This window comes from Streptomyces rishiriensis (genome assembly GCF_003112535.1).
In the GTDB taxonomy this organism is placed as follows: domain Bacteria; phylum Actinomycetota; class Actinomycetes; order Streptomycetales; family Streptomycetaceae; genus Streptomyces; species Streptomyces rishiriensis.
Map to the genome: position 1 here is coordinate 222,827 of NZ_BEWA01000007.1, position 57,671 is coordinate 280,497.

Sequence of the window (57,671 nt, forward strand, 5' to 3'; positions counted from 1 at the left end):
TCGGCGGGCGGGCGGGTCTCGGTCACGTCCAGCAGCTCGGTGCGGGCGTGCGTGCCGTGCCTGGCCGCCTCGACGAGCCAGCGGTAGGGCTCTCCGGGGCCGCCCGGCGCCATCAGGGAGGCGGGCCGGACCGTGCGCTGGCGGTGTTCGCGGACGGTGACGGCGGCGCCCGCCCGGCCGACCACCAGGAGCTCGTCCTTGAGGAGCTGCAGGGCTTTCTGCACGGTCGCGCTCGACGCCTCGAAGCGCTCCTTGAGCTGGGCGGTGGTGGGCAGGTTGGCGCCGGGGGCGAGCTCTCCGCTCATGATGTCGTCGCGCAGATCGGCCGCGATGCGCTCGTGCAGGGAGCGGCGGTCGACGGCTTCCGGGTCTGCCTTGGGCACGGTCATCCGATCCTGATCTGGTAGCGCAGCCTCTGGCGCAGGGCGGGCATCACCATACGGTCGACCTGGATCGGCCGGTCGTCGCGGTCCAGGGTGAGCCGGACCAGTCGCAGGACCGGCTCGTGGGCGGCGACGCCGAGGGCCTCGCGCTCCTCCTCGTCCGGCATCCCGGCCGTGACGTCCTCCCGGACGAGGACGCCGACGTGACCGAGTTCGGCGAGCAGGGTGAGGGCGCCGCCGGGGATCTTGGCGGTTCCGGCGAGACGGGTGCCGGCGGCTATGGCGACCGGGTAGTAGGTGTCCGTGAGCTCGCTGGGCTCGTCGTCGAGCAGGATCAGACGGCGGCGCACCACGACGGGCTCGCCCTCGGGGACGCCGAAGAGCTCCGCCACCTCGGCGGGCGCGGGCGCCTCGCCCGCGTGCAGGACGCGCTGGGCGCCGCGCCGCCCCCGCGCCGCGGCCTCGGCCGCCCAGGCGTCGCCCTGTCCGGCGAGCCGGGGCGTCAGATACGGCAACGACGTGCTGACCCAACCGCTCCCACCCACGACGTCCTCCTGTACGGCCGACCGTTCTTCCGACCCTGCCGTCCTACACGGTAGGCGACTCGCCGCGTCCGCCGACCGCCACCCCTGAGCCACCCTCAACCACCCCGGAACACCTTGTCGCCTTTCGCGAACAACAGTAAGGTGTCGCCGCAGGACGCCCCTGAACCACGGAGGTGGCCCCCGTGCCCTTGTCACGGCAGCGTCGTTTCCCCCGCTCGCGCGCCTCGGTACGGGCCGCCCGCACCTTCGTCCGCCAGGCCCTCACGGACTGGGACTGCGTCGACCGGCTGGACGACATCACCCTGTGCGCGTCGGAACTGGCCACCAACGCCCTGCTGCACGGCGTGCCTCCAGGCAGGCAGTACTGCGTGACGCTCACCCTCGACGGCCCGCTGCTGCGGCTCGCCGTGCGCGACACCGGCGACCACCCCGCCCCGGCGGCTCCCCCGGCCGAGGGCGCCTGCTCGGGCCGGGGGCTGCACCTGGCCCGCGAGGTGTCGGACGACCTCGGCGTCACCGAACACCTCATCGGCAAGACGGTGTGGGTGGTCTTCAAGACGGACGACGGTCCCTGACGCCGCGCGCGGCTCAGGCCTTCTTGCGGGTCGTCATGAAGCGCTGGACCAGGATGAACGTGCACAGCAGCACCCCGGTGGCGATCTTCGTCCACCAGGAGCTGAGCGTGCCCTCGAACTGGATGATGCTCTTGATCAGCCCCAGCACCAGGACGCCGAACAGGGTGCCCAGCACATACCCCGAGCCGCCCGTCAGCAGCGTGCCGCCGATGACGACCGCCGCGATCGCGTCGAGCTCCATGCCGGTCGCGTGCAGCGGGTCGCCGGACTGGATGTAGAGGGTGAAGAGGAGACCGGCCAGCGCCGAGCAGAACCCGCTCACCGTGTACACGGCGATCTTGGTGCCGCCCTGCGGGAGACCCATCAGCATGGCCGACTGCTCGTTGCCGCCGATCGCGTACACCCGGCGGCCGAAGCGGGTGTAGTGCAGGACGTAGAACGCCACGGCGAGGACGACGAGGGAGACGATCGCGCCGATCGACAGGAACCCCACCCCCAGCGAGGCCTGGGCCTGCGCCATGCTGCTCACCGTGGAGTCGCTGATGGAGATCGACTCCTTGCTGATGACCAGGCACAGACCGCGGAAGAGGAAGAGGCCGGCGAGGGTCACGATGAAGGGCTGGATCTCGAAGTTGTGGATCACATAGCCCATCAGGAAGCCGCCGAACGCGCCCACGGCCAGCGCCATGGGGACCACGACGAGGAGGGGCAGCCCCTGGCGCTCCACCAGCCAGGCCGTGAACATCGTCGTGAAGCCGATCATCGAGCCGACGGAGAGGTCGATGCCGCCGGACAGGATGACGAAGGTGACGCCGACCGCGGCGACCAGCAGATAGCCGTTGTCGATGAACAGGTTCAGGAAGACCTGCGGTTCGGCGAACCCGTAGTACTGGTACCGGGCCAGGCCCCCGCCGTACATCAGCAGGAAGAGCAGGGCCGTCACGGCGACGGGCAGCCGCCGGTCGCCGAGCAGCCGTGCGGCCCGGGACGGGGACGAGGACGGGGTACGGCTGTCGGAGGCCGTGGGGCTCTGGGTGGTCGCGCTCATCACGACACCTCCATCTTGGGAGCGGCCTCGGTCGCCGCGGCGGGGTCGGCCGTGGCCGCGGCCGGCTTGGCGCCGCCCTTCGCCGCGAACCGGGCGGCGAACTTCGCGCCGAAGACCTTGGCGCGGAACTTCGGGGACTGCAGCAGGCAGACGACGATGACGACGGCGGCCTTGAAGACCAGGTTGGTCTGGGTCGGCACGCCGATGGTGTAGATCGTGGTGGTCAGGGTCTGGATGACGAGGGCGCCCACCACCGTGCCGCCGATGGAGAACCGGCCGCCCAGCAGCGAGGTGCCGCCGATCACCACGGCGAGGATCGCGTCGAGTTCGATCCACAGGCCGGCGTTGTTGCCGTCGGCGGCCGAGGTGTTGGAGCTGATCATCAGTCCGGCGATGCCCGCGCACAGCGCGCAGAACATATAGACCATGATCTTGATGCGCCGGGACCTGATGCCGACCAGGCGGCTGGCCTCGGCGTTGCCGCCGACCGCCTCGACCAGCAGGCCGAGCGCCGTGCGCCGGGTCAGCGCCACGGTGACGGCCACCACGGCGGCCACCACGAAGATGGAGAACGGCAGGGTCAGCCAGTAGCCGCCGCCGATCAGCTTGTAGGGCTCGCTGTTGATCGTGATGATCTGGCCGTCGGTGATCAGCTGGGCGACGCCGCGCCCGGCGACCATGATGATCAGGGTCGCGATGATCGGCTGAATGCCCATCCGGGCCACCAGGAAGCCGTTCCACAGCCCGCAGACGACCGCGGCCAGCAGGCCGAGGCCCATCGCCAGCAGCACACCGGACAGCGCGCCCTGGTCGTGCTGGTCGCTGATGTACGAGCAGGCCAGCGCGCCGGTGATGGCGACCACCGCGCCGACGGAGAGGTCGATGCCGCCGGTGGCGATGACCAGGGTCATGCCGACCGCCACCAGGATCAGGGGCGAGCCGAACAGCACGATCGAGACGAGGCTGCCGTAGAGGTGGCCGTCCGCCATCCTGACCGAGAAGAAGTCGGGCGTGAAGGGGACGTTGACGAGCAGCAGCAGGACGAGCACCGCCACCGGCCAGAACAGGTGGTGGCGGGTCAGCGCCCGCCACCGGGAAGAGGTGGTCGAAGACGTGGTCACTGGTGCTCTCCGCTCGCGATGGTCTCCAGGATCCGGCTCGTGGTGATCTCGGGCCCGTTGGCGATCTGCGCCACCAGCCGGCGGTCGCGCAGCACTCCGATGGTGTGGCTGAGCCGGAGCACCTCCTCCAGCTCGGCCGCGATGTACAGCACGGACATGCCCTCCTCGGAGAGCGAGACGACGAGCTTCTGGATCTCCGCCTTGGCGCCGATGTCGATGCCGCGGGTCGGCTCGTCGAGGATCAGCAGCTTCGGCTGCGTGATCAGCCAGCGGGCCAGCAGCACCTTCTGCTGGTTGCCGCCGCTGAGCTGACCCACCCTGGCCTCGGGGTTGGCCGGGCGGATGTCGAGCGCCTTGATGTACTTGGCGACGAGTTCGTCGCGCTGGGCGACGGGGATGGGCCGGGTCCAGCCGCGCGAGGCCTGCAGGGCCAGGATGATGTTCTCCCGTACCGTCAGGTCGGGCACCAGGCCCTCGCTCTTGCGGTTCTCGGAGCAGAACGCGACACCCGCGCCGATGGCGTCGTTGGGGGCGCTCATGGAGACCCGGCGGCCGCCGATCGTCACCTTGCCGGTGTCCGGCTGGTCGGCGCCGAAGAGCAGCCGGGCGAGTTCGGTGCGGCCCGATCCGAGCAGTCCGGCGAGCCCGATCACCTCGCCCTTCCTGATCTCCAGGTCGAAGGGCGCGATGCCGCCGGTCCGGCCGAGGCCGTCCGCCTGGACGAGGGTGTCGCCCGCGTCGGAGCGCAGCTGGTGCTCGTGGAGCTCGTCGAGCTGGCCCATGGCCTTGCCGAGCATGAGCTGGACGAGGCCGACCTGGTCGAGGTCGCTGACCATGTGCTCGCCGACCAGGGTGCCGTTGCGCAGCACGGTCATCCGGTCGCAGACCTCGTAGATCTGGTCGAGGAAGTGCGAGACGAACAGGATCGCGACGCCCTCTTCCTTCAACCGCCGCATCAGGGCGAAGAGTTGGAGGACCTCGTCCCGGTCGAGGCTGGAGGTCGGCTCGTCGAGGATCAGCACCTTGGTGCCCGGCCCCTCGCCGTCGCCGGCGCCGGTGTTCAACGACCGCACGATGGCGACCAGTTGCTGGACGGCCAGCGGGTACGAGGACAGGGGCGCGGAGACGTCGATGTCCAGCCCGAGCCGGTCCACCAGCTCCGCCGCCTCCCGGCGCAGCCGCTTCCACTGGATGCGGCCCATGCGGGTGGGTTCACGTCCGATGAAGATGTTCTCCGCCACCGACAGGTTCGGGCAGAGGTTGACCTCCTGGTAGACCGTGCTGATGCCGGCCTGCTGGGCCTGCAGCGGGCTGGCGATCCGCACGGACCGGCCGTCCAGGGTGATCGTGCCGCCGTCCAGGGAGTAGACGCCGGTGAGCACCTTGATGAGGGTGGACTTGCCCGCCCCGTTCTCGCCCATCAGGGCGTGGATCTCGCCGGGGAAGAGCCGGAAGTCGACGTCCGACAGAGCCCGTACCCCCGGAAACTCCTTGACTATGCCCGCCATTTCCAGGACGGGCCGCGGCTCTGCCATGGCAGCGCTCCTCATGAGATTGGTTCAGGCCCGCAGGGAGCCCCGGGACCGATGGCGCTCGGTCGGCCGCGGGCTCCCTGCCGGTGGCTGCGTCGGTTCAGTACTTGCGGCTCGGGAGCGCGGCCTTGGCCTGGTCCTGCATGAAGTCGCCCTCCTTGGTCTTGATCCAGCGCTCGACCGTCTCGCCGGCCTTGACCTTCTTGACGGTGTCCATCAGCTGCGGGCCGAGCAGCGGGTTGCACTCGACGATGGCGTTGATCTTGCCCTCGGACATGGCCACGAAGCCGTCCTTCACGCCGTCGATCGAGACGATCAGGATGTCCTTGCCGGGCTTCTTGCCGGCCGCCTCGATGGACTGGATGGCGCCGATGGCCATGTCGTCGTTGTGCGCGAACAGGACGTTGATGTCCGGGTTGGACTGCAGGAAGGCCGCCATGACCTGCTTGCCGCCGGCGCGGGTGAAGTCACCGGTCTGGCTGACGACGATCTTCCAGTCGTCCTTGTGGTCGGCGTCCATGACCTCCTTGAAGCCCTTGGCGCGCTCGATCGCGGGGGCGGCGCCGGTGGTGCCCTCCAGCTGGGCGATCTTCACCGGGCCCTTGTGGCCGGCCTTCTCCAGCACCTTCTCCAGGATCTTGCCCGCGCGGCGGCCCTCGTCGGTGAAGTCGGAGCCGACCAGCGTGACGTACAGGGAGTCGTCGGAGGTCTCCACCGAGCGGTCGGTGAGGACGACCGGGATCTTCGCGGCCTTGGCCTCCTTGAGGACCGCGTCCCAGCCGGTGACGACGACCGGCGAGAAGGCGATGACGTCCACCTTCTGCGCGATGTAGCTGCGGATCGCGGAGATCTGGTTCTCCTGCTTCTGCTGGGCGTCGGAGAACTTGAGGTTGTAGCCCGCCTCCTTGGCCGCGTCCTTCACCGAGGTGGTGTTGGCGCTGCGCCAGCCGCTCTCCGAACCGACCTGGGAGAAGCCCAGTGTGATCGTCTTGCTGCCGCCCGAGGAGGAGGAGCCGGAGGAGTTGTCGTCCTTCTTGGCACAGGCCGTCAGACCGCCCGCCGCCGCCACTCCGACCGCCGCGGTGAGGAAGTTCCTTCTGCTGAGCATGTTCTTCTCCTTTGAAGAGCCGGCCCTGGGACGGACCTGCTGGTACTTGACGGGACCGGCTGCACTGCGTCCAGCCTGTCGATCACTGTTCGGGATTTCGACCACACTGCCGGAGCAGATCGGCCGACGGGTTCGTCAGAGGGGTGTGCCGTCCGGCTGGGCGGCGTAGGGGAAGGTGCTGGCGCGGACGACGAGTTGGGGTTCGATCGCCACCCGGGGGGCGGTGGCGGGCGGCCGGCCCTCGATCAGGTCCAGGAGGAGCGCGATCCCCTGCTTGCCCACCGCCGAGAAGTCCTGCCGGACGGTGGTCAGCGGCGGAGCGAAGAACTCGGCCTCGGGGATGTCGTCGAAGCCGACCACCGCCACGTCCTGGGGAGTTCGCACCCCCGCCTCACGCAGCGCCCGCAACACCCCCAGCGCCATCTGGTCGTTGGCGACGAAGACCGCGGTCAGCCCCCGGCCCACCCAGCCGGCCAGTTCCTGGCCCGCACGGTAGCCCGACAGCGGACTCCAGTCGCCGCGCAGCAGCATGGGCGGCTCGACGCCCGCGGATTCGAGGGTGTCCCGCCAGCCGGCGGCCCGGTCGGCCGCCTCCTGCCATTCCTCGGGCCCGGCGAGATGCCAGACCGTGCGGTGGCCGGCGGCCAGCAGATGGCCGGTGGCCAGCCGCGCCCCCAGATGCTGGTCCACGCTGACGCCGGCGATGTCCACGCCCGGCCCGCCGCCCACGATCACCACGGGGAACGGGTGGCGCAGTTCGGCGAGGGCGTCCACCGCCGACCGCTGCGGAGCGATGGCGACCACGCCCTCCACCCCGCCCTCGCTGAGGTGATCCAGGGCCTCGGAGAGACTCTCCATGGTCAGTTTGCGCAGACTGACCGTCGAGACGAGGTACCCCTCGGCCCGCGCCGCCTCCTCCAGCGCGAACAGCGTGCTGGCCGGCCCGTACAGGGTGGTGTCGGAGGCGACGACGCCCAGCGTCCGGGTCCGCCGGGTCGCCAGTGCCCGCGCGGAGAAGTTGCGGCGATAGCCCATCTCCTCGATCGCGCGCAGCACTCGGGCCCGTGTCGCGTCCCGCACGTTGGGGTGGTCGCCCAGCACCCGGGACACGGTCTGGTGGGACACGCCGGCCTGGCGCGCCACGTCGGCCATGGTGGGCGGCCGAAGCCGGGTGTGTGCCACGGGCGCCCCTCCTTGACTCTCGTTCGTCGACACGGCCTGCGCTGCGGGCGGACGGTTCCGCGCCGCCGACGTCACTCCGGAATCCCGGAGAGTCCAACGGCACTGGCGCAGAAGGCGAGTCGAGGCGATGTGAGCACGACGCTCGTTCCTCCCCTGCCGGCGTTGGGCGTTGACTGGTGAATGCGGAGGTCATTGTGAGCGCTAACAATTCACGGCGGTCAAGAGGGCTGCAGCCAATCGTCGTCACGGTTCCATAACGCGTCGTAGCGCTCTGGGCCGTAACTCCTGGTCAGAGCCACAAGAGGGGGCTGCGGCGCATACGCCGGCCGACACCCCGGCGACGGCGCGCGCGTCCACCGCGGCGCGGGATCCGGGCAGGGGCGGAGCGAAGTCCGGCCACCGGGACGACGGCCACACCGTCCTGGACGAACCGTCCACACGGACCGGCGGCCGCCGGACGGCGCACACCGGCGCCCCGCCCCCGACCGCCCGCCCCCGGCAACCGACACGGGGAACGCCCCCGGCTCCGGAAACACCTCCGACGCCCGGCTCAGCAGGGCATCGGGCCCCGCGCAGGACGGAGTCCGGCCGCCACGAGGGCGACGAGGACCACGAGGGCGACGAGAATTCCGAGGACACAGCCTTGGACGAACCGTCCACACGGACCGGCGGCCGCCGGGAGGAACGGTCTCGGCTCTAGGAGCACCACCACAGGAAGCGCGTGCACGTCTGCGACGGCGAGGGCTGCGGGGACGCGCCCGACGCCGACGGCCGGGGCGTCGGGGTGGAGCCCGGGGCGCCCGGGTCCGACGGGGCCGTCGCACCGGAGGTCGACCCGGAGGAACCGGGGAGGCTGCCCGACTGGGCCTGCTTGTCGGGGCTCGGCGAGGCCGTCCCGTCCGTCGCGGACGCCGATGCCGACGCCGAGGGCGACGCGGAGGGATCGGCGGAGGGCGAGGCCTTGCCCGCGCCGGCGTCCGCCCTGTCGTCCAGCGGCTGCTCGGACGCGCTCGGCTCCGGCGTCGAACCGTCGAGCTCGGACGACTCGCCCCCGGCCGCCGCCGGGTTGGCCGGCGAGGAGAACCCCGGGGCGTCCACGCCGAGTTCGGCCAGGCTGAGACCGCCCGCGGCAAGGGCGAAGCCGACGCCGATCAGCACCACGCGCTTACGACGTCGACGGTGGACGGAGGCCTTGCGGTCGCGCCGGCTCGCGTCCGCCGCGGCCGGGGCCCCGCCGGGCCCGCGCCGGCCGCCGCGCCCCTGCTCACGCCGGCGCGCGGCCCGGCCCTGCGACCCATCGCCCTCGGCTTCGCCCTCGCCGTGGTCACCCTCGTGGCCGTGCTCGCCGTGCTCGCCGTGCTCGCCGTGCTCGCCGTGCTCGCCGTGGTGTCCGTGCTCGCCGAGGTCACCGGGTTCGTCGTGGGCGTCGTGTCCGTCGCGCCCGACCACCGGCTCGCCACGGCCGGGCGCGTACGATTCGGGCGCGTACGGCTCCGGGTCGTACCCCTGCGACTGCGGCTCGTACCGCTGCGGCTGCGGGTCGTTCAGCTGCGGCTCCGGCTCGTACGTGGCCGGCGGATACGCGCGTAGCTGCTGAGCGGGTGCGCCGCACCCCGGGCAAGCGAGGGCGCCGTTGAGGTGCCGTCGGCACGGGTGGCAGTAGTCCATGACGCGGAGAGACTAAGTTCCCGGACGGCCGCGTTCCCGGGTCCAGCTGTGAAAGTTGTGTGGGAAACCGGCCATACGGCGCGTCAGATCGAGTGACCTGCCCCACACGGCGGTGTGCCAAAAGTCGAAACGGTCGGCGAAACTATCGAAACCGTTACCTGTTCGACCCATTGACACTCCGCTCGCGCCGTCTTTACTGTCTGGTCAGCATTTCGAACGTGTGACGAAATCTCGAACAGCCGAAGGGTAACTTCCGTGCGCATCACCGGAATCAGCACGCACGTCGTCGGGACGCCGTGGCGGAACCTGACCTACGTCCTGGTGCACACCGACGAGGGCATCACGGGTGTCGGAGAGACCCGCATGCTGGGCCACACCGACGCGCTGATCGGGTACCTGAAGGAGGCAGAGGCCAACCACATTCTCGGCTCCGACCCGTTCGCTGTCGAGGACCTCGCCCGCCGGATGAAGTACGGCGACTACGGGCGCGCGGGCGAGATCGTGATGTCGGGCATCGCCGTCGTCGAGATGGCCTGCTGGGACATCAAGGGCAAGGCTCTCGGCGTGCCGGTCTGGCAGCTCCTCGGCGGCAAGGTCACCGACAAGGTCAAGGCCTACGCCAACGGGTGGTACACCACCGAGCGGACCCCGGAGGCCTACCACAAGGCCGCCAAGGGCGTCATGGAGCGCGGCTACAAGGCGCTCAAGATCGACCCCTTCGGCACCGGGCACTTCGAGCTCGACCACCAGCAGTCCCTCTACGCCGTCTCGCTGATCGAGGCCGTGCGCGACGCCATCGGTCCGGACGCCGAGCTGATGCTGGAGATGCACGGCCGCTTCTCCCCCGCCACCGCCGTGCGGCTGGCCAACGAGCTCGCGCCCTTCAAGCCCGCGTGGCTGGAGGAGCCGTGCCCGCCGGAGAACCTGAAGGCCCTGGAGAAGGTCGCCGCCAAGGTCGACATCCCGGTCGCCACCGGTGAGCGCATCCACGACCGCATCGAGTTCCGCGAGCTCTTCGAGAGCCAGGCCGTCGACATCATCCAGCCGGACGTCGGCCACATCGGCGGCATCTGGGAGACGCGCAAGCTGGCCGCGACCGCCGAGACCCACTACATGCTGGTGGCCCCGCACAACGTCGGCGGCCCGGTCCTGACCGCCGCCTCGCTCCAGGTCGGCTTCACCGCCCCGAACTTCAAGATCCTCGAACACTTCAACGACTTCGCGGACGCGGAGATCAAGAAGGTCGTCAAGGGCGCGCCCGAGGTGATCGACGGCTACTTCCACCTCTCCGACAAGCCCGGCCTCGGCGTCGAGCTGGACGTGGACGCCGCCGCCGAGTTCCCGCAGCAGCAGGCCCGCTTCGACCTGTGGGCCGAGGGCTGGGAGCAGCGCAAGCCGAAGGGCAGCAAGTGAGCACCGCTGTCGTCGTCGACGGGCCGGGCGAGCACCGGCTCGTCCCCCACGAGCCGCGCCGGCCGGAGGCCGGCGAAGCGCTGGTGCGCGTCCACGCCACCGGCATCTGCGGCAGCGACCGTGAGGTGTACCAGGGCAACCGGCCCGAGGGGTACGTCCGATACCCGCTGACTCCCGGGCACGAGTGGTCCGGGACGGTCGAGGCGGTCGGCGCCGGGGTCCCCGCGTCGCTCGTCGGCCGCAAGGTGGTGGGCGAGGGCTTCCGCAACTGCCAGGTCTGCGACCGCTGCCACGCGGGCGAGACGACGCTGTGCACGGACGGGTACGAGGAGACGGGCTTCACCCAGCCGGGGGCCATGGCCGCCACCCTCACCCTCCCGGCCCGGCTGCTGCACGCCCTCCCGGACGACGCCGACCTCACCGCCGCCGCCCTGCTGGAGCCGGCCGCCTGCATCGCGGCCGCCGCCATCAAGGCGCACGCCCTGCCGGGCGAGAAGGTGGCCGTCGTCGGCACCGGGACGCTGGGCATGTTCGCCGTGCAGTTCCTGAAGGCGGGCTCGCCGGCCGAGCTGCTGGTCGTGGGCACGCGCCGGGACCGGGAGGGCCTCTCCAGGCGGTTCGGCGCCTCCGACTTCCGCACCCGGGACGAGGAGCTGCCGGACGACTTCGACGTCGTCGTGGAGACCGCCGGATCGGTGTCCGCCGCGCGTACCGCGGCCTCGCTGCTGCGGCGCGGCGGACGGCTGGTGCTGACGGGAATCCCGGCGGCGGGCGCCGACGGGCTCGACCCGACGGACCTGGTCGTACGTCAGCTGGAGGTGCACACCGTCTTCGGCGCGCCGCCGGACGCCTGGTCGCACACGGTCCGGGTCTTCGGGGCGGGCCTGCTGGATCCGCTGCCGCTGGTCACGCACGAGCTTCCGCTGACCGAGTTCTCCGAGGCCATCGAGCTCGTGGGGTCCGGCGACCCGAAGGTGGGCAAGGTGCTGCTCAGGCCGTAGGCCCTGCCGAGCCGTACGCCGGCACGGGGAGACCTGACGGTCCCCGTGCCGGCGTACAACCAGATCCCGTACGACCTGAGCCGCGAACTTTGACCGACATATCGAACACGAAGGACGGCATGTGACCACCGACGCTTCCACCCCGGCAGCCCGCCGACCCGGTGAGCAGGCGCTCACCACCCTCGGCCTGGGCGCACCCGCCCTCGACCCCGACGACGCCTCTCCCCACGCATTCCCGGGCGGCGGCCGCTGGCGCACCGAGGTCCCTTCGTGCGAGGGTCCCGAAGCGCTGGCGGTCATCCTGAAGGAAGCCTCGCGCCTCGACGTGCCGATCCACCGGATCAGCCAGGGCAGCGGCGTGTGGATGCTGACCGACGCCGAGATCACCGAGATGGTCGAGGCCACCGGTGAACGCGACATCGAGCTCTGCCTGTTCACCGGCCCGCGCGGCACCTGGGACATCGGCGGCTCGACCCGTACCGACTCCAAGGGCGGCGGACTGCGCGCCCGCGGCCACGACGCCGTCGCCGGTTGCGTCGAAGACGCGGTGCGGGCAACGGAGTTGGGCGTCAAGTGCCTGCTCGTCGCCGACGAGGGGGTCCTGTGGACGCTGCACCGCGCCCGTGCGGCGGGCATCATCCCGTCCGACACGACGCTGAAGGTGTCGGCGCTCATCGGTCCGGTCAACCCGGCGGCGTACGCGGTCTACGAGCGTCTCGGCGCGGACTCGGTCAACGTGCCCAGCGATCTGACGCTCGATCACCTCACGGAGATCCGGCGGGCGTCGGGCGCTCCCATGGACATGTACATCGAGGCCCCCGACGACCTCGGCGGCTACATCCGCATGTACGAGGTCGCCGAGCTGATCCGGCGCGGCGCGCCGCTCTACCTGAAGTTCGGCCTGTCCAAGGCCCCGGGGATCTACCCGTACGGCCACCACATGCGCGATCTGGCGCTCTCCACCGCACGTGAGCGGGTACGCCGCGGACGGCTCGCCCTCGACCTGCTCGCGCGCCACGGAGCCGACGGCGACATGGCCCCGCTCGGCTCGCGACTGCCCGGCGAACTGAACAGGTTCGACATGCCGTCATAACGTTCCGGAAACCTCGCTTCACAGAAGCCGACACAGGCGCGCAGAATCCCACACATCGCTTCTCGGTCTTTCCGGCGCTCACTCCGGAAGCGTCCTTCCCAGCGCGAGACCGATCACTGCACACACATCAAGGATGATGATCATGCGTAACCGCAGAGCCGCCCTCGCCGCCATAGCCGGAGCCGCGTCCCTCGCCCTGACCCTGACCGCCTGCGGGCAGTCCGGCGAGGGTGGCAGCAAGGAGGACAAGGGTGACGCCAAGGGCGGGACCATCGGCATCGCGATGCCGACCAAGTCCTCCGAGCGCTGGATCACCGACGGCGCCAACGTCGAGAAGGACCTGAAGGCCAAGGGCTACAAGACCAAGCTGGTCTTCGGCGAGGACGACCCCGAGCAGCAGGTCTCGCAGATCGAGAACCTGATCACCCAGGGCGTCAAGGCGCTGATCATCGCGGCCATCGACAACAAGTCGCTGAACAGCGTGCTCCAGCAGGCCGCCGACGCCAAGATCCCGGTCATCTCCTACGACCGCCTGATCCTCGGCACGAAGAACGTCGACTACTACGCGTCCTTCGACAACGAGAAGGTCGGCAAGCTCCAGGCCGGCTACATCGTCGACAAGCTGGGCCTGGCGTCCGGCAAGGGCCCGTTCAACATCGAGCTGTTCGCCGGCTCCAACGACGACAACAACACCAAGTACTTCTTCAACGGTGCGATGAGCGTGCTCCAGCCGTACATCGACAGCAAGAAGCTCGTGGTCAAGTCCGGCCAGACCAAGATGAACCAGGTCACCACCCTGCGCTGGGACGGCGCCACCGCCCAGAAGCGCATGGAGGACATCCTCACCTCGTCGTACAAGAGCGGCAAGGTCGACGCCGTGCTATCGCCCTACGACGGCATCTCCATCGGCATCATCGCCGCGCTGAAGTCCGACGGCTACGGCACCGCCGCCAAGCCCCTGCCGGTCATCAGCGGCCAGGACGCCGAGCTGGCCTCCGTGAAGTCGATCATCGCCGGTCAGCAGTCGATGACCGTCTACAAGGACCTGCGCAAGCTCGCCAAGGTCGCCACCGACATGGTCGACGCCACCCTGAACGGCAAGAAGCCCGAGATCAACGACACCAAGTCGTACGACAACGGCACCAAGGTCGTCCCCGCCTACCTGCTCCAGCCGGTGAGCGTCGACAAGACGAACTACGAGAAGGAGCTCGTGCAGGGCGGCTACTACACGGCGGACCAGCTCAAGTAAGCGTCGAACCTTACGGATTGGAAGGCACGACCATGGCGGGACCCGTCCTGGAAATGCGCTCGATCGTCAAGACCTTTCCCGGTGTCAAAGCGCTGTCGGACGTCACGCTGACTGTCCGTCAGGGCGAGGTCCATGCCATCTGCGGTGAGAACGGCGCCGGGAAGTCCACCTTGATGAAGGTGCTCTCCGGCGTTCATCCCCACGGCAGTTACGAGGGCGACATCCTCTTCGAGGGAGAGGTCGTCCGGTTCAAGGACATCAGGGCGAGCGAGCAGCACGGCATCGTCATCATCCACCAGGAGCTGGCGCTGTCGCCGTACCTCTCGCTGGCGGAGAACATCTTCCTCGGCAACGAACACGCCAAGAGCGGGTTCATCGACTGGCGCGAGACCCTGCGCCACGCCACGGAACTGCTGCGCCGGGTCGGTCTCGACGACCACCCGGAGACCCGCGTCGCCGACATCGGCGTGGGCAAGCAGCAGCTCGTGGAGATCGCCAAGGCGCTGTCGAAGAAGGTGAAGCTGCTCATCCTGGATGAGCCGACGGCGGCCCTGAACGACGAGGACAGCAGCAAACTCCTGGATCTCATCCTGGAGTTGAAGAAGCAGGGCATCACCTCGATCATCATCTCCCACAAGCTCAACGAGATCCGCAAGGTCGCGGACTCGGTGACGATCATCCGCGACGGGCACTCCATCGAGACGCTCGACGTGAAGTCGGCGGAGACGACCGAGGACCGGATCATCAGCGGCATGGTCGGCCGCGACCTCGACCACCGCTTCCCCGAGCGCACGCCGCACGAGCCGGAGAAGGACGCGGCTCCGGCCCTGGAGATCCGCGACTGGACCGTGCACCACCCGATCGACCAGCAGCGCAAGGTGGTCGACGACGTGTCGATCCAGGTGCGCCGCGGGGAGATCGTCGGCATCGCGGGCCTCATGGGCGCGGGCCGCACCGAGCTGGCCATGAGCGTCTTCGGGCGCAGCTACGGCAGGTACGCGGGCGGCACGGTCCTCAAGGACGGCAAGGAGATCCGCACCAGGACGGTCGCCGAGGCCATCGAGCACGGGATCGCGTACGTCACCGAGGACCGCAAGCACTACGGCCTCAACCTCATCGACACGATCAACCGCAACATCTCGCTGACGGCCCTGAACAAGGTCGCCAAGCGCGGTGTGGTCGACGAGCACGAGGAGCGGCAGGTCTCCGAGGGCTACCGCAAGTCGATGAACATCAAGGCCCCGACCGTCTTCGAGCCGGTGGGCAAGCTGTCCGGCGGCAACCAGCAGAAGGTCGTCCTCAGCAAGTGGATCTTCGCGGGTCCCGAGGTGCTGATCCTGGACGAGCCCACGCGCGGCATCGACGTCGGCGCCAAGTTCGAGATCTACACGGTCATCGACCAGTTGGCCGCCCAGGGCAAGGCGGTCGTCTTCATCTCCTCCGAGCTGCCCGAACTGCTCGGCATGTGCGACCGCATCTACACGATGGCCGCCGGACGGCTCACGGGCGAGTTCCCGCGGGCCGAGGCCACGCAGGAAGTGCTGATGCGTCAGATGACGAAGGACAAAGAGGTATCGCGATGAGCACGGACGTGACCGACAAGAGCCCGGCGGCGGCGCCGCCCGGCAAGAGCGGAGGCTCAGCCACCGGCGGCGGGCTGCTGCAGCTGATCCTCGACGGGCTGCGGCGCAACATGCGCCAGTACGGCATGCTGATCGCGCTCGGCCTGCTCGTCATCCTGTTCCAGGTGTGGACCGGCGGCGACCTGCTGCTCCCCCGCAACGTCTCCAACCTGGTCCTGCAGAACAGCTACATCCTGATCCTCGCGATCGGCATGATGCTGGTGATCATCGCGGGGCACATCGACCTGTCGGTCGGTTCGGTGACGGCGTTCGTGGGCGCCTTCGCCGCCGTCCTCACGGTGCAGCACGACGTGGCGTGGCCCGTCGCGCTCGTGCTGTGTCTGGCCGTCGGCGCGGTGGCCGGTGCGGTGCAGGGCTTCCTGATCGCCTATCTCGGCATACCCTCCTTCATCGTCACCCTCGCGGGCATGCTGCTCTTCCGCGGTCTGACGGAGATCCTCCTGGCGGGCCAGACCCTCGGCCCGTTCCCCGACGGCCTGCAGAAGATGGGCAACGGCTTCCTGCCCGCGGTGGGACCGAACACCAACTATCACAACATCACGCTGCTGCTGGGCTTCGCCCTGCTGGCCTTCGTGGTCCTCCAGGAGGTCCGCGACCGCAAGCGCCAGCAGGAGTTCTCGCTGGACGTGGTGCCGCTCAACCTCTTCCTGCTCAAGCTCGTCGCCATCGCCGCCGCGGTCCTCACGGTCACGATGCTGCTCGCCAGCTACAAGGGCGCGCCGATCATCCTGATCATCCTCGGCGTGCTGGTCGTGGGCTACGGCTACATCATGCGCAACGCCGTCTTCGGCCGTCACATCTACGCCATCGGCGGCAACCTGCCGGCGGCGAAGCTGTCCGGCGTCAAGGACAAGAAGGTCACCTTCCTCGTCTTCCTGAACATGGGCGTGCTCGCGGCCCTCGCGGGTCTGGTGGTCGCCGCCCGGCTGAACGCGGCCTCGCCGAAGGCCGGCCTCAGCTTCGAACTCGAGGCGATCGCCTCGTCGTTCATCGGCGGCGCGTCGATGAGCGGCGGCGTCGGCACCGTGCTCGGCGCGATCATCGGCGGTCTCGTCCTCGGCGTGCTGAACAACGGCATGAACCTGCTGAGCGTCGGCACCGACTGGCAGCAGGTCATCAAGGGTCTCGCCCTGCTGATCGCGGTCGGGTTCGACGTGTGGAACAAGCGCAAGTCCGGTTCCTGAACCGGTAGCGGGCCCCGCCTTCCGGCGGGGCCCGCTCTGTTCTCAGGGCCGGGATCCGTCCCCGAGGAACAGGCGGGACGAGCAGGACGAGCAGGACGAGCAGGACGAGCGAGGCGAGCGAGGCGGTAGTGGAAGGCGGGAAAGCGGTGAAGACGTTCTTCGGCAGGCTGGCCGACGGCGCCGAGGTCTCCAGCTGGTCGCTGGAGAACGGCGGGACCCGGCTGAAGGTCCTCGACTACGGCGGGATCGTGCAGTCCCTGGAGATCCCCGACCGGCACGGCCGGTACGCGAACGTCTCCCTCGGGTTCGGCTCCGTCGAGGACTACGTCGCCGGCAGCCCCTACTTCGGGGCGCTGATCGGCCGGTTCGGCAACCGCATCGCCGAAGGCCGCTTCACTCTGGACGACGAGAGCCACCAGCTGCCCCGCAACGACGGAGCGCACAGTCTGCACGGCGGCGACGAGGGCTTCGACCGGCGCATCTGGCGGATCGAGCCCTTCACCGAGGGTCCGGACGTCGGCCTGCTCCTGCGGCTGACCAGCCCCGACGGCGACATGGGCTACCCGGGCACGCTCCAGGCGCAGGTGACGTACACCCTCACCGACGGCGGCGACTGGCGCATCGACTACCAGGCCACCACCGACCGGGCCACCGTCGTCAACCTGACCAGCCACGTCTACTGGAACCTCGCCGGCGAGGGCAGCGGATCGGTGCACGACCACGAGCTGGAGATCGCCGCCTCCCGCTACCTGCCCGTGGACGCGGGGCTCATCCCCACCGGCGGGCCGGCCGACGTCGCCGGCACCCCCTTCGACTTCCGCACGGCCAAGCCGGTCGGCCGGGACCTGCGGGTCGCCCACGAGCAGTCGCTGCACAGCAAGGGCGTCGACCACAACTACGTCCTCGACAAGGGCCTCACCGCCCGGCCCGAGCCCGCCGCCGTCCTGCGGGACCCCGCCTCCGGCCGCACGCTGACGATCGCGACCACCGAGCCGGGGCTGCAGTTCTACTCGGGCAACTTCCTCGACGGCAGCCTGGTCGGGCCCGGCGGGCGCACCTACCGCCAGGGCGACGCGCTCTGCCTGGAGACCCAGCACTACCCGGACTCCCCCAACCGGCCGGAGTTCCCGAGCACCGTGCTGCGACCGGGCGAGGTCTACCGGACGACGACGGTCCACTCGTTCGGCGTCTGATCCGCCGCTCCCGCCGGATCCTTCACAGCTAAACCACAATTTCTTACCGATTCCTCAGCGGTTGAACGGCGCCGCCGACACCTGCGTATGTAAGAGCGGCCCGTGCTCCCCCGCGCGGGCCACCCAATGACGACGGGCCCGGTCGTCCCCGCCGGGTCCGCCCCATACGGAGGTTCCATGGCCGACAACGTCTCCTCGTTGTTCCGCAACAGCGCGGCGCACAGCCCGTCGATGGCGGCGCTGACACGCGAGGGCGGCGAGGGAGTCGGCCCGGTGGACTTCTGCATCCCGTGCAACCCGTACTTCCCCACCCCGGCCATGATGGACACCATGGCCGCCCGGCTGCGGGACATCATCACGTACTACCCGAGCAGCGCCGACACGATCACGGCCGAACTGTGCAACCTGCTCCAACTCCCGCCGCAGGCCGTGGCGATGGGCAACGGCTCGACCGAGCTGATCACGTGGATCGACCATCTGCTGGTCCGTGAGTCCCTCGCCGTGCCCGTCCCCACCTTCGGCCGCTGGACCGACCAGCCCATGGAGACCGGCAAGCGGGTCGACATGTTCCCGCTCCAGGAGTCCAGCGGCTTCGCCCTGGACCTCGCGCAGTACGCCGAGTTCATCCGGACCCGGGGCACCAGGGCCGCCGTCATCTGCAACCCGAACAACCCCGACGGCGGATTCCTGCCCAAGCGCGCGCTCGTGCAGTTCATGGACGCGATGGCCGACCTGGACCTGATCGTCATCGACGAGTCGTTCCTGGAGTTCGCGGACGCCGAGCAGGAACCCAGCGTCGTGCAGGAGGCGATGATCCGGCCGAACGTCATCGTGCTGCGCAGCCTCGGCAAGAACTTCGGTCTGCACGGCGTCCGTTTCGGCTACATGGTCGCCAACCCGTCGCTGGCCGGGCGGGTCCGCTCGATGCTGCCGAAGTGGAACCTCAACGCCTTCGCCGAGTACGTGGTGTTCATGCTGAAGGAGCACGGCCCCGAGTACGCGCAGAGCCTGCTGCAGGTGCGCCGGGACCGTCTCGACATGGCGAGCCAGCTCTCCGCGCTGCCGGGCCTGACCGTCTACCCCTCCCAGGGGAACTTCCTCTTCGTGCGCCTTCCGGTGGGCGCCGAGGGTACCGTGGTCCGCGACCGGCTGCTCGCCGAGCACCGCATCCTGGTCCGCGAGTGCGGCAACAAGATCGGTTCGTCGAGCCGCTTCCTGAGACTCGTGGTGCGCCCCCAGGTCGACGTGCGTCGCCTGGTGTCCGGCATGGAACAGGTGCTCTACGGGACCAGGAGGGGAGCCCCCGTACCCGAGCTGGGCGCAGGGACCAGCTACAGCTCGGGCACGGCGGCGGTGGACCGGCTGGTCACCAACGGGGCGGGCATGCCGGGTCTGGCCGCTCAGGCCATGGGCGCCGGAGCGCCCGGGCTGGTCGCCGCCGCCCCGGCCGCCGTCGCCGCGGCGATGCCCGCGCCCGCGATGCCGCAGCCCGCGCCGTCCGACGGCGCCGGGATGCCGATGCCGGCCGCGGCACAGGTCTTCCCCCAGTCCGTGCCTGCCCCGGCTCCCGGCCCGCCCCCGCCGCCCGCTCCCATCCCGCTCCCCACGCCCGCCCCTGCGCCCGCGCCTGCGCCCGCCCCGGCCCCGCCGATGGCGCCGGCGGCGGCGATGGCCCCCGCCGCGATGGCCCCCGCCGCGATGGCACCGCCGGCGATGGCCCCGGCTGCCATGTCCCCGGCGGCCATGGCGCCGGCCATGGCGCCGCCGATGTCGCCCGCGATGTCGCCCGCCATGGCTCCCCCGATGGCTCCCCCGATGGCTCCCCCCATGGCCCCTGCGATGACGCCGCCGATGGGCCCGACCCCGCCCGGGGTCCCGGCCCGCGGCGGCCTCACCGCCGCCCAGGTCCGGGGCACCAACGGCCTCTCCCCGGCGCCGGCCACCGGCTGGCCCAACGCCCAGAGCTGGCCGAACGCGGCGGGGATGGGCCAGGCGGGTTAGGGTCTGCCGTTCGGATCACCCCGCGGACGCGGGGGCCGGCACGAGGTCCTGCGGTCCAGCGCCGCCGAGGGCGGGCGGTGCGGCCCGCAGGGGCGGCGGGCCACCGGCCGTCCGCTGCTCCGGTCCAGGACGCCGACGCCCGGCTGCCTGTCCGGCAAGGGCCTTGACGGGACGGCGCTTTGCCTGACTGACAGGGTGCGGACAGGAACCCTTCCTAGGGTGCCGTGTTCATGACAGACACCTCAGATGCGCGCACCTCCGTAGCGCGCCGAACCGTACTCCTCGCCACGGGCGCGACCGCGGCCGCCCTGGCCGTGGGCGCCGCCGCCACGCCCGAGGCCCCCGCCGACGCCGTGACCGACACCGCCCCCGTCGCCGCCACGGCCGTCTGCACCCTCACCAAGGAGATGACCGAAGGCCCCTATCACCTCGACGGACAGTACGTCCGCGCCGACGTCACCGAGGGCAAGGCGGGCGTCCCGCTGAAGCTGGCCCTCACGGTCGTCGACGACGACACCTGCGTCCCCATCAGCAACGCGCTGGTCGAGATCTGGCACGCCGACACCCTCGGCGAGTACTCCGGCTTCGTCGGCGCCAACGGCCACAGCGAGACGGACGACGGCACCTTCCTGCGCGGCGCCGTCCTCACCGACTCCCGCGGCGTCGCGACGATCACCACGATCTACCCGGGCTGGTACCGGGGCCGCTGCGTCCACATCCACGTCAAGGTGCACACCGGCGTCACCGTCACCGCCGACGGTCACTTCACCGGCGGGCAGGAACTCCACACCGGCCAGCTCTTCTTCAGCGAGACGATCACCGCCGCCGTCGCGAAGGTCTCCCCGTACTCGGCCAACAGGGTCACCCGCACCACCCTCGCCCAGGACTCGATCTACGACGACGCGGGCGCCTCGTCCGGCCTCCTGACCCTGACGGCCCTGGGCGGCTCGGCCTCGTCCGGGTACACGGGGACGCTGACACTCGGCGTCGAGCGCTGATCCTCCGCACGCGCTCGCGCCCGGCCCCTCCGGTGCGCCGGAGGGGCCGGGCGGCTCAGGGCCGGGGCCGGCTCACTTGCCCGGGCACGCCTTCCAGGCCATGTGGTAGACGGTGTTGATGTCGCCGTCCGTCGAGTCCATCGTCATGAAGCTGACCTTGGACGCCGACGACGAGCCCGCGTTGACCCGCAGCTCGGTGTTGATGTTGAAGTTGCGCTGGACTCCGCAGGGCGCGTACACGAGGTTGGCCCAGTCGGTGGTGTCCGTCGCCTGCCAGTTGTCGTTCTTCGCGCCGTTGAAGGTGTGGGTCTTGAACACCGTCTGCGACGAGCCCTGGAAGTAGTACGAGGCCCGCTGCACGCCGTTGGACCCGGACTGCAGCGAGGCGAAGCCCCGGTAGTCCGCGCTTGCGATGGCGTAGGTGAAGCCCGAGGGGACGTGGACGACCAGGCTCAGCTGGCAGTTCTTGCGGAACGCGGTCGGGTCGGAGTTGCCGCCGACCTGCGCGAGGTACTCGCTGTAGGTCACGGTGAAGGCGGTGTTGTCCTCGGAGACGGCGACGGCCGCCGAACCCGGGCGACAGCCCGAGCCGTTCACCGTGGCCACATTGATGACGATCTTGTCCGGGGGCGGGTCGACGAACCCCGAGGACGGGTTGTGCGCGGGCATCGCGGCGGTGACGAGAGCGGCGACCGCGCCGCCCAGGAGCAGCCCATGAGCCATGGTGTCTCCCCTTCGTTCGGATCGGTGGGGGGTGGATGCGGCCGGTTCCGCACAGCAATCATGTGAAGGATCAATGAAGCCGCTGTGAAGGACCGGGGCGATCGCATCGTAGGGAGACCGCTGGGGCGCGCCCAGGTGGAACTCCGGCCATTCACCCCGGCCCGTTCACACCCTGTGGACCCGTGCCCGCCGGCGCTCCCCGCCCGCCGTCAGGGGTTCTCCCAGGCCGCGGGCTCCTCCGACAGCTCCCGCACCGGGGCCGGCAGCGCGTCCGCCGCGATGTCCGCGATCGTGACGCCCTCCAGGATCCGGCGCACGTTGGCCCGCAGCGCGATCCACAGCGGCAGCAGGGGCTGCGCCGACCCCGTGTACGTCAGTCCCGTCGGACGTTCGCCGCGCACCGACACGATCGGGCCGTCCACCGCCCTGATCACGTCCGCGACCGTGATCGCCGCGGCGTCGCGGGCCAGCCGGTAACCGCCCCCGCCGCCGCGCCTGCTGTCCACGATCCCGCCGCGCCGCAGATCGCCCAGGATCCCCTCCAGGAACTTGTGCGGGATGTCCTGCACGGTGGCGATCGACTCCGCCTTCACGGGGTCGCCGCCGCCCTGCCGCACGGCGAGTTCCAGCACCGCCCGCACCGCGTAGTCCGCCCTCGCCGAGATCCTCATGGACCCATTGTGGGGTCGGCGGCCGGGCGGCCCCGCCCCACGGACGACGGCCGGACCGGCCCTGCCACGGGCCAGGACCTCTCCCGGTCCTAGGCCAGCCTGATCACGTTCCAGGACAGCGGCTCCAGCGTCGCCGTCAGCCTGCCGTCCGTCAGCGTCGTGCCCTCGGCCGGGTGTGGGGCGACCCGCTCGGGGTCGGCAAGGGTGTTGCGGGCGTCGGGGTCGGCGTCCGCGAGCACGCTGTGCTCCACGACCGACGTCAGGCCGAGGCTGTCCAGCCGGACCTGGAGGGGGAGCGCGTCGGTGCGGCCGCGGTTGACGGCGAAGACGGTGACCGACCCGTCCTCGGCACGGACCGCGGTCGCGTGCAGCAGGTCCGTCTCGCCGTACTTGCGCGTCCGGTACGTCGGCGACTCCACCCGGACGTCGAGGACCTGGCCGCGGCCGTACCGGGCGGCCTGGGCGAAGGGGAAGAACGTCGTCTGCCGCCAGGCCGGACCGCCGGGCTCGGTCATGATCGGCGCGATGACGTTGACGAGCTGGGCGAGACAGGCGACCGCGACCCGGTCGGCGTGCCGCAGCAGCGCGATCAGCAGGGAGCCGAAGACGACGGCGTCGGTGACGCTGTAGCAGTCCTCCAGCAGACGCGGGGCCTGCGGCCAGTCGCTCCGGTCGATGCCCTTGGCGTGCTCCTCCCACTCGGGCAGGTACCAGACGTTCCACTCGTCGAAGGAGAGGTTGATCCGCTTCTTCGACTTCAGCCGCGCGCCCACGTGGTCGGCGGTCGCCACCACGTTCTCGATGAACGACTCCATGTCGACGGCGGAGGCGAGGAAGGAGTCGACGTCACCGTCCTCGGGCCAGTAGTAGGCGTGCAGCGAGATGTGGTCGACGAGGTCGTACGTCTCCTGGAGGACCGTCGCCTCCCACTCGGCGAACGTCGGCATGGACTGGCTGGAGGAGCCGCAGGCGACGAGCTCCACGCCGGGGTCGAGCTGGCGCATGGCCCGGGCGGTCTCGGCGGCGAGACGGCCGTACTCCTCGGCCGTCTTGTGGCCGGTCTGCCAGGGACCGTCCATCTCGTTGCCCAGGCACCACAGCTTGATGCCGAAGGGGTCCTTGTCGCCGTGGCTCACGCGGAGGTCGGAGAGGGCGGTGCCCTCGGCGTGGTTGGCGTACTCCTGGAGCGCCAGGGCCTCGGCGACTCCGCGCGTGCCGAGGTTGACGGCCATCATGGGCTCGGCGTGCGGGCCGATCTTCCTCAGGAAGCCGATGAACTCGGAGAGGCCGAAGCGGTTGGTCTCCGTGGAGTGCCAGGCCAGGTCGAGGCGGCGGGGGCGGTCCGCCACGGGGCCGACCGAGTCCTCCCACCGGTAGCCGGAGACGAAGTTGCCGCCCGGGTAGCGGACGGCCGTGACGCCGAGTTCCCGCACGAGGTCCAGGACGTCCGTGCGAAGACCCTCGGCGTCGGCCGCGGGGTGGCCGGGCTCGAAGACGCCCGTGTAGACGCAGCGGCCGAGGTGTTCGACGAAGGAGCCGAAGAGACGGGGGTTCACCTCGCCGGTGACGAAGGCGGGGTCGAGGGTGAAACGGGCGGTGCTCATCTTGGCCTCTCAGGTCTCGGTTGCCGCTGCGGGTTCCTCTGCGGGTTCCTCCGCGGGCGCGACGCGTGGACTGCGGCGTCCGGCCGCACGGGCCCGCGCGCCGTCTCCGTGCTCCTGTCCTTCTCCGTGCTCCTGCCGGTCCAGTGAGGGAGGTTCGGTATATCGGATCATGCTCGTGTCTTCGAACGGGACCGTAAAATCCGCCCCGCCCGCCCGTCAATGGTTTCGACGTGATCTCTGACAGCGCTTTCTACCACCGCTCCCGTCCCCGCTTCTCGTGACGTGAGCACAACCGGCCGCGTAGGCTCGAACGGGCTGCCGCCGGGCGGTGGAGAAGGGGGAGCGGATGGACATCGCGGGCGCGCGCGAGAGGGCGGCCCGGATCGCCTCGGCGCTGCGGCGCACGCGGACCGGACCGGCCATGCGCGAGCTGACCGGCGATCTCTCCGCCGCGCTGCGGGCGCGTCCCCGTCGCCCGTCCGGGGTGCGGGACGTGTGCCGGGCACTGTGCGAGGAGATGTCCGCACGGCGCGGCGGCCGGCCCGTCGAGGTGCGGTTCGAGCGGTTCCCCGACGAGATCGAAGTCACCGGCCTGTGGGTGGAGTTCCAGGAGTTCGACCTGGTGATCGTGGAGGAACGGGCCGAGGCCGTACAGCAGTTGGTCATCCTCGGCCATGAGCTGTGGCATCTGCACGCCGGGCACCGCCATCACCATCACGGCGTCGGCACGGTGGCGGCGGGCGTGCTGGCCGACCGGTCCGGCTGGGACTCCATCGCGCTGACCGTCGCTGCGCGCAACGGCTCCCGCGAGGACGACGAGGCCGAGGCCGACGACTTCGGCCACCGCCTCGCGGCGCGGTTGCGGCGCTATCTGTCCGACTCCGGGCCGGGCGGCCCGGGACCGGCCGCCGCCGGACCGGGCGCGGAGACGGCCGCGGTCCAGCGCACGCTGGGCTACCGGGGACGCCGGGGTACCGCGCGGTGAACCACGGGCTGTACATCTCCTTCTGGCTGCCCACCGTGGTCCTCGGCGCGGCCCTCGCCATCAAGCTGCCCAGCATCCTCAAACTCTGGCGGGACCCGCTGCTGCGCGCCGTCGGCGGTCTGCTGGTGTTCGCCTGCGCGGTGTTCGTGTTCGCGGCCCCGAAGACCATCGCCTGGGCCAACCGGGTCACCGGCGTGCCGAACATCGCCGCACCCTGGGTGTACTCCCTGCTCACCGCGCTGTCCGCGTCCTGGCTGCTGCTCATCATCGCCTGGCGCAACGGCCGTACCGAGCGCTCGGCCCAGACCCGGCGCGCGACGCGCTGGGTGGTCTCCGTCTACGCGGGCGTGGTGGTCGCCCTGTGGGTGCTCTTCGCGCTGGCCGACGTGCCCGTGGAGCGGATCCGGGACCTCGACACGTACTACGCCAACACCCCGTACATGCGCGAGGAGATCCTGCTCTACCTGCTCGCGCACACGGTGGCCTGCTCGGTCACCGCCCGGCTGGTGTGGAACTGGAGCCGCACCGAGGGCCTCGACGCCTGGCTGCGCTGGGGGCTGCGCTTCCTGGGGGCGGGCTATGTGACCAACCTGCTGTTCAGCGCGGCCAAACTGACAGCCGTCGCGGCCCGTTGGACCGGGCACGACCTTGACTGGCTGAACACGAGCATCGCGCCGTCGGCGGCCTGCATCGCCGCCACGCTGGTCGCGGTCGGCTTCATCGTGCCGCACGCCGGCCAGTATCTGCAGGAGCGCTGGCGGGTACGCCGCCGGCACCGGAGCCTGAAGCCGCTGTCCCGGCTGATGCGGACCGTCACCGGCGGACGCGAGCCGTTCGACCTGCGGGCCACCCCCGAGCTGCGGCTGATCCGCCGCGAGACGTTCATCCGCGACGCGCTCCTGCAACTGGCCCGCCATCTGGACGACGGCCTGCGCGCCCGGTCCTACGACGCCGCCGTCGCCCTCGGCTTCGAGCGCGGCCGGGCGCAGGCTCTGGCCGCGGGCGTCGCGCTGCTGGACGCCGTCGAGGCGAGGGAGCGGTCGCAGCGCGGCCCGGTGGCGCAGGAAGCTCCCAAGCCCCCGCGGGCCGACGCCCGGACCGCCTCCCCCGCCTCCCCAGTCACCCCCGCCGCTTCCTCCTCAGGTCCGGACACCACCTACCTCCTGCGGGAGATCCAGGCCGTGTCCCGCGTCCTTCGCCACCCCGTCGACCTCCAGGCGGTCCGCAACCACGCGGCCGCCCCGGCAGAGAGCATGTCCACGCATGAGTGAGCCCTCCACCCCCGCCAGAACCGCCGTAGTGCTGGGGGGATCCCATGCGGGCATGCTCGCCGCACGCGCCCTGAGCGGCTTCGCCGACCGGGTCGTCGTGATCGAGCGGGACGTGCTGCCCGACGGCCCGGCGCCCCGCCGGGGTCTGCCCCAGGCACGCCACGCCCACATGCTGTGGTCGGGCGGGGTGCGGGCCGTGGAGGAACTGCTGCCGGGCGTCACCGAGGCCCTGCGGGACGCCGGTGCGCGCCGGTCGCCGGTCACGACCGACATGGTCGTCATGGGCCCGCGGGGCTGGTTCCGCCGCTGGCCCGAGTCCCACCACGTGATCCTCGCCGGACGCGATCTGCTCGACGCGACGATCCGCGCCCGGGTGCTCGCCGACGAGCGGATCGAACTGCTCGCCGGGGCGGAGGCGACGGGTCTGGTGGGGGACGCCGGGGCCGTCACGGGAGTGCGGGTGCGGACGCGGGTCGGGAGGGACGGACGGGACGGCCCGGAAACCGGCCCCAGCGACTCGGCGTCCGGCCCGGCGAACGACTCGGCGTCCGGTCCGGAGCGGATCGTGCCGGCCGCCCTGGTCGTCGACGCGACCGGGCGGGGCTCGCGGGCGGCCGGGTGGCTCCAGGACCTCGGGCTGCCCGCGGTGGAGCGGCGCGAGGTGGACTCGGGGCTGGCCTACGCGAGCCGGCTCTATCTGGCGCCCGAGCAGGCCCGCTCCGGGTATCCGATCGTCAACGTGCAGCCCGACCCTCGGGACGGCCGTCCGGGCCGGGCGGGGTTCCTGCTGCCCATCGAGGACGGTCGCTGGATCGTGACCCTCAACGGCACGCGGGGCGGCGAACCGACCGCCGAGAACGACGATTTCGTCCGCTTCGCGCGCGAGGAGCTGCGCCACCCGGTCATCGGGGAGCTGCTGGACCGGGCCGAGCCGCTGTCGGACGTGTCGTACACCCGGGCCACGGTCAATCGCCGCAGCTACTACGAGCGGATGGCGGCCTGGCCGGAGAACTTCGCCGTCCTCGGCGACGCGCTGGCCGCGTACAACCCGCTCTACGGCCACGGTCTCGCGGTCGCCGCCCAGAGCGCGGTGGCGTTGCGGGAGGCCGTCCGGCGGCACGGTTGGGGATCGGCCGGGCTGTCCCGCCGCGTCCAGCGGGCGGTGGCCCGCCCGGCCGGCGCCGCCTGGGACCTCGCCGTCGGCCAGGACGTGTTCTATCCGGGCTCGACGGAGAACGGGCCCACGCTCCGCGACCGGCTCCTGGCCGCGTACGTGGGCCGTCTCATGCTCACGGCCACCGGCAGCGGCCGGATCGCCCGCCGGCTGACCGACGTGACGTCGCTGGAGCGGGGCCCGCAGGTCCTGCTGACCCCGACGGTCCTGCTGGCCGCCACCGCCGGCCCCCTCAAGCGGCCCCTCACCGGCCCGCCGCTGACCCCCTCCGAGCTCGAAAGGGCGGGCCTGCGAGCGGGCCCGGGGTAGCGGCCCGGGTCGGCGCGGCCGGCCGTCAGCCGGCGAAAGCGGGCTGGGCCAGGCCCTTGCCGGCGTTCGCTATCACCAGGAGCGAGCCCGCGACCGGGTGCGGGGCCGTCAGGCCGACCCGGGCCGTGGTGACGTACAGGTCCGTCAGGCCGGCGCCGCCGAAGGCGCACGCGGTGACCCTCGGGGTGGGCAGGGTGATCACCCGGTCGAGTTCGCCGGCCGGGGTGTACCGGCGGACCGCTCCCCCGTCCCACAGGGCCACCCACACGCAGCCGTCGGCGTCCACGGTGAGGCCGTCGGGGAAGCCTGCGCCGTCCTCGACGGAGACGAAGGGGCGGCGGCCGCTCACCCTGCCGTCCGCCGAGCAGTCGAAGACGTCGACACGGCGCGTCGGCGAGTCGATGTAGTACATCAGCGTGCCGTCCGGGCTCCAGCCCGTGCCGTTGCTCACCGCCACGTCGTCGAGGATCAGCTCGGCCGAGCCGTCGCCGGCGAGCCGGGACAGCGTGCCGCCGCCGGGCGCCTCGTCGTAGCGCATGGTGCCGGCCCAGAGGGAGCCGTCGGGCGCCACCGCGGCGTCGTTGGCGCGACGGCCGGGCACCGGCTCGTGGCGCAGCCAGCGGAAGGCGCCGTCGGGGTCGAGCAGGCCCACCCCGTCCCGGAGGTTGAGGACGAGCCCGCCGCCCGCCCGGGGCTTGGCCGCGCCGACGTGCTGGTCGGTCGCCCGGACCGTGCGACCGCCGGTGGCGGGGTCGTAGGTGTGCAGGCGGGAGCCGAGTATGTCGATCCAGAGCAGCCGGCCGGTGGCCGGGTCCCAGGTCGGCCCCTCGCCGAGGGTCGCCTCGGCCCGCACGGCCACCTCGTACGGCGTCGTCATGCCACGCTCCGGTATCCCAGCAGTTCGGACAGTTCGGCCGCGCCCTTCGCGGCGAGCTGCTCCAGCTCCGCGCGGCGCTCGTCGCTCCAGCGGATCATGGGGACGGAGATGGAGAGCGCGGCGACCACCTGGCCCGTGCGGTCGCGCACCGGCGCCGCCACGCAGCTGACGTCCGGGTTGGACTCGCGGCTCTCGACCGCGACGCCCCGCTCGCGGATCTCGGCCAGGGCCTCGCGCAGCGCCCCGGGCTCGGTGATGCTGTTCGGCGTCATCCGCACGAGGTCGGCGTCGTCGGGGATGCGCGCGCTGAGCTCCGGATCGGGCAGCGAGGCCAGCAGCATCTTGCCGACGGAGGTGCAGTGGGCCGGGAGGCGCCGGCCCGCGGCCGAGACCATCCGGACCGCGTGGGTGGAGTCCACCTTGGCGATGTAGATGACGTCCGTGCCTTCCAGGATCGCCACGTGAACCGTCTCGTCACACGTTTCGGCGACCGTGCGGGCGACCTGCTGACCCTCGGCGGCGAGGTCGAGCTGCTCGGCGTAGCGGCTGCCGAGCTGGTACGGACGCACTCCTAGGCGGTACCGTCCGGGTTGTCCGGGGACGGGCACGATGTACGACCGCGCGGAGAGCGTGGTCACCAGTTCGTGCACGGTGGTGCGCGGAAGCTGGAGCTTGCGCACGATGTCGGGGGCGGAGAGCGAACCGTCCCCGTCGAGGAAGAGCTCGAGGATGTCGAGAGCTCGGGTCACGGCAGGTACGAGGCGTCCCACGACCGGCCCCCTCCCTTAGTCTGTGGTCGGAGCCTGTGTTCGAGATATCAACAGGCGATCGGCATGACGAACACAGGCTGTCATAAGCCGTTGCGCCGGGCAATGGCCGGGAAACGCACGGTGGCCCCGGACGGTACCCGCCGTGGGCCAGGATGGGACGCATGCCGACCCAGAAACGCCTCGCCGGCTCGTTCACGGCCCTCGATTTCCAGTTGGTCCTGCTGCGCCGCATGGCCGACCACAACCCGGATCTGGTGGAGGACGCCCGCCATGACCTGGGCGTCTCCCTGACGCAGATGAGAGAGGCCAACAAACGTTGGCAGGCAATGGTCCACTCACCGCACACCAGGGGAACGCTCGCCCGCTACCGCTCGGTCCTCGGCGAGCCCGAGTCGAGAATCGCCCGCCGGGTGGGCGACCTCGACTGCGAGGCCTGGCTGTGGCCCGTCTCCCTCTGGCCCGGCCTGCGCTTCGAGCTGCTGCTCGCCCCGACCGGCGCCGTCTGGAACGAGTGGCTGGTGCGCGCCCCGGGGGCCCGGCCGCCGTCCCTGGAGAGCCTCGACGACCTCACCCCCTGGTCCTGCACGATCGACGAGGTCGCCCTCGCCTTCGCCCCGGCCCGCCCCCTGGAGGGCACCGCCCCCAACCGCTGGGGGCTGGCCTTCACGGCGCCGGACGGACAGGGCGTGCGCCGGGAGGTGGTCGCCGAGTTCACCTGGGGCCTGCTCCAGCGGACGGCGACCAGGGAGTAGCCCGACAGCCGACGGACGGGATCGAGGGGGCGGGCGGTCAGCGGTCAGCGGTCAGCGGTCAGCGGTCAGCGGTCAGCGGCCGCCAGGATCGCCGTCACGACCTTGGGCGTCGACTCCGGGTGCAGGAACAGGAAGAGGTTCGGCTCGACCAGTTCCAGCTCCATCACCCGCGGCCGCCCGTCGTCGCCGTCCACGAGGTCGACCCGGGCGTAGAGCAGCTCTGGCGCGTCGGGCACGGCGGCCAGGGCTCGTTCGGCGACGGCGAGTTCGGCCGGGGTCGGCGTCCAGGGCTCCAGTCCGGGATGGGCGACCTTCTCCGCGTCGAAGGCGGTGTCGGGAGCCAGCACGGCCCGCTTGCGGCTGGCGTGCAGGAGGCGTCCGCCGAAGAACTGCAGGGCCCGCTCACCGCCGGTGTCGATGGCGCGCACATAGGGCTGCACCATCGCCGTCAGCCCTTCGGCGTGCAGCCGCGCGAGATGGCGTACGGCCGTCTCGTGGGCGTCGGGGGTGTAGCGGGCGGCGTAGCGGGCGCCGGCGCCCGAGGCGGGCTTGATCACGTACTCGGCGCCGTCGGGCAGCTCGGCCGGCTCGCCGGGCGCGACGTAGCGCGTCGGCACGGTCGGCACCCCGGCCGCCGCCAGCTCCCCCAGATACCGCTTGTCGGTGTTCCAGCGCACCACCGCTGCCGGGTTGGCCAGCCGGGTGACGGCGGCGACCTTCTGCGTCCAGGCCGTGAACTCGTCCGCACGCCAGCTGTAGTCCCAGGTGGAGCGGATGACGACGAGGTCGTAGGAGGCCCAGTCCACGTCGGCGTCGTCCCAGAAGACCCCGTCCGCCTCCGCCCCGGCCTCCCGCAACGCCTCCAGCAGCACCGGGAGATCGACGTCCTTGCCGGCCTGCGGCCGTGGGTCGTAGGTGGCGAGCGCGACACGGGCCACGACGGGCTCCTTCTTCGTACGACTGTCCGATCACCGGAAGGCTAGCAAGGCGGCTCGCACAGTGATCCGGATCAAACCCCCGCCCGGCCCGATCGCCCGCGCCGCGGGGTAGGAAGGTGCTGTCGTTCTCATTCGCCGTTCGCCGTTCACGGTTCGCCGTCCGCAAGGAGTATGCGCGTGACCCCTCTCTTCCCGGCCCTGTCGGACGATCCGTCCTCACGCCCCGCCCTGCGGTTCGGCGAGCGTTCCCTGACGTACGCGGAGCTCGCGGCGGCCGCCGGCGCCGTCGCCGGGCGGGTGCGGGGCGCGGGGAGGGTCGCCGTGTGGGCGACCCCCTCTCTGGAGACCGCCGTCGGGGTCGTCGGCGTGCTGCTCGCCGGGGCCGCCGCGGTGCCGTTGAATCCGAAGTCGGGCGACAAGGAGCTCGGGCACATCCTGTCCGACAGCGCGCCCGCCCTGGTGCTGGCGGCGCCGGGCGCGGAACTGCCCGCCCCGCTGCGGGGGCTGCGGCGGATCGACGTCGATGCCGGCTCCGGCTCCGGCTCCGACGTGCGCGGGGGAACGGGCGCGCCGGCCGGTGCCGCCGTCGACGAGGAGGAGCCCGCCCTCGTCGTGTACACCTCCGGCACCACCGGGCCGCCCAAGGGCGCGGTCATCCCGCGCCGGGCGATCGCCACGACCCTGGACGCGCTCGCCGACGCCTGGCAGTGGACCGAGCAGGACGTCCTCGTGCACGGGCTGCCGCTGTTCCACGTCCACGGGCTGGTGCTGGGGGTCCTCGGGCCGCTGCGCCGGGGCGGGTCCGTGCGGCATCTGGGGCGCTTCGACACACAGGGCGTGACACGCGAGCTGAGCAGCGGCGCGACCATGCTGTTCGGGGTGCCGACGATGTACCACCGCATCGCCGAGGCGCTGCCCGCGGACCCCGCCCTGGCCAAGGCGCTCGCGGGGGCCCGGCTGCTGGTGTCGGGCTCGGCCGCGCTGCCCGTGCACGACCACGAGCGCATCGCGGCGGCGACCGGGCGGCGGGTCGTCGAGCGGTACGGCATGACGGAGACGCTGATGAACACCGCCGTGCGGGCGGACGGCGAGGCCCGGGCCGGGACCGTCGGGGTGCCGCTGCCGGGTGTGGAGCTGCGGCTCGTGGAGGACGACGGGTCGGTCGTCGACGCCTTCGACGGGGAGAGCGTCGGGGAGATCCAGGTGCGTGGCCCGAACCTGTTCACCGAGTACCTCAACCGGCCGGACGCGACCGCCGCCGCCTTCACCGCCGACGGCTGGTTCCGCACCGGCGACGTGGCCGTGCGCGATCCCGACGGCTATGTCCGCATCGTGGGGCGCAAGGCCACCGACCTGATCAAGAGCGGTGGGTACAAGATCGGGGCCGGGGAGATCGAGAACGCGCTGCTGGAGCATCCGGGGGTGCGCGAGGCCGCGGTCACCGGCGAGCCGGACGCCGACCTCGGTGAGCGGATCGTCGCGTGGGTCGTGCCCGCGGACCCCGAGTCGCCGCCGCGGGAGGGTGAGTTGGCCGACCATGTGGCCGGCCGGCTCGCGCCGCACAAACGGCCCCGCGTGGTGCGGTACCTCGACGCGCTGCCCCGCAACGACATGGGCAAGATCATGAAGCGGGCGCTGCCGTCATGACGCCGGGACGTGCGAGCGCACGCGAGGTCATCGCCCTCGTCGCCGACGACTTCGTCCGGCTCCCGCACGAGGAACGGCCGTCGGCCCCGGACGGCCCGCTGGGCTGGCCCGGCTACGACGCCGCCCGCGCCCGTGCGGCCGAGCGCACCGGCGAGTCGGAGTCGGTCGTGTGCGGCACGGCGACCGTCGGGGGCGTGCGGGCGGTCCTGATCGCCTTCGAGTTCGGCTTCCTGGGCGGTTCCCTGGGCGAGCGCACCGGCGATCTGCTGGTCGCGGCGTACACGTACGCCCGTGAACACCGGCTCCCGGTCGTGCCGTTGGTCGCCACCGGCGGCAGCCGGATGCAGGAGGGCATGCTCGCGCTGACCCAACTCCAGCGGGTGGCACGGCAGTCGGCGCTCACCAGGGAGGCGGGCCTGCCTCAGGTGGCGGTCCTGCGGGATCCCACGACCGGCGGCGGCTGGGCCACCCTGGGCGCGGGCGCCGACGTGGTGCTGGCGCTGCCGGGCGCCCAGGTCGGCTTCGCCGGCTCACGGGTCCGCCCGCCGGACGCCGATCCGGCCGCCTACACGGCGGAGGCACAGGTCGCCGTGGGCGCGGCGGACGCGGTGGTGCCCGCGGCGGAGCTGCGGGACGTGCTCGGCCTCTGGCTGCGCCTGCTGACCGACGGCGTCCCGCCGACGGCCCGCGTGTGCGCACCGGCCCCCGGCCCGCCGACGCCCGCGGACCACCGTCCCGACGCGCCCGCCCCGTCGGACGCCTCAGGTGCGCGGACGGCGCCCGCCGTCGCCGCACCCGAGGACGGCTCGGGCGCCGGGGGCGAGGGCGGCTCGGGCGCTGGGGGCGATCCGGAGGCCGGGGGTGTCGTCGTGGGGGCGCCCGTTCCGGATGCTCTCGGGGAGGCCGGGCTGCCTGCCACCGGCTGGGCCGCCGTGCAGCGGGCCCGCTCGGCGGGGCGTCCGCGCGCGGGGGCCTATCTGGACGCCTACTTCACCCGCCGGCTCGCGATCTCCGGCGACCGGTGCGGCGGCGTCGACCCCGACGGGATGCTGTGCGGCTTCGGCGTCCACCAGGGCCGCACCGTCGCGTACGCGGCTCAGACGGGGGCGGCGACCCGGCCCGCCGGCTACCGCACTGCCGTCCGGCTGATCCGGCTCGCCGAGCGGCTCGGCATCCCCGTGCTCACCCTGGTGGACACCCCGGGCGCGGCCAATGACGCCGAGGCGGAGCGTCAGGGCGCGGGCGCGGCGATCGCGGAGCTGTTCGGCGTGGTCGCCGCCGCGCGCATGCCGATCACCACGCTGGTGATCGGCGAGGGCGGCTCGGGCGGCGCGCTGGCCCTGGCGGCGCCGGGCCGGACCTGGGCCACGCCGGACAGCTACTTCTCCGTCATCGCCCCGGAGTCCGCGGCCGCGATCCTCAAGCGGCCGCCCGCCGAGGCGGAGGCGACGGCCGACCAACTGCGCATCCGCCCGCAGGACTTGGCCGAACTGGGGGTGATCCGGGCCACGAACGCGCGGTGAAAGCGGGCCAATTGCGAGCACCGTCCGTGACCATGGGCGCGCACAGCGCGCAGCGCGCAGCCGCCGGCGTGCTGATCGGCTCCACGCTCGCCGAGCTCACCTCCGCGCGGGCCGCGGGCCTGCGTTTCGTCGGCCTCGCACGCAATCCCACCGCGGCCCGGGACCTGGCGCCAGCGGGCAGCGACGTCACGGTCCCCTCCCCCACCCCGGTGCTGGAAGCGGCCCGCGCCCTGTAGCGCGTGCGCCTGCCCCTGTGCCCGGGCCCGGGCTTCCCGCTGCGCCCAGGCCGGTACCCGTGCCCGTTCCCGGGCTTGCGCGCACCGGTGAGAATGCGTACCGAACGGGACCGAACTGCCTTAGGCTGACGCGAATTTGAAGATTTCGTGGAGATCGATAGGTGGAATCGCGCATGCCTCGCACACCGTCAAGACGCACCGTTCTGCGCGGCCTCACGGTCACCGGAGCGACGGTGATCGGCTTCGACACCACCGCCCGAAGCTGGGCCGCCTCCGCCGCGGAGCCGGGCGCGGACCTGGCCCGGGTCCCCCACCTGGACGGCACGCTCGTCACGGACGACGCCTCGCTCACCGCCGCGGCGGACGACTACGGGCACATCGTGCACCGCCGCCCCTCGGCGGTCCTGCGTCCGGGCTCGGTCCGTGACGTCGTCACGATGGTCCGGTTCTGCAACGACCAGCGCCTGCCGGTGGCGCCCCGCGGCCAGGGTCACGCCCCGTTCGGCCAGGCGCAGGTGCAGGGCGGCCTGGTCGTCGAGACCGCGCCCCTCGCGGACATCGGCCCCGTGGACACGGCCGGCAGGACGGTCACCGTCGGCGCCGGCGCCAAGTGGAGCACGGTCGCACGGGCCACGCTCGCCCACGGACTCACCCCGCCCGTCTTCACCGACTACCTGGAACTCTCCGTGGGCGGCACCCTGTCGGTGGGCGGCCTGGGCGGCCAGGCCCACCGGGTCGGCGCCCAGGTCGACAACGTCGCCGAGCTGCGGGTCGTCACCGGAGCGGGCGAGCTGGTGCGCTGCTCGCCGACCCGGCGCGCCGACTTGTTCCACGCCGTCCTGGCCGGTCTCGGTCAGTGTGCCGTCATCGTCGAGGCCACCCTGCGCCTGGTGCCCGCGCCGCAGACCGTGCGCCGCTACCAGCTGACCTACGGCGACCTGGAGACCTTCCTCGACGACCAGCGCGTCCTCGTCCGGGAGGGCCGCTTCGACTACGTCGAGGGCCAGGTCCACGCGGACACGGCCGGCAGGTTCGGCGTCTATGTCATGGAAGCGGTGGCCTACGGCCCGCCGGTCGGGCCCGCTCCCGACGACACGGCCCTGCTGCGCGGCCTGCGCCACGACCCGGCCTCCGCGCAGATCACCGACCAGCCCTACTACGACTTCCTCGACCGGCTGGCCCCGCTGATCGCGGCCATGAAGGAGGCCGGGATCTGGACGTTCGCCCACCCCTGGCTCAACCTCATGCTGCCCGGCGGTTCCGCGGCGGCCCTCGGCGCGCAGGTCCTGAGCGGGCTCACCCCCGCCGAGGCGGGCCCCGGCGCCGTGGTCCTCTTCTACCCGCTGCTGCGCGAGCGCCTCACCGCCCCGCTGCTGCGCACCTCCGACGACGAGGTGTCGTACCTCTTCGACGTCCTGAGCGCCGCCCCGGCGGACGACACCGCCGCCGTCGACCGTCTGCTGGCCTTCAACCGCTCCGCCTACGAGGCCACGGCCGCGGCCGGCGGCACCCACTACCCCGTCGGCAGCATCCCCCTCACACCGGCCGACTGGCGTGCGCACTTCGGCTCGGCCTGGGCGGCCCTCGCGGCGGCCAAGCGCACCTACGACCCCCGGGGAATCCTGGTCCCGGGCCAGGGCGTCTTCGGCTGACGGACCGACAGACCGGGTACCGGGCCGGAAGAACCACCCGTTCGGCCGCACCCCGCCCGGCCCATCAGAAAAGGCGGGCCCCCTCGCGCCCCCGCACGATGCGAAGGAGGCCGACCGCACGGCGGCCGCCACGGTCTGTGCTCTCGGGAGGACCCGCAATGACCGCCAGTCTGGAGCAGCTGCGCCGCTGCCATTTCGCCGTCGACCTGGGAGCGGCGCGGACGCGGGTGTACGTGAAGGGGGCCGGGCTCGTCGTCGACCAGCCGTCGGCCGCCGCCGTGAACACCCGCACCGGTGCGCTGATCGCGGTCGGCGAGTTCGCCGAGAAGATGACCGGGCGCACTCCGCACTACATCCGCGTGGTGCGCCCGGTCTCCGGCGGCACGGTCGTCGACATCGAGATGGCCCAGCGCATGCTGCGCCACCTCATCGGCGACAAGATCCGCCGCCAGCTGCGCCGCAAGCCGTTCCTGCGCGCGGCCGCGTGCACCCCGCACGACGCCGACCCGCTCGCCCAGCGCGCCGCGATCGAGACCCTGGTGGGACTCGGTGCCCGGCGCGTGGAGCTCGTCGACACCCTGATCGCGGCCGCCGTCGGCTGCGGACTGCCCGTCGAGCGCCCCGAGGCCACGATGATCATGGTGTGCGGGGCGGCCGCGACCCAGGTCGCCGTCCTCTCCCTCGGCTCGATCGTGACCGCCGAACGGATCCCGGTGGGCGGCGAGGCGGTAGATCACGCGATCGTCCAACACCTGCGCCACGAGCATGAGTTGATGCTGCCCAGCCAGTCCGTGCGACCTCTGCAGCTCGCCCTCTCCGGCAACGGCCTCACCCCGCAGGGACCCGCGTCCACCGAGATCCACGGGCGGGACGTCGCCACCGGCCTGGCCCGCTCCGTGCAGGTCGACACCGCCGCCGTCCGCGACGCCATCGAGACCCCGCTGACGGCCGTGCTCGACGGCATCGGCCGGGTGCTGCGCGAGTGCCCGCCCGACCTGGTCGCCGACCTCGCCGACCGCGGGATCATGATGGTCGGCGGCTCCGCCCTGCTGCCCGGCTTCGACCAGATGCTGCGCCAGGCCACCGGCATGCCGGTGCACATCGCCGAACGCCCCGACATCTGCGCGGCCCAGGGCCTCGGCGCGATGCTGGAGGGCAAGATCGAGCCGCTGACCCTGGACCCACTGGGCGCCTGAGCCGACCCGGGTCGCCCCGCCGCACACAAGGGCGACCCGACCCGAGCCGCCGTCCCGCGCGCCCAGTCGCCTCACGGCTTTACCCACGTAACACGCTCGACACCTTGACGATCACCTGGCCGGGTGCCACGATTCCGGCGCCGCCATGTTTACGTAAACATCAGCCATCGCGGGGCTTCGATGTTTACGCAAACATCAGAGCCGAAAGGGCAAGTCGATGCGCAAGTCCCCCGCCATAGCCTCTCTGTCCCCCCGCGTGCGCGCCGCTCTCGTCGCGGTCGCCGTCGCCGCGGTCAGCGGCACCACCCTCGCCGCCACCCCGGCGTCCGCCGCCGCACCGGCCACCGGCACGACCCAGTTCAAGGGCGTGAACTGGGCCGACCCGCGTGACAACTTCGCCGACGACTACCTCCAGCTGTCCGGCCTGAAGACCACCGACGGCTACAAGCAGACCTACGCCAAGGCCAGCCGGATCATCGCGGCGTTCCGCGCGAACCTCGGCGCCAACACCGTGCGGCTGCCGATCAACCCGTACACGGTCAACGGCGCCTACTGGAAGTCGTACCGCGGAGTCATCGACGCGGCCTCCGACCAGGGCTTCAAGGTCATCGTCTCCTACTGGGAGGGCACGGGCGCCCAGAAGGACGGCTTCATCGACGACGAGGCCGCGTACTGGCCGATGTGGAACACCGTCGTCAAGGCGTACAAGAACGACGAGCGCGTCTACTTCGAGCCGATGAACGAGCCGCACGGCTACACGGACGCCCAGTGGGCCGACATCGCGGCGAAGTGGCTGTCGACGTACTCGAAGGTGCCGCGCAGCCGCGTGTTCGTCAGCGGCGCCGGCTACAACGACCACGTCACCTCGGTCTGCGCCGACCCGCGTCTGAAGGGCACCTACCTCTCCCTGCACCACTACGGGTTCTGGAAGGACTACGCGACCTACGACCAGTGGGTGGCCGACCTCAAGGTGCGCATCGGCGACTGCGCCGGCCGCACCGTCGCGGACGAGTTCGGCGCGCCGATGACGACCGGCCTGAACTACGACGTGAAGACGCCGGACGACAACTTCGTCAACTACGTCCAGGCCGTCACCGACACCTTCCGCGAGCTGAAGATGGGCTCCGTGTACTGGCCGGGCCTGCGCACCGACGACACGTACTCCCTCCAGAAGCTCGTCGGCCCCGCCGACCGCCCCTGGCTGGCCACCACCAACCAGTCCGGCGCCGACCGCCTCGCCTGGGGCTGGGGCCGCGGCAAGCCGGTCAAGAACTGACGCCCGCTCTCTCCCTCCCCCCCACCCGCGGGCCCGCCGGCCCTGAATCCGGCGGGCCCGCGCGCTCACATGGCCCCGGGTCACGCCGCCCCGGGGCCTCCCGTCGTTCCTCCGCCGCCTTTACCCGGCTTTACCCCGTCGATCCTCCGCCGCCGTTACCCCGTTGATCGCTTCGCCGTTCGCCGCATAGGTTCCGACGCATGACGAACGTGGCGAACGTACGGATCGGTGTCATGTACGACCGCGACTGGGCGCCGGAGGGTCTGCCCGGGTTCGCCCGGCGGGCCGAGGCGCTCGGAGTGGACGACCTCTGGGTGGTCGAGGATCTCGGGTGGAACGGTGGGGTGTCGGCGGCGGCCGTGGCGCTGGGAGCCACGGAACGCCTCACCGTCGGCATCGGCATCGCCCCGGCCCCGCTGCGCAGTCCGGCGCTGCTCGCGATGGAACTGGCCACCCTGGCACGGGTGTTCCCCGGACGGCTGGTGGCCGGGATCGGCCACGGGGTACGGGAGTGGATGGAGTCGGCGGGCGTCGCGCCCCGGTCGCCGCTGGCCCTCCTGGAGGAGACGATCACCTCGGTGCGCGCTCTGCTGCGCGGAGAGCGGGTCGAGCTGGACGGACGGGAAGTGCGCCTGGACGGCGTGCGGTTGGTGCATCCGCCGACGCGCGTACCGCCGGTGGTCGCGGGCGTCGTCCGGCCCCGCTCGCTGGAACTGGCCGGACGGGTCGCGGACGGCACGCTCATCGCCGAGGGCCACGGGCCGAGCGACCTGGAGAACACCCGGGCCCTGACCGCAAAGGGCGGCGCCGGCCCCGAACACACCCTGACCGTGCTGTCCTTCGCCTGCGTGGGCGACGACCCGGACGAGGTCGCCCGCACGCTGCACCCGCACACCGAGGGGCACGGCGCGTGGCTGGGCCGTCCGCAGGACGAGGTGTTCACCGTGTCCGGCACCGCGGCCCGGGCCGCCGACGACGTCCGCGCGCTGCGGGACTCCGGCGCCGACACGGTCGTCCTGCGCATCGTCGGCCCCGAGCCGCTCGACCAGCTCGAGGCGCTGCTGGCCCGGCTCAAGGGCTGACTCAAGGGCTGAGCCCGAGGAGCCGGGGGGCGGCGTCCGGACGTTCACCTGGAGGTCGCCGCGGGCAGGAAGGGGCCGGGCACGTCCGGACATGTCCCTGCGGGGAGGAGCGGGGTGAGGCATGGCGCGCGTACTGGTCGTCGGCGGGGGGATCGCCGGAACGGCGGCTGCTCTGGCGCTGAGGAAGGCGGGACAGGAGGTCACCGTGTACGAGGCGCATCCGGACTCCGCCGAGGACGTCGGCGCGTTCCTCGCCCTCGCGAGCAACGGGCTGCGGGCGCTGGCACAGATCGACGCCTCGGACGCGGTGAACTCGATCGGGTTCCCGCTCACCTCGATGCGCGTCGTGGACGCGACCGGCGCCGACACGGCCCGCGTGCCGCTCGGCGAGGCCGGCGATCCCCTGCTGCGGTACCGCTGTCTGCGCCGCGGTGAGCTGAACGCCGCCCTGCAGGCGGAGGCCGCCCGCCGAGGCGTCGAGATCGTCCACGGAGCATGCCTCACCTCCGTAGAGCACGCCCCGGACAGCGTCGGCGGCCCGGACGCCCCCGGCGCAGTCACCGCGCACTTCGCGGACGGCGGCGCCGCCACCGGCGACCTGCTGCTCGGCGCCGACGGCCTGAACTCCACGGTCCGCCGGCTGACCGCCCCCGCCGTGCGGCCCCGTTACGCGGGGCAGCACGTCTTCTACGGCTACACCGCCGACGCGCCGGTGAGCGACGTCGACGGGACGGCCTGCATCACGATGACCCTCGGCAGCGCGGCCGGGTTCGGCCACCTGACGTCCCCTGAGGGGGAGACCTACTGGTTCGCCCGCGTCGGCGCCGACGCGCCCCTGACCGCCGACGAGATCACGCACGCGGGCCCCGGCCACTGGCGTGACCTGCTCCTTCCGTTGCTGCGCGCGGACCCCACGGCCGCCGCCGGCATCGTCGCGGCCACCAAGGCCCCCGTCCTGGTCACCAACGCGACCGAGATCCCCAACGGCGCCCCCTGGCGTTCCGGCCGCACCCTGCTGATCGGTGACGCGGCCCACGCGGCCTCCCCGGCGACCGGTCAGGGCGCGTCGATGGCCCTCGAGGACGCGGTGATCCTCGCGAAGTGCCTGCGCGACGCCCCGGACCTCGAGTCCGCACTCGCCCTCCACGAAGCGCTCCGTCGCCCCCGCGTGGAACACAACACGACGGTCAGCGGCAACATCTCGCGCGGCGTGCACACCCCCCGGCCCCGCCCGTCCGGCGGCCCGCCCCCGGCCCGCCCGGCCGACGACGAGCTCATCGGTCAACTGGACTGGAACACGAGCCTCGACCCCCTCGATCACCGCGACCACCTGGGCTAGGAGAAGGCTCCCGCCCCGGGCCGCCGGGCCCGGCGCCGGCCTCGGGAGCGTCATCCATGCCCGTCCGGCTGCTCAGGTCGGGGTCCAGAGCGTGTCGTCGGGGGCGTCGGGGCGGGTGGAGTCGAGGTGGGCGCGGAGGGCGGCGAGTGCGGGGTGGGGATTGTCGCGGCGCCAGACCAGTGAGTGCGGGTAGACCGGTGTCGGGTCGTGCACGACGATCCGTCGCAGGTCGTAGTGGGCGGGCCAGACGAGCCGGTCGTGCTCGCCGACGAAGGTCGCCAGCGTCGGTGAGCCGGCGATCGACTCCAGGAGGGCGTCGGAGCCGAAGTTGGGACCGACCGCGTCGATGATCAGGCCGAACTCGGCGGCGAGTCGGTCGTAGTAGGCGGTCCACTCGGTTCCGGCGGCGTTGCCGGGCATCCAGATCCTCTGCCCGGCGAGCTCGGCGAGGGTGACGGCGCCGGCCCCGGCCAGCTCGTGGCCCGGTCCGGTGAGGAGGCGGAGGGGGTCGTCGAGGACGCGGGCGGTCCCGATGTCGTCGGGGAGTTGCTGCGGGGGCAGGGCGACGGCCCGGAAGGACGCGTCGATCGTGCCCGCCCGGACGGCGGCGATGGCCGTGTCGGCGTCGAAGAGCGTGACGACGTCCAGTTCCGTCTCCGGGTGCGCGCCGTGGAAGCCGCGGAGCAGGGCCGCCGGTGCGATCCGCCGGTTGATCACGTCGACGCGCAGGGCGCGGCGGGCGGGGCGCACGGAGTCGGCCGCCCGCTCCTCGGCCCGCAGGAGGTCGCGGGCGTGGGGCAGGAACGCCTGGCCGTCGACGGTGAGCCGGGCTCCGCGCGCCGTGCGGGTGAACAGCCGCACGGCGAGGTCCTTCTCCAGGGCGGCGATGCGCTTGGAGACGGCCTGCTGGGTGATCGACAGGTCGGCGGCGGCCTCCTGGAACCGGCCGGCGTCCGCGACGGCGACGAAGGTGCGTACGGCTTCGAGATCCACGCCGACGCACCCTAGTTCACAACGCGTGGTTGTGCCCTGCGGGCGCCGCGGTTGTTTGACCTGCTGTTGTTCCGCTCGCTTAGCTCTCCCCCACGGGTCGGCTCCGGTCGGCGCGAGCCGACTCGGGTCGGCGCGGGTCGGCTCCGGGTGACGCCGGTTCGACCGCCGGGACGTCCGGACGGAACGCAGAGGAGCGCGCTGAGCATGGTGGGCGGGAGGCCGTTGGGCCGGCGGTTCGGGTGGCTGTGGGCGGCCTACGCGGTCAGCGCGTTCGGCACCCGGCTCGCGTTCGACGCGTTCGCCCTGATCGCGATCCTGGTGCTGCACGCCGGGCCGGCCGAGGTGTCGGCGCTGGCCGCCGCGGGGCTCGCGGTGGGGGCCGCGGTGGCGGTGCCGCTCGGGCCGTGGGTGGAGTTCCGCCGCAAGCGCCCGGTGATGATCGCGATGGACCTGACCCGGTGCGCGGCGCTGATGAGCGTCCCCGCCGCCTACGCGGTCGGTCTGCTGACCTTCACCCACCTCCTGGTCGTCTCCGTCGTCGTCGGCGCGGCCGACATCGCCTTCAACGCGGCGAGCGGGGCCTTTCTGAAAGCACTCGTGCGACCGGAGGACCTGCTCGTCGCGAACGGCCGGTTCGAGTCCACCAACTGGACCGCCACCGTGCTCGGACCGCCGGTCGGCACGGCCGCGATGGGGCTGTTCGGCCCGGTGACGACCGTCGCGGCGGACGCGGTCAGCTATCTGCTGTCGGCCGCGGGGATCCGCGCGATCGGCGGCGGCGAGCCGCGTCCCGTGCGCGCCGGCGGTCCCGGCGCGCGGCTCCGGCCCGCCGATCTGCTCGAAGGATGGCGTTTCGTCCTGGCCCACCCGGCGCTGCGGCCGCTGTTCTTCAACACGGTCCTGGTCAGCGGTCTGATCATGGCGACCTCGCCGCTGCTGGCCGTCCTGATGCTCGGCGACCTCGGCTTCGCCCCCTGGCAGTACGGTCTGGCCTTCGGTCTGCCGTGCCTCGGCGGCATCCTCGGCTCACGGCTGGCCCGCCCGCTCGTGGCACGGTTCGGGCGGCACAGGGTCATGCTCACCGCCGGGACGCTGCGCGCGTGCTGGTCCCTCGGGCTGGCCTTCGTGCGGCCCGGTGCGGCCGGGCTCGTCCTGGTCGTCGCGGTCGAGTTCGGGCTGATCGCGTGCATGGGCGTGTTCACCCCGGTCTTCGCCGCCTACCGGCTCGACCGGACGCCGGCGGACCGGGTCGCGCGCACCCTGTCGGCGTGGTCCGTCAGCGGCAAGGTGACCATCGCGGCCCTGACCGGGCTGTGGGGCCTGCTCGCCGGCGCCGTCGGCCCCCGCACCGCGATCGCCGTCGCCGGCGTCCTGATGCTGATCACCCCCGTCCTGCTTCCCCGGCACGACCTCAGCCCGCGGCAGGACCACGAGCGGGATCCGGCCCGCAGCCGGACCTGACGCACCGGGTCCCGTCCATGACGCCACCCGCTCCCCTCCGCCGCCCCGCCGCCGCTCCCCGACGCACCCCGCCGCCGCTCCCCCGCCCCGGAACCGCCCCGGAACCGCCCCCGCCCCGCCCGCGGCCGGAATCGCCCCCGTCTCGCCAACCCCCGGCAATGTGAGGCGGGTTGCCATACCGTGGGCGCATGGCGCTGCATCACCACAGTGACCGTCCGTGGCGCGTGAGGGTGGACGACGCAGAAGGCGCGCCCTGTGGCGCGGGAGTGCTGCTCGACGACCGGCATGTGCTGACCTGCGCCCATGTGGTCCGGTACGCCGGAGCCGCGCCCGGGTCCGCCGCCGCGTCGGCGGTGCGGGTCAGCAGTGTGGCGTGCCGTCCGGAGTGGACCCGCACCGCGCACGTGGCCCCGGGCACCTGGGTGCACGACCACGACACCCAGCGCGGCGACGTGGCGCTGCTCGAACTCGACGAACCGGCCGGCTGCGACACCCGGACCACGCTGTGGAAGGCGCCCATCTCCGGCGGCATGGTCCAGGTGTACGGCTTTCCCCAGGACGAGCCGTTCGGCATGGGCGCGGACGCGCGGCTGGCGGGATCCGGCCACCGGCAGGGCGAGTGGGGCCTGTTGAAGCGGATGCGCGAGGGCGACCCGTGGATCGAGCGGGGGTACTCGGGCGCCGGGGCGATGGCGGTGGGCGGCGAGTTCGACGGCCGCGTCATCGGCATCGTGGTGGCCGACTACGTCAACGGCGACGCGAAGGCGGCCTGGATGCTGCCGACGGAGACGATCCTGACGTACCTGCCGCAGATCGAGGAGTTCACCGGCGGAGACCGCAACGACGAACTGGGGCCGTCGCGCGGCGAGTTGCCCGCTGACGTGCTGGGCGATCCGCTGCGGCTCGCGCTGACGCAGGAACTGACCCGGCTGCTGGACAGCGACTGGTGCGGCGCCGTGGTCGTCGGGACCGGCGGCACGACCGCGGTGGGCGACTCCTGGCTCGTCCGTCTGGTGCGCACGGCCGATCCGGCGGCCCGGGCCACCGTCAGCGACGCCGAGCTCACCGGCGCGCCCGGGGACACCGTCCTCGGGCTCGGCGCCATCGACGCGGCCTACGACGCGCGCGGCCGGTCGGTCGCGGACGTCGGCGGATACCTCACCCGCCGGTTCGGCCTCCCCGGCGGGGACCCCCGCGAGGTGGCGCGGCAACTGCTGCGCCGCAGGCCGCCCGCCTGTCTGGTGGTGGGCGGCGTCGACCGCGCCCAGGACCCGCGGGCGCTCCTCGGGGAGCTGCTGGGGCAGCTGGCCGCCCGGGCCCGGTCGCGCGGCATCCGCCTGGTCCTGGGCTTCGAGGGCGTGACGCCGGCCGACCTGGCCCACGACGTGTGTCTGGACCCCGAACCCCTGCGCGGGGACGCCACCCGGAACGTGACCGCCGCGGCGGTCCACACGGTCGTCGGACAGCTCGCGGCGGAGGAGGACGCGGCTGCGGCGCTGCACCAGGAGCGGGGCGTGCGGTTCTTCGCCGCGCCCCGGCTGCCGCCCCGCGCCGCGCCCCGGCTCCGGGTCCGGCTCGCCGTGGCCCGGGCCACGGAACCCAACCCCGAACTCGCCGTGATCCACGAGCGGGCCGACGACGCCCGCGCCGCCCTGGCCCGCTTCGATCACGACCTGCGCCGGCTGCTCACCGCGCACGAGGACCTCACCGCCCGCCTGGAGCTGCACCGCGTGCGGGCCGCGCGCTACTTCGGCGACGAGGACCGGCCTCTCGCCGACCGGCACGCCCCGGCGTTCCGCGCGCTGAAGACCGAGCCGATCGACCTCGGGGCCGCCCGCACGCTGGTCGGGCGCTACATCGACGAGGTCGACCGGCGGTTGGAGGAAAGACGGCTGGAGGAGAGGTGACCGTTGGGGATGAACCCTCCCATGTGCAACCACCCGGACTGCGGACGCGGCCGGATCGACGATCAGGGCTTCTGCCCGGTCTGCGACCGGCCGCCGCTGCCACGGGACGACGTCGCGCCGCCGGGACGGGGCCGCGCGCCGGATCCGCCGGCGCGGGTCGCGGCGGGGGTCGGCGTGGCGCACGTACGGCCGGATCCCTGGTACGGCCTCGGCCTGGTCGACTCCGATCAGCCCCCGGACGTGCCGTCGAGCCCGTCGGGCCCCGTCGCCGAGGAGCATCGCTTCTGCTCCTACTCCCCCTGCGGGCTGCCGGTGGGCCGCGGTCAGGGCGACGAGCCGGGCCGGATCGCGGGATTCTGCACGGCCTGCGGCCACCCTTACGACTTCGCCCAGCCCAACGGGCTGGTCATCGCCGACCGTTACGAGGTGGAACGCGTCCTCGGCTCCGGAGCGTACGGGGCGGCCTATCTGGCCCATGACCGCAATCTGGCCACCCGGGTCGTCCTCAAGGCGCTGCACAAGTCGGTGGCCAAGACCGCCCGGCACGAGCGGGACGTGCTGGTCGGGCTCCGGCACGACAGCATCGTCCGCATCCTGGGCTACGAGCACGACGGGCCGCACCTCGTCCTCGAATACGTGCCGGGCGAACCGCTCTCGGCCCGCGACGGCGACCGCCTGGAAACCCTCCTGGCGCACGGCGTCCGCGTCCTGCAGGCGCTCGACTACCTGCACGCCCGGGGCCTGCTGCACTGCGACGTCAAGCCGCTGAACATCATCCGCTTCCGGGAGGAGGGCCCGGCGGGCGCGCTCGACCGGGTGCGGCTCATCGACTTCGGCGCGGTGCGCAGCCGGACGAAGGACACGGGGAAGGTCGTGGCCTACACGGAGGCGTACGCGCCGCCGAAGACCGACCCGGAGCATCTGCGCCCCACCCCCGGCTTCGACCTGTTCGGACTGGGCATGACCCTGCGCGAGGTGTGCCGCTCCCGCTGGACGGACCGCTCCGCACCCGGTGTCGACTCGCTGCACCTGCTGCTGGAGCGGGCCACGGACCCGGAGCGCCCGTGGTGGCGGTTCGTGTCGGCCCGGCAGTTCGCGGAGCAGCTCAGCGGGGTCATCCGGCAGGTGGTGGCGGCTCCGCCGACGCGCCGTCAGGTGGCGCGTCCGTCGGCCCTGTTCGGGTCCATGGCCGGCTCGCTGCACGGCGGCCTGGGCGCGGCCCGCCCCCTCGCCCACTGGGTCGAGGCGCAGCCGGACGGGAGGGGGCTGCTGAGGATGCCCGCGCCGTTCTCCTCGCCGGATCCCGGCGACATCGCGGCCGCCCTTCCGGCCCCCCTGTCCGACCCCGACCACCCGACGGTCACGGCCACGGCGGGCGGCACGCTGGCCGAGATCCGGCTCGCCCTGCGCGGGAAGGACGCCACGGCGGCGGCGGCGCATCTGCGGGCGGCGGGCCTGCCCGACTGGCACTGGCTGTCCGACTGGTACTGCGGGCTGATCGCGCTGGCCGCCGGTTCTCCGAGGCGGGCCGCCGTCGTGCTCGGCCAGGTGCGCAGGGCGCTTCCCGGCGAGCTGATCCCGCCCCTCGGCCTCGGTCTGTGCGCCGAGCTGCGCGGGGACGGCGCGCTGGCGCGGTCGCACTACCGGATGGTCTTCGACACCACCCCCGCGCTCGGTGCGGCCGGCTTCGGTCTGGCCCGCGTCCTGCTGCTGGCGGGCGAGCGGGCGACGGCGGTGGCCGTCGCCGAACAGCTGGCCGAGGAGTTCCGCTACGAGCGCGAGGCCCGCGTGGCCGCCGTCCGCCTGCGGGTCATGGTCGTCCCGGAACCCGGCCACCCGGCGCCGACCGAGGACGACGTGGCGCGGGCCAGGGCTGACCTGGCCGGTCTCGACGTGGACGACGCGGCGGCGGCCGCCCTGCGGGCGGAGATCCAATACGCGGAGTTCCTGCGCACTCGCGACCGGCTGAAGCTGTCCGACGCGATCCGCGCGCTCGGCCCGCACGCGCCGACCGAGCGCGAGTACGTCGCGCTGGTGGACCTGGCCAACCGGCTGCGCCCGGCGCTGACTTGGGGACGGCGGGGAAAGCGTGCAGAACGGGTCGTTCCCGTTTCGGAGCAACGCCCGGCAGGCTAAGCTCCCTTGCACGTTCCGTCGAGAACGCTTGCACGCTCCGTAAGGAAACGCACAGCGACACGATCGGATGGTGCCGGTGGGGGACAGGTCGCCGTTGGGGCTCAGTTTCGCCCTGGAAGTGGACGCGCCCTCGGATCTGCCCTACGACGAGGGACGCGCGGACGCCCTGATCACCGTCACGGCAGACTCCGCCGCGGGCCCGTCCGCGCGGACCCCGAGCGCCGAGATCCTCATCATGGACCGCTCGCTGTCGATGACGGGCCACAAGCTGGACGAGGCGAAGCGTGCGATGCGGGCGGCCATCGACACGCTGCGGGACGGGACCCTGCTGGCCGTCGTCGCGGGCCACCACGAGGCCGAAGTGATCTTCCCGACGACCGGCGGTCTGGCCCGGGTCGACGCCCGCACCCGGGAGGACGCCAAGCTCCGGGTGGCCGGTCAACTCCCGGAGGGCGGAACGGCGATCGGGAAGTGGCTGGCGCACGCCCGCCGCCTCTTCGCCTCGGTGGATTCCCCGGGCACGGTGCGTCACGCGGTGCTGTACACCGACGGCAAGGACGAGCACGAGACGCCCGAACAGCTCGGTGAGATCCTCGCGTCCTGCACCGACCACTTCGTCTGCGACGCCAGGGGCCTGGGCGACGACTGGCGTTACACCGAACTCCTGCGCGTCACCGAGGCTCTGCACGGCTCCGCCGAGGCCGTCGTCACCCTCTCCGACCTCACCGAGGACTTCACCCGCCTGATGCGCGAGGCGCAGCGGATCGTCGTGCCCCGGGTGTATCTGGGCCTGCGCCTCAACAGCCGTTTCCAGCTCGCCTTCGTACGCCAGACCCGGCCCGTCGAAGCCGAGTTGACGGCGCGTCAGCAGCGGGGCGAGGAGACGCACGTCCCTCTCGGATCCTGGGCCCCACAGACCCGTCAGTACCAGATCTCCCTGCGCGTCGACCCCGGGAGTCTGACCGTGGACGAGACCCTGCGCGCCGCCCGCATCAGCCTGCACGCCGAGTTCCCCGACGGGACGCGCCGGCCCTGCGCGGAGAGCGCCGCCATGGTCGTGCGCCGCCGCTCGACGCCCGGCTTCGGCATCGCCCGCTCCCCCGACCTGACCCGCGTCGAGAACGAACGCGAACTCGGCATGGCCATGCGCGCCTGCGCGGACGCCCAACTGCGCGGGGACCTCGAACGCGCCGACCGTGAACTGCGCCTCGCGATCGACCTCGCGGAATCCCTCCGGGACAGCGCACGCCTGCAGTCGCTGTACGCGATCGCCACGGACGGCCCCGACGGTCTGCCGCGGGTGCGGCGGGACGTCGCCCGGGGCCGGATACTGGGGATCGGCGTCGACTCGACGAAGACCGCGAGACGACCGGCCGAGCCGCAGGACCGGCCGCCGCGGGACCGGCCGCCGCACGACGCCGGGTCACCCCGGGTGTGTCCCCGGTGCCGTACGACGTCCACGTCGCCGAAGGCCAAGTTCTGCGAGGAGTGCGGGCACCGGTTCGGGGACCCGGGCGTGTCCGACGAGCCGAGGGACGCCCTGTGACCGGGAGACGGCTGCGTGCTTCCCATCCGGTCGTGGTGCTGCGCCGGCTCCGGGCGGGCGTGCTGGCCGTGCTGGCCGTGACGACGCTGCTGTGTCTGGTGGCGGCGGACCGGGCCGAAGAGCAGATCGCCGCCTCCGAACGCACGAAGGAGGCCATGACGGACATCGACCGGGCGCACGAACAAGCCGTGAAGGCGGAGAGGGCGCTCAGCAGGCTCTCCGACATCGAGGACCCCGTGTCGATCGCTCTGACCGGGACCGGAGCCGACTTCTCCGACGCCGCCGCCCGCATCAGCTCCCATCTCACCTCGGCGACGGAGGGCAACGGCGCCGGCAAGCGGGGGCTGAGCCACATCCAGTTCGTGCAGGGCCAGTTGGCCACGATCGTGGAGATGGCCAACGCGGCGGTTCTCGACGGGGCCCCGGCCGTCCTCAAGGTCGTCGAGGCGCTGCGCCGGCAGCCGGAGCGCGAGGGGGAGGACGCCATCCGGTTCACCGGCGGGCTCGAACATTCGCTCCTGGATCTCAAAAGGGTGGAGAGCGACGCCGAGGAGGTGCAGTCCTCCTCGGACTGGCGCGACCGCCGTCTGCTGTGGCCGCTCTTCATGGCGCCTCTGGCGGTCATGCTGCTGCTGGTCTGCGCGACCGGCCGCGTCGTCGCCCGGCGCTTCCGTCGGTATCCCAGCCCGGCGCTCCTCCTCGCCCTGCTCGCCACCGCGTCGGTCGACGTGCTGATGTGCGTGGACCGCCCGCTCGACGTGGCGATCACGCTGCCCGTCCTGGCCGCCGCCGGCGCGCTCACGTATCTGTCCTACCGTCCCCGTCTCGCCGAGTACAGGTTCCCCCGCTCATGAGGAGACCGACGGCGCCCCTCGTCCGCTGCATCCTGGTCCTCGGGCTCCTCCTGGCGTCGGCCGCGTGCGGCGAACCGGCGGACAGCGAGGTGACGATCATGGTCCCCTGGTCCGGGAAGGAGTTCGAGGCCTTCCACGCGGTCGTCGAGGCCTTCGAGCGCAGCCACCCCGGCATCCACGTCGAACCCGAGGTCACCCGCGCCCTGACCCGGCAGCTCGACGCCGCGGTCGCGGCGGACGCGAAGCCCGACCTCGCGGTGCTCCCCAGCGTGGGGGCGATCGCCAAGTACCAGCAGCAGGGGGTGCTGCGGAGACTCGACGTCGACACGAGCGACTACGTGCAGCCGTTCCGCGGGCTGGGCATGCACACCACGCCGGGCACGAAGGGAACCCCCGGCACGAACGACGTCTACGCCGTCCCCGTCAAGGCCGACGTCAAGAGCCTCGTCTGGTACGACGTCGCCGCCACCGCCCCGAAGCCGCCCGCGGACTGGAGCGCGCTCCGGTCCCGCCGCTACACCTGGTGCCTCGGGCTGGAGTCCGGCCCCACCTCCGGGTGGCCGGGCGCGGACTGGATCGCGGACCTCCTGCTCGCCGAGAAGGGCACGAAGGGCGTCGACGACTACACGGCATGGGCGTCGGGAAAGGCGCCGTGGGACGCCGGGCCCGTCCACAGGGCGTGGACCGCGTGGGGGGAGCTCGTGGGCAGCGCCCGTGAGGGTGCGGCCAAGTCGGGCTTCGACGAGGCCGCGAAGAAGATGCCCGGGTGCACGCTGGGCCACGGCAGCCTCGCCGCGATGTCCTTCGACGCGGCCCGGGTGAAGGAGCGCGCGTACATGTACGTGGTGCCCTCGGGCAGAACCCTCCAGGTCTCGGCCGACTTCGTCGGGAAGTTCACCGGGAACGAGAGCGCCGACGAGTTCATCGCCTACCTCGCGAGCACCGAGGCCCAGCGGATGTGGGTGAACCGACCCGGCTTCGCGCTCTCCGCCGACCGGCAGGTGGTGGTGAAGGACTACGAGGACGCCGTCCAGGGCGGGATAGCCGGGATGCTCCACACCTCCGCGAACACCCTCTGCTTCAGCGCCGCCGACGCGATGGATCCCGACGTCTCCGCCGCCTTCTACCGGGCGGTCCTGGAGTACGCGGACGGCGCGGCGGAGGGCCCGCTGCTCCAAGCGCTCGACAAGGTCCAGGACGCACTCGGCCCCGCACGCCCCGCGTCCGCGCCACCCCTGTGCGGCACCCCGTGACCCCTTCCCGATCCTCCTGCCTCCCCCGGGCCTCCCCTGCTCCCCCGGATCCCCTGCGTCCGGCCGAATCCCCCACCGCCCCCGCCCCGTACCCGATCCCTTCAGGAGCCCGCCATGCCGGACGCCGTCCAGTTCACCCTCGACGACGGCACCGTCGTCCTCGTGGCCCCGCCCACCCGCACCGGCACCGGAGCAGTGGGCCTCGGCACCCGTCTGGAGAGCGCGGCGACCAGCCTCAGGGAGGCGCTGGCGCCCATCACCTCCGCCGCCTCCGAGGTGATCGGACAGTTCCGCGGCGCCGCCCAGCGGCCCGACGAGGTGGAGGTCACCTTCGGCGTCGTCCTCGACGCCAAGCTCGGCGCGGTCCTGACGAGCGCGAGCGCCAGCGCGCACCTCGACGTCACCCTCCGCTGGAGCGGCACGGAACCGACACCTCCGAGCTGAATACGAGGCGGGCTCGTCCGGGCTTTGCCCCCTGGCGGCCCGGCGCTGGGTGTTTCCTGCACACACATTTGCCGACGCCTTACCCACAAATGAGCCGGCCGTCGCACAAATTCGCCCGAGCGCAGGGCATTTCAGCAGGTCGCCTGCTCAACTGCCGACGGAGCTTCTCCCGTTCCCCCAACGTTCAATTCGCTGTTCCCGCCGGCCCTCCATGCACTCCCTAAGGTCCCTGAAGGCTTCGAAAGAAGGGACTCATGGACGCACGCCTTTCGGTCCGTGCTCGCGGGATCGGCAAATGCTTCGGCGACGTCGTCGCGCTCGACGGGATCGACCTGGACGTGGCACCGGGCCGGGTCCACGGCCTGGTCGGACCGAACGGGGCCGGCAAGACGACGCTGCTGGGCCTCCTGCTGGGCCTGGCCGCCGCAGACAGCGGCCGGCTGGAGATCCTCGGCACGCCGGTCGGGCGCACGCTCGCCGCCCCCGACGGGGTCGCCGGCTTCGTGGACGGACCCGGGCTCTACCCCTCGCTCACCGCCCGGCAGAACCTCGCGGCCCTGGCCGCCCTGCGCGGCGGCGACGCGCGGACGCAGAGGATCGACGACGTGCTCGACCAGGTCGGGCTGACCGACGTCGCCGACGACCGGACCCGCGGCTTCTCCCTGGGCATGCGTCAGCGGCTCGGGCTCGCCGCCGCCCTGCTCGCCGAGCCCCGGCTGCTCGTGCTCGACGAGCCGTCCAACGGCCTCGATCCGGCCGGCAAGCGGCATGTGCACGGCGTCCTCGGCCGGCTCGCCGCCGACGGCGCGGCCGTCGTCCTGTCCAGCCATCGCATGGACGACCTGGAGGCCCTGTGCGACGACATCACGATCCTCGCCGCCGGACGGGTCGTGTTCTCCGGTCCGTTGGACAAGCTCGCCTCCGAAAACCGTGAGCTGGACTACCGGTTGCGCACCTCCGACGCACCCGCAGCCCGCTGGCTGGCCGCCGCCACGGCCGGCGTCCGCCTCGTCGACGACGCCGGGTCGCGGGCCGGCGCCGCCGAGGGGATCGTCGTCCGCGCGCAGACGCCCGCTCTCGACGAACTGGTCGCACGGCTCGTCCGCTCGGGTGTCGCGGTGCGCGAGCTCACCCCCGTGGTGTCGCCGCTGGAGGCCGCCTTCCTCGCCCTCACCGCACCGCAGGAGGACGGCGGATGACCGCGACCCTCGCCGACGACCGCCCCACCGCCGCCCGCCGGGTCACGGTGGTGCGCGGCTACCGCTTCGAGCTGGTCAAGCTGTTCTCGCAGTGGCGGGTCCGGCTGCTCGTCCTCGCCTGCTGGATCGCCCCGGCGCTCTTCGTCGCCGCGGTGAGCGAGCAGAGCACACTGCCCTCCGACACCCTCTTCGGCCGCTGGATGCACACCACGGGATGGGCCGGACCACTGGTGACGCTCGGTTTCGCGGGCGCCTGGGCGCTCCCGCTGCTGGCCCCCGTCGTCGCCGGCGACGTCTTCGCCTCCGAGGACCGGCTCGGCACCTGGCGTCATCTCCTCGTCGCGGTCCGATCGCCCCGGCGGATCTTCGCCGCGAAGGCCCTGGCCGGCTTCAGCGTCGTCCTGCTGCTCGTGACGGGACTGGCCTGTTCCGGCATGGCCGGCGGGCTCCTGGCGGTCGGCGACCGGCCGCTGATCGGCCTCGACGGCCGCCTGCTGACCCCCGCGGACGCCGGCGGGAAAGTCCTCCTCGCCTGGGTCTGCGTGCTCGTCCCCACCCTGGCCCTCGCCGCGCTCGGGATCCTCGGATCGGTCGCGCTCGGACGGTCCCCCACCGGACTGCTGCTGCCGGGCCTGGCCGCGCTCGCGATGCAGGTCGCCCAGGCGCTGCCGCTGCCCGTCGCCGTGCGTCTCGCCCTGCCGGGATACGCCTTCACCGCCTGGGACGGCCTGTTCACCGCCCCGGCGCAGACCACCCCGCTCCTGATCGGCGTCGCCGTCAGCCTGGTGTGGGCCGTGGGCGCGACCGTGCCGGCGTATCTGCTCTTCGTGCGGCGCGACTTCACCGACGCGGCCTACGACGGCTCGGGCCGCCGCACGATCGCCCTCGGGCTGCTGCCGCCGGTCGCGTTGGTCGCCCTCACGGCCGCGCTGGTCGCCTTGGCGGCTCCGGCGGCGGGCTCCGGAATCCGGCAGGACAAGGTGCAGCGGTCCCTCGCCACGGCGTTCGCCCACCTCTACCGCCTGCAGACCGAGCAACTCCACCGCCCCGCCGTCACGGAGGCCCGCCTGCGGACCTCCGCGGCGTGCACCAAGAGCGCCGGCCACGGCGCCCAGGAGGGACCGGGCAACGACTGGCGTTGCGTCGTGACCTGGCGTCTGCCCGGCGTCCCGGTCGCGGGGACCGCCGTCTACCAGCTCGACGTCGGCTCGGACGGGCGGTTCGTGGCCGACGGCGACGGTCCGAAGGAAGTCAACGGCTATTTCCTGGTGCGCACGCCGACCGGGGACGCCCCGAACCCCCTCTGGCAGTTCGACGGCCAGGTCGACCTGCTCGACACCACCTCGAAGGGATGAACTCCATGCAGGTGACACGGCAGCGCCGGGTCCACGGTTCCCGACCCCTCACCATCCTCGGCAGACGCGTCGGCCGACGAGCCACGCTGGTCACGGCGGGCATCGCCGTGGCGCTCGGCGTCACGGGCACCGCGGTCGCCTCGACGTACCGGTTCGGCACCGAGCAGGTCGGCCAGAACACCGCCGACGGCCAGGTCGTCTCCAGCGACCAGTACATCAAGCCGTACGGCAACCGCACCGTCATCAACGACGGCAAGATCATGTCGTCCTCCGTCAGCCCGGACGGCAGCCGTCTCGCGGCCGCGATCGCCGACGGGGACGCCTCGCTGGTCGTCGTGGACCTGAAGACCGGGCAGGTGAAGCAGAAGGTCGGTACCAACGCGGCGGACGACCTGCGCATCAAGAGCGGGTCCGTCGGCCAGGAGGGCCCGTCCTACTCGCCCGACGGCAAGCAGCTGTGGCTGGGCCAGAGCGACGGCTACACCAGGTTCACCGTCGACGCGGACGGCGTCCTCGCCGACCCGAAGACCGTCCCGATACCGGCCGACGGCGCCAAGCACGCGCTCGTGGGCGCCGCGGTCTTCTCCGCCGACGGCTCCACCGTGTACGCGGCGGTCAACGGCCAGAACAGGGTGGTCGCCATCGACGCGGTCACCGGGGCCGTCGAGCAGAGCTGGGCCGTGGGCAACGCTCCCCGTGGACTCGCCCTGGCCGGCGGCAAGTTGTACGTCGGCAACGAGGGAGGCCGTCCGGCCGGGCCCGGCGACACCACCATCAACTCCTACGGCACCCAGGTGGTGGCGAACCCGGACACCGGCGCCGCCACCACCGGCACGGTCAGCGTCATCGACCTGGCGCACCCGACCGCCGCCGTCGGCAGCATCGACGTCGGCCTGCACCCGACCGCGGTGTACGCCAAGAAGGGCGCGGTGTTCGTCACCAACACCGCCGACAACAGCGTGTCGGTCATCGACACCGCCCGCGACAAGGTCGTGCAGACCATCGCCACCCAGCCGTGGCCGGAGGCGAAGGTCGGCTACGAGCCCGACGCGGTGACCCTCACCGACGACGGCCGCCTGCTGGTGACGCTCGGCCGTGCGAACGCGGTCGCCGTCTACCGCTACAAGTCGGCGCAGGAGCCCGCCAGTTACGTCGGCCTGCTGCCCACGGACTACTTCCCCTCGGAGATCACCGCCGTGGGCAGGCACGTGGTCGTCTCCCACACCCGTGGCATCGACGCCCGCCGGCCCTCCACCACCGGCAGCCACGGCACCCACGACACGACCTCGAGCCTGACGCAGTTCACGCTGCCGGACGACAGCGTCATCAGGGCCCAGACGGCCAAGGTCTTCCGGCAGAACGGCTGGACCCCCGGCTCGGTCAGGACGTCCAAGGGCAGGAGCCACGCGAAGCCCGTACCGGTCCCCGCGCGGCTCGGCGACCCCTCGACGATCAAGCACGTCTTCCTGCTGGTCAAGGAGAACCGGACCTACGACCAGGTCTTCGGTGACCTGCCGCAGGGCAACGGCGACGCCTCGCTCACCCAGTTCGGCGAGAACGTGACGCCCAACCAGCACGCGCTGGCACGGCAGTTCGGGCTGTACGACAACTTCTACGACATCGGCACGAACTCCGCCGAGGGCCACAACTGGCTGATGCAGTCGGACAACCCGGAGTACACCGAGTCCTCGGCCGGTGAGTACGCGCGTAGTTACGACACCGAGGACGACGTGCTCGGTCACCAGAAGTCGGGTTTCCTGTGGACCGGCGCGCAGGCGGCCGGCAGGTCCGTCAAGGACTTCGGCGAGTTCCAGTCGGTCGAGAGCAAGCCGTCCGGCGCGACCTGGCAGAACCTGTACTGCGACGCCAAGAACATGGGCGCGACCGGGCAGCCGACCGCCTACCCCATCCGGACGGGCTCGGCGATCCCCTCGCTGAACAAGGTGTCGGTGCAGGGCTTCCCGCTGTTCGACCTCGCCGTGCCGGACGTGTACAAGTACCAGATCTGGAAGCAGGACTTCGAGAAGAACGGTCCGGCGAACCTGAACATGTTCTGGTTCTCCAACGACCACACCGGGGGTCCGGCGAGCCCCTCCGCGGAGGTCGCGGACAACGACCTCGCCGTCGGCAGGATGGTCGACGAGATCTCGCACAGCGCGTACTGGAAGGACTCGGCGATCTTCGTCGTCGAGGACGACTCCCAGGCCGGTCTGGACCACGTCGACGGCCACCGCGCGCCGGTGCAGATCATCAGCCCCTGGGCGCAGCGCGGCAAGGTCGACGCCCGCTACTACTCGCAGATCACGATGATCCGCACGGTCGAGCAGATCCTCGGGATCCACCCGATGAACCAGAAGGACAGCGCGGCCACCCCGATGTCGGGGGCCTTCACCCGGAAGGCGGACGCCACCCCCTTCAAGGCGGTGGCGAACCGGGTCCCGCTGACCGACGGCCTGAGCACCCAGCCCGCGTGCGGTGCGGACGTCCCGGCGCCGCAGGACCCGGCCGCGGCTCCCGTGCCGATGACCAGGAAGGCGCCGGCGCAGCAGCAGGAGGTCGCGGCGCAGTGGAAGACCTGGGAGTCGCACCAGCGGCTGACCGGCCCGCACGCCGTGCCCGACTACGCCAACCCGCTCCAGATGAACCGGCTCACCTGGTACGAGACCCATAACTGGACCGAGCCCTACCCCGGCGACACCAGGATCTACGCCCCGGACGACGTGCCGGGCGCCTACCTCCCGTCCCCGGAGTCCGACGGCTGACCGACCCCGCCCGTCCTGCCGCGAGAAGGCGCTTCCGTCCGGGTCGCCGGGCCCACCGAGCCGGAACCGCGTTCCGTGTCCTTCGGGTCGGGCCCGGCGCGCCGGGTGCGCTGCCCGCGCGCTCCGGAGCCCCCGTTCCTCTTCGGGCGCTTCCGGCGCGCAGGCGCCACCGGGGTGGCCGATAGTGGACCCAGGGGTTCTCTCCGGCCCTTCGGAGCTTCCATGGATCGCTGCCCGCCCCCCGCCGGTCAGGCCCTGGCGGAGCACTCGCGGACCGCCGCGCCCGAGCGCCGGTGAACGTGCACGACGACGCCGGCAGCCACCTCGACGCCCTCGGCACGACCGGCCCGGCGCCACCGGTCGTGGTGGTCATGGGCGTCTCGGGTTCGGGGAAGTCCACCGTGGGGCGGCTGCTCGCACAGCGGCTCGGCGTCCCCTTCCTGGAGGCGGACGACCTCCACCCGGCCGCCGACCGCGCCGTCCACCGGGCGACGCGCGCCGCGGCGCACGGGCCGTCCCGCCGTCATCGGCTGGGAAGCGGCCGTGGGCGCGGCGGGAGCACCCGGTCACCGCGCCCGGTCACCGCGCCGGGTGACGCGCGCACGGCGCGAGCGGCGAACCGGCCCCGCGGATCCTCCGCCGGGGACCGCCGCCGGGACCGTCGCCGTCACCGGGACCACCGCCGGCGGGGCGTGACGCGATCCCGGCCGGAGATCAGCCCCCGGTGGCGAAGCCGGGAAAGAGCGTCATCCCGCCGTCGACGTACAGGGTGGTGCCGACGACGTAGTCGAGCAGGTCC

The 57,671-nt window shown here is 72.4% G+C and carries 48 protein-coding genes and 1 pseudogene (2 of these 49 running past the window's edge); 33 read left to right on the forward strand and 16 right to left on the reverse strand.

Annotated features, from left to right (window positions below; translation table 11 throughout):
• Both Sri02f_RS13700 and Sri02f_RS13705 read right to left on the reverse strand, forming a co-directional pair.
• Positions 1-389, reverse strand: the beginning of a protein-coding gene (locus Sri02f_RS13700; RefSeq protein WP_109001433.1) for a GntR family transcriptional regulator. 406 nt of this gene lie to the left of the window's left edge; only the first 389 of its 795 coding nucleotides appear in the window; it begins with the start codon at positions 387-389; its stop codon lies off the left edge, out of view.
• Entirely contained in the window at positions 386-928 is a 543-nt protein-coding gene (locus Sri02f_RS13705) for a GntR family transcriptional regulator (RefSeq protein WP_109001434.1), read from the reverse strand. The genes Sri02f_RS13700 and Sri02f_RS13705 overlap by 4 nt, the downstream gene beginning before the upstream one ends.
• Positions 929-1,110: 182 nt before the next feature.
• Here Sri02f_RS13705 and Sri02f_RS13710 point away from each other — a divergent pair, with 182 nt between their 5' ends.
• Positions 1,111-1,503 carry an ATP-binding protein gene (locus Sri02f_RS13710; protein WP_109001435.1) on the forward strand — a complete coding sequence of 131 codons (393 nt, stop codon included), beginning with the start codon at positions 1,111-1,113 and terminating at the stop codon, positions 1,501-1,503.
• Positions 1,504-1,516: 13 nt separating this feature from the next.
• On the opposite strand, the gene yjfF is transcribed toward Sri02f_RS13710, so the two are convergent.
• The 6 genes from yjfF to Sri02f_RS44335 form a co-directional block, all read right to left on the reverse strand.
• Positions 1,517-2,551, reverse strand: a complete 1,035-nt coding sequence (gene yjfF, locus Sri02f_RS13715; RefSeq protein WP_109001436.1) for a galactofuranose ABC transporter, permease protein YjfF — start codon at positions 2,549-2,551, stop codon at positions 1,517-1,519.
• Entirely contained in the window at positions 2,551-3,672 is a 1,122-nt protein-coding gene (locus Sri02f_RS13720) for an ABC transporter permease (protein WP_109001437.1), read from the reverse strand. Before Sri02f_RS13720 ends, yjfF begins: the two co-directional genes overlap by 1 nt.
• Positions 3,669-5,207, reverse strand: coding sequence for a sugar ABC transporter ATP-binding protein (locus Sri02f_RS13725; protein ID WP_109001438.1), 1,539 nt, complete (start codon positions 5,205-5,207; stop codon positions 3,669-3,671). The genes Sri02f_RS13720 and Sri02f_RS13725 overlap by 4 nt, the downstream gene beginning before the upstream one ends.
• Positions 5,208-5,304: 97 nt before the next feature.
• Positions 5,305-6,312 carry an ABC transporter substrate-binding protein gene (locus Sri02f_RS13730; protein WP_109001439.1) on the reverse strand — a complete coding sequence of 336 codons (1,008 nt, stop codon included), beginning with the start codon at positions 6,310-6,312 and terminating at the stop codon, positions 5,305-5,307.
• Positions 6,313-6,447: 135 nt separating this feature from the next.
• On the reverse strand, positions 6,448-7,494 hold the full coding sequence (locus Sri02f_RS13735) for a LacI family DNA-binding transcriptional regulator (RefSeq protein WP_109001440.1): 1,047 nt from the start codon (positions 7,492-7,494) through the stop codon (positions 6,448-6,450).
• Positions 7,495-8,190: 696 nt separating this feature from the next.
• Positions 8,191-9,162 (reverse strand): SCO2400 family protein, encoded by a 972-nt coding sequence (locus Sri02f_RS44335; protein ID WP_445009686.1) that lies wholly within the window; start codon positions 9,160-9,162, stop codon positions 8,191-8,193.
• Between the two features lie 255 nt (positions 9,163-9,417).
• Here Sri02f_RS44335 and Sri02f_RS13750 point away from each other — a divergent pair, with 255 nt between their 5' ends.
• The 9 genes from Sri02f_RS13750 to Sri02f_RS13790 all read left to right on the forward strand — a co-directional run bounded on the left by Sri02f_RS13750 (position 9,418) and on the right by Sri02f_RS13790 (position 20,937).
• Positions 9,418-10,575: a mandelate racemase/muconate lactonizing enzyme family protein gene (locus tag Sri02f_RS13750; protein WP_109001443.1), complete on the forward strand. Its 1,158-nt coding sequence runs from the start codon at positions 9,418-9,420 to the stop codon at positions 10,573-10,575.
• Entirely contained in the window at positions 10,572-11,576 is a 1,005-nt protein-coding gene (locus tag Sri02f_RS13755) for a zinc-dependent alcohol dehydrogenase (RefSeq protein ID WP_109001444.1), read from the forward strand. The genes Sri02f_RS13750 and Sri02f_RS13755 overlap by 4 nt, the downstream gene beginning before the upstream one ends.
• A 121-nt stretch (positions 11,577-11,697) precedes the next feature.
• The gene (locus Sri02f_RS13760) at positions 11,698-12,669 is read left to right on the forward strand and encodes a hypothetical protein (RefSeq protein ID WP_109001445.1); all 972 of its coding nucleotides are present in this window, start codon (positions 11,698-11,700) and stop codon (positions 12,667-12,669) included.
• Between the two features lie 142 nt (positions 12,670-12,811).
• Positions 12,812-13,918 carry a multiple monosaccharide ABC transporter substrate-binding protein gene (chvE, locus tag Sri02f_RS13765; protein WP_109001538.1) on the forward strand — a complete coding sequence of 369 codons (1,107 nt, stop codon included), beginning with the start codon at positions 12,812-12,814 and terminating at the stop codon, positions 13,916-13,918.
• A gap of 32 nt (positions 13,919-13,950) precedes the next feature.
• The gene (gene mmsA / locus Sri02f_RS13770; RefSeq protein ID WP_109001446.1) at positions 13,951-15,501 is read left to right on the forward strand and encodes a multiple monosaccharide ABC transporter ATP-binding protein; all 1,551 of its coding nucleotides are present in this window, start codon (positions 13,951-13,953) and stop codon (positions 15,499-15,501) included.
• Complete coding sequence (mmsB, locus tag Sri02f_RS13775; RefSeq protein ID WP_109001447.1) at positions 15,498-16,745, forward strand: multiple monosaccharide ABC transporter permease; 1,248 nt, start codon at positions 15,498-15,500, stop codon at positions 16,743-16,745. Before mmsA ends, mmsB begins: the two co-directional genes overlap by 4 nt.
• 53 nt (positions 16,746-16,798) lie before the next feature.
• Complete coding sequence (locus Sri02f_RS13780; protein ID WP_445009687.1) at positions 16,799-17,938, forward strand: aldose epimerase family protein; 1,140 nt, start codon at positions 16,799-16,801, stop codon at positions 17,936-17,938.
• 177 nt (positions 17,939-18,115) lie between these two features.
• On the forward strand, positions 18,116-19,939 hold the full coding sequence (locus Sri02f_RS13785) for a pyridoxal phosphate-dependent aminotransferase (protein ID WP_109001449.1): 1,824 nt from the start codon (positions 18,116-18,118) through the stop codon (positions 19,937-19,939).
• A gap of 230 nt (positions 19,940-20,169) precedes the next feature.
• On the forward strand, positions 20,170-20,937 hold the full coding sequence (locus Sri02f_RS13790; protein ID WP_109001539.1) for an intradiol ring-cleavage dioxygenase: 768 nt from the start codon (positions 20,170-20,172) through the stop codon (positions 20,935-20,937).
• Between the two features lie 72 nt (positions 20,938-21,009).
• Here Sri02f_RS13790 and Sri02f_RS13795 read toward each other — a convergent pair whose 3' ends face one another.
• The 3 genes from Sri02f_RS13795 to arfA all read right to left on the reverse strand — a co-directional run bounded on the left by Sri02f_RS13795 (position 21,010) and on the right by arfA (position 23,935).
• Positions 21,010-21,660, reverse strand: a complete 651-nt coding sequence (locus Sri02f_RS13795; RefSeq protein ID WP_109001450.1) for a DUF4360 domain-containing protein — start codon at positions 21,658-21,660, stop codon at positions 21,010-21,012.
• Positions 21,661-21,869: 209 nt separating this feature from the next.
• Complete coding sequence (locus Sri02f_RS13800; RefSeq protein ID WP_109001451.1) at positions 21,870-22,331, reverse strand: RrF2 family transcriptional regulator; 462 nt, start codon at positions 22,329-22,331, stop codon at positions 21,870-21,872.
• 89 nt (positions 22,332-22,420) lie between these two features.
• Positions 22,421-23,935, reverse strand: a complete 1,515-nt coding sequence (gene arfA / locus Sri02f_RS13805; protein ID WP_109001452.1) for an arabinosylfuranosidase ArfA — start codon at positions 23,933-23,935, stop codon at positions 22,421-22,423.
• Positions 23,936-24,281: 346 nt separating this feature from the next.
• Between arfA and Sri02f_RS13815 the strand changes: the two genes are divergently transcribed.
• The 3 genes from Sri02f_RS13815 to Sri02f_RS13825 are packed head-to-tail and all read left to right on the forward strand — an operon-like array spanning position 24,282 to position 27,674.
• The gene (locus tag Sri02f_RS13815; RefSeq protein ID WP_174855647.1) at positions 24,282-24,920 is read left to right on the forward strand and encodes a toxin-antitoxin system, toxin component family protein; all 639 of its coding nucleotides are present in this window, start codon (positions 24,282-24,284) and stop codon (positions 24,918-24,920) included.
• A complete protein-coding gene (locus tag Sri02f_RS13820) occupies positions 24,917-26,191 on the forward strand; it encodes an MAB_1171c family putative transporter (protein WP_109001455.1) in 1,275 nt (424 codons plus the stop codon). The genes Sri02f_RS13815 and Sri02f_RS13820 overlap by 4 nt, the downstream gene beginning before the upstream one ends.
• Positions 26,184-27,674, forward strand: coding sequence for an FAD-dependent oxidoreductase (locus tag Sri02f_RS13825; protein ID WP_174855648.1), 1,491 nt, complete (start codon positions 26,184-26,186; stop codon positions 27,672-27,674). Before Sri02f_RS13820 ends, Sri02f_RS13825 begins: the two co-directional genes overlap by 8 nt.
• Before the next feature lie 25 nt (positions 27,675-27,699).
• Here the strand turns inward: Sri02f_RS13825 and Sri02f_RS13830 are convergent, their stop codons facing one another.
• Positions 27,700-28,551: an SMP-30/gluconolactonase/LRE family protein gene (locus tag Sri02f_RS13830; RefSeq protein WP_109001457.1), complete on the reverse strand. Its 852-nt coding sequence runs from the start codon at positions 28,549-28,551 to the stop codon at positions 27,700-27,702.
• Positions 28,548-29,321, reverse strand: a complete 774-nt coding sequence (locus tag Sri02f_RS13835) for an IclR family transcriptional regulator (protein WP_109001458.1) — start codon at positions 29,319-29,321, stop codon at positions 28,548-28,550. The genes Sri02f_RS13830 and Sri02f_RS13835 overlap by 4 nt, the downstream gene beginning before the upstream one ends.
• A gap of 161 nt (positions 29,322-29,482) precedes the next feature.
• Between Sri02f_RS13835 and Sri02f_RS13840 the strand changes: the two genes are divergently transcribed.
• Positions 29,483-30,073, forward strand: a complete 591-nt coding sequence (locus Sri02f_RS13840; RefSeq protein ID WP_109001459.1) for a hypothetical protein — start codon at positions 29,483-29,485, stop codon at positions 30,071-30,073.
• A 65-nt stretch (positions 30,074-30,138) separates the two neighbouring features.
• Here the strand turns inward: Sri02f_RS13840 and Sri02f_RS13845 are convergent, their stop codons facing one another.
• On the reverse strand, positions 30,139-31,011 hold the full coding sequence (locus Sri02f_RS13845) for an ATP-grasp domain-containing protein (protein WP_109001460.1): 873 nt from the start codon (positions 31,009-31,011) through the stop codon (positions 30,139-30,141).
• Positions 31,012-31,188: 177 nt separating this feature from the next.
• Between Sri02f_RS13845 and Sri02f_RS13850 the strand changes: the two genes are divergently transcribed.
• From Sri02f_RS13850 to Sri02f_RS13885, 8 genes are all read left to right on the forward strand, one after another.
• A complete protein-coding gene (locus Sri02f_RS13850; protein WP_109001461.1) occupies positions 31,189-32,658 on the forward strand; it encodes an acyl-CoA synthetase in 1,470 nt (489 codons plus the stop codon).
• Complete coding sequence (locus tag Sri02f_RS13855) at positions 32,655-34,181, forward strand: carboxyl transferase domain-containing protein (RefSeq protein ID WP_109001462.1); 1,527 nt, start codon at positions 32,655-32,657, stop codon at positions 34,179-34,181. The genes Sri02f_RS13850 and Sri02f_RS13855 overlap by 4 nt, the downstream gene beginning before the upstream one ends.
• A 32-nt stretch (positions 34,182-34,213) precedes the next feature.
• Positions 34,214-34,417: an HAD family hydrolase gene (locus tag Sri02f_RS13860; RefSeq protein ID WP_109001463.1), complete on the forward strand. Its 204-nt coding sequence runs from the start codon at positions 34,214-34,216 to the stop codon at positions 34,415-34,417.
• A 173-nt stretch (positions 34,418-34,590) separates the two neighbouring features.
• A complete protein-coding gene (locus tag Sri02f_RS13865) occupies positions 34,591-36,069 on the forward strand; it encodes an FAD-binding protein (RefSeq protein ID WP_109001464.1) in 1,479 nt (492 codons plus the stop codon).
• Positions 36,070-36,227: 158 nt separating this feature from the next.
• A complete protein-coding gene (locus Sri02f_RS13870) occupies positions 36,228-37,265 on the forward strand; it encodes a rod shape-determining protein (RefSeq protein WP_109001465.1) in 1,038 nt (345 codons plus the stop codon).
• Positions 37,266-37,482: 217 nt separating this feature from the next.
• The gene (locus tag Sri02f_RS13875; RefSeq protein ID WP_109001466.1) at positions 37,483-38,541 is read left to right on the forward strand and encodes a glycoside hydrolase family 5 protein; all 1,059 of its coding nucleotides are present in this window, start codon (positions 37,483-37,485) and stop codon (positions 38,539-38,541) included.
• Between the two features lie 209 nt (positions 38,542-38,750).
• Positions 38,751-39,623 (forward strand): LLM class flavin-dependent oxidoreductase, encoded by an 873-nt coding sequence (locus Sri02f_RS13880; RefSeq protein ID WP_109001540.1) that lies wholly within the window; start codon positions 38,751-38,753, stop codon positions 39,621-39,623.
• A 121-nt stretch (positions 39,624-39,744) separates the two neighbouring features.
• Complete coding sequence (locus Sri02f_RS13885; RefSeq protein WP_109001467.1) at positions 39,745-40,962, forward strand: FAD-dependent oxidoreductase; 1,218 nt, start codon at positions 39,745-39,747, stop codon at positions 40,960-40,962.
• A gap of 72 nt (positions 40,963-41,034) precedes the next feature.
• Here the strand turns inward: Sri02f_RS13885 and Sri02f_RS13890 are convergent, their stop codons facing one another.
• Positions 41,035-41,955: a LysR family transcriptional regulator gene (locus tag Sri02f_RS13890; protein WP_109001468.1), complete on the reverse strand. Its 921-nt coding sequence runs from the start codon at positions 41,953-41,955 to the stop codon at positions 41,035-41,037.
• A gap of 204 nt (positions 41,956-42,159) precedes the next feature.
• On the opposite strand from Sri02f_RS13890, the gene Sri02f_RS13895 reads away from it, so the two are divergent.
• The 11 genes and pseudogenes from Sri02f_RS13895 to Sri02f_RS13945 form a co-directional block, all read left to right on the forward strand.
• Positions 42,160-43,416, forward strand: a complete 1,257-nt coding sequence (locus Sri02f_RS13895; protein ID WP_109001469.1) for an MFS transporter — start codon at positions 42,160-42,162, stop codon at positions 43,414-43,416.
• A gap of 188 nt (positions 43,417-43,604) precedes the next feature.
• Positions 43,605-45,323: a S1 family peptidase gene (locus Sri02f_RS13900; RefSeq protein ID WP_109001470.1), complete on the forward strand. Its 1,719-nt coding sequence runs from the start codon at positions 43,605-43,607 to the stop codon at positions 45,321-45,323.
• A 9-nt stretch (positions 45,324-45,332) separates the two neighbouring features.
• Entirely contained in the window at positions 45,333-47,459 is a 2,127-nt protein-coding gene (locus Sri02f_RS13905) for a tetratricopeptide repeat protein (protein ID WP_109001471.1), read from the forward strand.
• A gap of 94 nt (positions 47,460-47,553) precedes the next feature.
• Entirely contained in the window at positions 47,554-49,005 is a 1,452-nt protein-coding gene (locus tag Sri02f_RS13910; protein ID WP_159106705.1) for a vWA domain-containing protein, read from the forward strand.
• Positions 49,002-49,859: a hypothetical protein gene (locus tag Sri02f_RS13915; RefSeq protein WP_159106706.1), complete on the forward strand. Its 858-nt coding sequence runs from the start codon at positions 49,002-49,004 to the stop codon at positions 49,857-49,859. Before Sri02f_RS13910 ends, Sri02f_RS13915 begins: the two co-directional genes overlap by 4 nt.
• Positions 49,856-51,112 carry an ABC transporter substrate-binding protein gene (locus Sri02f_RS13920; protein WP_109001474.1) on the forward strand — a complete coding sequence of 419 codons (1,257 nt, stop codon included), beginning with the start codon at positions 49,856-49,858 and terminating at the stop codon, positions 51,110-51,112. The genes Sri02f_RS13915 and Sri02f_RS13920 overlap by 4 nt, the downstream gene beginning before the upstream one ends.
• 114 nt (positions 51,113-51,226) lie before the next feature.
• Entirely contained in the window at positions 51,227-51,556 is a 330-nt protein-coding gene (locus Sri02f_RS13925) for a CU044_2847 family protein (protein WP_109001475.1), read from the forward strand.
• Between the two features lie 254 nt (positions 51,557-51,810).
• The gene (locus Sri02f_RS13930; RefSeq protein ID WP_109001476.1) at positions 51,811-52,755 is read left to right on the forward strand and encodes an ABC transporter ATP-binding protein; all 945 of its coding nucleotides are present in this window, start codon (positions 51,811-51,813) and stop codon (positions 52,753-52,755) included.
• Complete coding sequence (locus Sri02f_RS13935) at positions 52,752-54,110, forward strand: ABC transporter permease (protein WP_109001477.1); 1,359 nt, start codon at positions 52,752-52,754, stop codon at positions 54,108-54,110. Before Sri02f_RS13930 ends, Sri02f_RS13935 begins: the two co-directional genes overlap by 4 nt.
• A 5-nt stretch (positions 54,111-54,115) precedes the next feature.
• Positions 54,116-56,872: a bifunctional YncE/alkaline phosphatase family protein gene (locus Sri02f_RS13940; RefSeq protein WP_109001478.1), complete on the forward strand. Its 2,757-nt coding sequence runs from the start codon at positions 54,116-54,118 to the stop codon at positions 56,870-56,872.
• Between the two features lie 371 nt (positions 56,873-57,243).
• Positions 57,244-57,351: pseudogene (locus Sri02f_RS13945) on the forward strand (shikimate kinase); the annotation flags it as partial.
• A 235-nt stretch (positions 57,352-57,586) separates the two neighbouring features.
• Here the strand turns inward: Sri02f_RS13945 and Sri02f_RS13950 are convergent.
• A protein-coding gene (locus Sri02f_RS13950) for an SDR family oxidoreductase (RefSeq protein ID WP_109001541.1) crosses the window boundary here: on the reverse strand, positions 57,587-57,671 show its end. 755 nt of this gene lie beyond the right edge of the window; only the last 85 of its 840 coding nucleotides appear in the window; the start codon falls outside the window, past its right edge; the stop codon is at positions 57,587-57,589.

Bases quoted from the DNA above. Each gene is read 5' to 3' on its own strand.
- yjfF (WP_109001436.1), bottom strand. From the start codon at position 2,551: ATGAGCGCGACCACCCAGAGCCCCACGGCCTCCGACAGCCGTACCCCG.
- Sri02f_RS13725 (WP_109001438.1), bottom strand. From the start codon at position 5,207: ATGGCAGAGCCGCGGCCCGTCCTGGAAATGGCGGGCATAGTCAAGGAG.
- Sri02f_RS13730 (WP_109001439.1), bottom strand. From the start codon at position 6,312: ATGCTCAGCAGAAGGAACTTCCTCACCGCGGCGGTCGGAGTGGCGGCG.
- Sri02f_RS44335 (WP_445009686.1), bottom strand. From the start codon at position 9,162: ATGGACTACTGCCACCCGTGCCGACGGCACCTCAACGGCGCCCTCGCT.
- chvE (WP_109001538.1), top strand. From the start codon at position 12,812: ATGCGTAACCGCAGAGCCGCCCTCGCCGCCATAGCCGGAGCCGCGTCC.
- mmsA (WP_109001446.1), top strand. From the start codon at position 13,951: ATGGCGGGACCCGTCCTGGAAATGCGCTCGATCGTCAAGACCTTTCCC.
- mmsB (WP_109001447.1), top strand. From the start codon at position 15,498: ATGAGCACGGACGTGACCGACAAGAGCCCGGCGGCGGCGCCGCCCGGC.
- Sri02f_RS13785 (WP_109001449.1), top strand. From the start codon at position 18,116: ATGGCCGACAACGTCTCCTCGTTGTTCCGCAACAGCGCGGCGCACAGC.
- Sri02f_RS13790 (WP_109001539.1), top strand. From the start codon at position 20,170: ATGACAGACACCTCAGATGCGCGCACCTCCGTAGCGCGCCGAACCGTA.
- Sri02f_RS13795 (WP_109001450.1), bottom strand. From the start codon at position 21,660: ATGGCTCATGGGCTGCTCCTGGGCGGCGCGGTCGCCGCTCTCGTCACC.
- Sri02f_RS13800 (WP_109001451.1), bottom strand. From the start codon at position 22,331: ATGAGGATCTCGGCGAGGGCGGACTACGCGGTGCGGGCGGTGCTGGAA.
- arfA (WP_109001452.1), bottom strand. From the start codon at position 23,935: ATGAGCACCGCCCGTTTCACCCTCGACCCCGCCTTCGTCACCGGCGAG.
- Sri02f_RS13815 (WP_174855647.1), top strand. From the start codon at position 24,282: ATGGACATCGCGGGCGCGCGCGAGAGGGCGGCCCGGATCGCCTCGGCG.
- Sri02f_RS13825 (WP_174855648.1), top strand. From the start codon at position 26,184: ATGAGTGAGCCCTCCACCCCCGCCAGAACCGCCGTAGTGCTGGGGGGA.
- Sri02f_RS13830 (WP_109001457.1), bottom strand. From the start codon at position 28,551: ATGACGACGCCGTACGAGGTGGCCGTGCGGGCCGAGGCGACCCTCGGC.
- Sri02f_RS13840 (WP_109001459.1), top strand. From the start codon at position 29,483: ATGCCGACCCAGAAACGCCTCGCCGGCTCGTTCACGGCCCTCGATTTC.
- Sri02f_RS13855 (WP_109001462.1), top strand. From the start codon at position 32,655: ATGACGCCGGGACGTGCGAGCGCACGCGAGGTCATCGCCCTCGTCGCC.
- Sri02f_RS13860 (WP_109001463.1), top strand. From the start codon at position 34,214: ATGGGCGCGCACAGCGCGCAGCGCGCAGCCGCCGGCGTGCTGATCGGC.
- Sri02f_RS13865 (WP_109001464.1), top strand. From the start codon at position 34,591: ATGCCTCGCACACCGTCAAGACGCACCGTTCTGCGCGGCCTCACGGTC.
- Sri02f_RS13870 (WP_109001465.1), top strand. From the start codon at position 36,228: ATGACCGCCAGTCTGGAGCAGCTGCGCCGCTGCCATTTCGCCGTCGAC.
- Sri02f_RS13875 (WP_109001466.1), top strand. From the start codon at position 37,483: ATGCGCAAGTCCCCCGCCATAGCCTCTCTGTCCCCCCGCGTGCGCGCC.
- Sri02f_RS13885 (WP_109001467.1), top strand. From the start codon at position 39,745: ATGGCGCGCGTACTGGTCGTCGGCGGGGGGATCGCCGGAACGGCGGCT.
- Sri02f_RS13895 (WP_109001469.1), top strand. From the start codon at position 42,160: ATGGTGGGCGGGAGGCCGTTGGGCCGGCGGTTCGGGTGGCTGTGGGCG.
- Sri02f_RS13900 (WP_109001470.1), top strand. From the start codon at position 43,605: ATGGCGCTGCATCACCACAGTGACCGTCCGTGGCGCGTGAGGGTGGAC.
- Sri02f_RS13905 (WP_109001471.1), top strand. From the start codon at position 45,333: ATGAACCCTCCCATGTGCAACCACCCGGACTGCGGACGCGGCCGGATC.
- Sri02f_RS13920 (WP_109001474.1), top strand. From the start codon at position 49,856: ATGAGGAGACCGACGGCGCCCCTCGTCCGCTGCATCCTGGTCCTCGGG.
- Sri02f_RS13925 (WP_109001475.1), top strand. From the start codon at position 51,227: ATGCCGGACGCCGTCCAGTTCACCCTCGACGACGGCACCGTCGTCCTC.
- Sri02f_RS13930 (WP_109001476.1), top strand. From the start codon at position 51,811: ATGGACGCACGCCTTTCGGTCCGTGCTCGCGGGATCGGCAAATGCTTC.
- Sri02f_RS13935 (WP_109001477.1), top strand. From the start codon at position 52,752: ATGACCGCGACCCTCGCCGACGACCGCCCCACCGCCGCCCGCCGGGTC.
- Sri02f_RS13940 (WP_109001478.1), top strand. From the start codon at position 54,116: ATGCAGGTGACACGGCAGCGCCGGGTCCACGGTTCCCGACCCCTCACC.